This is a genomic window from Pseudomonas sp. AC083 (assembly GCF_979253165.1).
Genome location: NZ_CEEDDH010000024.1, coordinates 1 through 56,878, shown reverse-complemented (window position 1 = coordinate 56,878; position 56,878 = coordinate 1). Strand labels below are relative to the sequence as shown.

Annotated in this window: 56 protein-coding genes (1 of these 56 cut by a window edge); 9 read left to right on the top strand and 47 right to left on the bottom strand. The window is 60.7% G+C overall.

The window, feature by feature from the left end; translation table 11 throughout:
• The 27 genes from AC0IXA_RS25425 to AC0IXA_RS25295 form a co-directional block, all read right to left on the bottom strand.
• Positions 1 to 861, bottom strand: the 5' portion of a protein-coding gene (locus AC0IXA_RS25425; RefSeq protein WP_471814717.1) for a PfkB family carbohydrate kinase. The gene continues 69 nt to the left of window position 1, outside the view; 861 of the gene's 930 nt are visible here — the first part of the coding sequence; its start codon is at positions 859 to 861; its stop codon lies off the left edge, out of view.
• Positions 854 to 2,320 (bottom strand): purine-cytosine permease family protein, encoded by a 1,467-nt coding sequence (locus AC0IXA_RS25420; protein ID WP_341639316.1) that lies wholly within the window; start codon positions 2,318 to 2,320, stop codon positions 854 to 856. The genes AC0IXA_RS25425 and AC0IXA_RS25420 overlap by 8 nt, the downstream gene beginning before the upstream one ends.
• 203 nt (positions 2,321 to 2,523) lie before the next feature.
• Positions 2,524 to 3,522, bottom strand: a complete 999-nt coding sequence (locus tag AC0IXA_RS25415; protein ID WP_341639315.1) for an ADP-ribosylglycohydrolase family protein — start codon at positions 3,520 to 3,522, stop codon at positions 2,524 to 2,526.
• Entirely contained in the window at positions 3,519 to 4,232 is a 714-nt protein-coding gene (locus tag AC0IXA_RS25410; protein WP_016770970.1) for a GntR family transcriptional regulator, read from the bottom strand. The genes AC0IXA_RS25415 and AC0IXA_RS25410 overlap by 4 nt, the downstream gene beginning before the upstream one ends.
• 186 nt (positions 4,233 to 4,418) lie before the next feature.
• Complete coding sequence (gene araH / locus AC0IXA_RS25405; protein WP_471814716.1) at positions 4,419 to 5,387, bottom strand: L-arabinose ABC transporter permease AraH; 969 nt, start codon at positions 5,385 to 5,387, stop codon at positions 4,419 to 4,421.
• A 12-nt stretch (positions 5,388 to 5,399) separates the two neighbouring features.
• Complete coding sequence (gene araG, locus AC0IXA_RS25400; RefSeq protein ID WP_041479431.1) at positions 5,400 to 6,947, bottom strand: L-arabinose ABC transporter ATP-binding protein AraG; 1,548 nt, start codon at positions 6,945 to 6,947, stop codon at positions 5,400 to 5,402.
• A 53-nt stretch (positions 6,948 to 7,000) separates the two neighbouring features.
• Positions 7,001 to 8,005 carry a substrate-binding domain-containing protein gene (locus AC0IXA_RS25395; RefSeq protein ID WP_016770973.1) on the bottom strand — a complete coding sequence of 335 codons (1,005 nt, stop codon included), beginning with the start codon at positions 8,003 to 8,005 and terminating at the stop codon, positions 7,001 to 7,003.
• A gap of 138 nt (positions 8,006 to 8,143) precedes the next feature.
• Positions 8,144 to 8,962 (bottom strand): SDR family oxidoreductase, encoded by an 819-nt coding sequence (locus AC0IXA_RS25390; RefSeq protein WP_341639314.1) that lies wholly within the window; start codon positions 8,960 to 8,962, stop codon positions 8,144 to 8,146.
• Between the two features lie 270 nt (positions 8,963 to 9,232).
• Positions 9,233 to 10,108 (bottom strand): SMP-30/gluconolactonase/LRE family protein, encoded by an 876-nt coding sequence (locus tag AC0IXA_RS25385; RefSeq protein WP_341639313.1) that lies wholly within the window; start codon positions 10,106 to 10,108, stop codon positions 9,233 to 9,235.
• 133 nt (positions 10,109 to 10,241) lie between these two features.
• Entirely contained in the window at positions 10,242 to 10,958 is a 717-nt protein-coding gene (locus tag AC0IXA_RS25380; protein WP_341639312.1) for a FadR/GntR family transcriptional regulator, read from the bottom strand.
• A gap of 134 nt (positions 10,959 to 11,092) precedes the next feature.
• The gene (locus AC0IXA_RS25375; RefSeq protein ID WP_016770978.1) at positions 11,093 to 11,653 is read right to left on the bottom strand and encodes a DUF1285 domain-containing protein; all 561 of its coding nucleotides are present in this window, start codon (positions 11,651 to 11,653) and stop codon (positions 11,093 to 11,095) included.
• Between the two features lie 14 nt (positions 11,654 to 11,667).
• Positions 11,668 to 12,273 (bottom strand): DUF4823 domain-containing protein, encoded by a 606-nt coding sequence (locus AC0IXA_RS25370; RefSeq protein WP_024013915.1) that lies wholly within the window; start codon positions 12,271 to 12,273, stop codon positions 11,668 to 11,670.
• A gap of 128 nt (positions 12,274 to 12,401) precedes the next feature.
• On the bottom strand, positions 12,402 to 13,370 hold the full coding sequence (locus AC0IXA_RS25365; protein ID WP_076563802.1) for a GTP 3',8-cyclase MoaA: 969 nt from the start codon (positions 13,368 to 13,370) through the stop codon (positions 12,402 to 12,404).
• Positions 13,371 to 13,508: 138 nt separating this feature from the next.
• Entirely contained in the window at positions 13,509 to 14,147 is a 639-nt protein-coding gene (locus tag AC0IXA_RS25360) for a TetR/AcrR family transcriptional regulator (protein WP_016770981.1), read from the bottom strand.
• 350 nt (positions 14,148 to 14,497) lie between these two features.
• Positions 14,498 to 15,289 (bottom strand): TatD family hydrolase, encoded by a 792-nt coding sequence (locus AC0IXA_RS25355; RefSeq protein WP_116658525.1) that lies wholly within the window; start codon positions 15,287 to 15,289, stop codon positions 14,498 to 14,500.
• 15 nt (positions 15,290 to 15,304) lie between these two features.
• Complete coding sequence (locus tag AC0IXA_RS25350; RefSeq protein WP_016770983.1) at positions 15,305 to 15,661, bottom strand: PilZ domain-containing protein; 357 nt, start codon at positions 15,659 to 15,661, stop codon at positions 15,305 to 15,307.
• Between the two features lie 42 nt (positions 15,662 to 15,703).
• Entirely contained in the window at positions 15,704 to 16,687 is a 984-nt protein-coding gene (locus AC0IXA_RS25345; RefSeq protein ID WP_256809747.1) for a DNA polymerase III subunit delta', read from the bottom strand.
• Positions 16,680 to 17,312, bottom strand: coding sequence for a dTMP kinase (gene tmk / locus AC0IXA_RS25340; protein ID WP_471814715.1), 633 nt, complete (start codon positions 17,310 to 17,312; stop codon positions 16,680 to 16,682). The genes AC0IXA_RS25345 and tmk overlap by 8 nt, the downstream gene beginning before the upstream one ends.
• Before the next feature lie 19 nt (positions 17,313 to 17,331).
• On the bottom strand, positions 17,332 to 18,513 hold the full coding sequence (gene mltG, locus AC0IXA_RS25335; protein ID WP_471814714.1) for an endolytic transglycosylase MltG: 1,182 nt from the start codon (positions 18,511 to 18,513) through the stop codon (positions 17,332 to 17,334).
• A gap of 3 nt (positions 18,514 to 18,516) precedes the next feature.
• On the bottom strand, positions 18,517 to 19,332 hold the full coding sequence (gene pabC, locus AC0IXA_RS25330) for an aminodeoxychorismate lyase (protein ID WP_471814713.1): 816 nt from the start codon (positions 19,330 to 19,332) through the stop codon (positions 18,517 to 18,519).
• Positions 19,332 to 20,576, bottom strand: coding sequence for a beta-ketoacyl-ACP synthase II (fabF, locus tag AC0IXA_RS25325; protein WP_038860467.1), 1,245 nt, complete (start codon positions 20,574 to 20,576; stop codon positions 19,332 to 19,334). Before fabF ends, pabC begins: the two co-directional genes overlap by 1 nt.
• 108 nt (positions 20,577 to 20,684) lie before the next feature.
• A complete protein-coding gene (acpP, locus tag AC0IXA_RS25320; protein WP_003175607.1) occupies positions 20,685 to 20,921 on the bottom strand; it encodes an acyl carrier protein in 237 nt (78 codons plus the stop codon).
• Positions 20,922 to 21,117: 196 nt separating this feature from the next.
• Entirely contained in the window at positions 21,118 to 21,861 is a 744-nt protein-coding gene (gene fabG / locus AC0IXA_RS25315) for a 3-oxoacyl-ACP reductase FabG (protein WP_016770989.1), read from the bottom strand.
• Between the two features lie 16 nt (positions 21,862 to 21,877).
• On the bottom strand, positions 21,878 to 22,816 hold the full coding sequence (gene fabD / locus AC0IXA_RS25310; RefSeq protein ID WP_341639309.1) for an ACP S-malonyltransferase: 939 nt from the start codon (positions 22,814 to 22,816) through the stop codon (positions 21,878 to 21,880).
• A 123-nt stretch (positions 22,817 to 22,939) separates the two neighbouring features.
• On the bottom strand, positions 22,940 to 23,950 hold the full coding sequence (gene plsX, locus AC0IXA_RS25305) for a phosphate acyltransferase PlsX (protein ID WP_083387041.1): 1,011 nt from the start codon (positions 23,948 to 23,950) through the stop codon (positions 22,940 to 22,942).
• A gap of 4 nt (positions 23,951 to 23,954) precedes the next feature.
• A complete protein-coding gene (rpmF, locus tag AC0IXA_RS25300; RefSeq protein WP_003179396.1) occupies positions 23,955 to 24,137 on the bottom strand; it encodes a 50S ribosomal protein L32 in 183 nt (60 codons plus the stop codon).
• A gap of 13 nt (positions 24,138 to 24,150) precedes the next feature.
• A complete protein-coding gene (locus AC0IXA_RS25295; protein WP_003204262.1) occupies positions 24,151 to 24,678 on the bottom strand; it encodes a YceD family protein in 528 nt (175 codons plus the stop codon).
• Between the two features lie 105 nt (positions 24,679 to 24,783).
• On the opposite strand from AC0IXA_RS25295, the gene AC0IXA_RS25290 reads away from it, so the two are divergent.
• Positions 24,784 to 25,362: a Maf family protein gene (locus tag AC0IXA_RS25290; RefSeq protein ID WP_016770991.1), complete on the top strand. Its 579-nt coding sequence runs from the start codon at positions 24,784 to 24,786 to the stop codon at positions 25,360 to 25,362.
• Positions 25,363 to 25,448: 86 nt separating this feature from the next.
• Here the strand turns inward: AC0IXA_RS25290 and sppA are convergent, their stop codons facing one another.
• From sppA to rluC, 3 genes are read right to left on the bottom strand one after another with little or no spacing between them, the layout of a single operon-like run.
• Positions 25,449 to 26,438 (bottom strand): signal peptide peptidase SppA, encoded by a 990-nt coding sequence (gene sppA / locus AC0IXA_RS25285; protein WP_471814712.1) that lies wholly within the window; start codon positions 26,436 to 26,438, stop codon positions 25,449 to 25,451.
• 24 nt (positions 26,439 to 26,462) lie between these two features.
• Positions 26,463 to 27,125 (bottom strand): HAD-IA family hydrolase, encoded by a 663-nt coding sequence (locus AC0IXA_RS25280; RefSeq protein ID WP_041479448.1) that lies wholly within the window; start codon positions 27,123 to 27,125, stop codon positions 26,463 to 26,465.
• Positions 27,112 to 28,071, bottom strand: a complete 960-nt coding sequence (gene rluC, locus AC0IXA_RS25275; protein WP_071173217.1) for a 23S rRNA pseudouridine(955/2504/2580) synthase RluC — start codon at positions 28,069 to 28,071, stop codon at positions 27,112 to 27,114. The genes AC0IXA_RS25280 and rluC overlap by 14 nt, the downstream gene beginning before the upstream one ends.
• 699 nt (positions 28,072 to 28,770) lie before the next feature.
• Between rluC and rne the strand changes: the two genes are divergently transcribed.
• Positions 28,771 to 32,037 carry a ribonuclease E gene (gene rne, locus AC0IXA_RS25270; protein WP_341639308.1) on the top strand — a complete coding sequence of 1,089 codons (3,267 nt, stop codon included), beginning with the start codon at positions 28,771 to 28,773 and terminating at the stop codon, positions 32,035 to 32,037.
• Between the two features lie 191 nt (positions 32,038 to 32,228).
• Here rne and AC0IXA_RS25265 read toward each other — a convergent pair whose 3' ends face one another.
• The 12 genes from AC0IXA_RS25265 to AC0IXA_RS25210 all read right to left on the bottom strand — a co-directional run bounded on the left by AC0IXA_RS25265 (position 32,229) and on the right by AC0IXA_RS25210 (position 43,760).
• On the bottom strand, positions 32,229 to 32,825 hold the full coding sequence (locus tag AC0IXA_RS25265) for a nucleotidyltransferase family protein (RefSeq protein ID WP_471814711.1): 597 nt from the start codon (positions 32,823 to 32,825) through the stop codon (positions 32,229 to 32,231).
• Positions 32,822 to 33,802 (bottom strand): XdhC family protein, encoded by a 981-nt coding sequence (locus AC0IXA_RS25260; protein WP_122611447.1) that lies wholly within the window; start codon positions 33,800 to 33,802, stop codon positions 32,822 to 32,824. The genes AC0IXA_RS25265 and AC0IXA_RS25260 overlap by 4 nt, the downstream gene beginning before the upstream one ends.
• Positions 33,802 to 36,123: a xanthine dehydrogenase family protein molybdopterin-binding subunit gene (locus AC0IXA_RS25255; RefSeq protein ID WP_341639306.1), complete on the bottom strand. Its 2,322-nt coding sequence runs from the start codon at positions 36,121 to 36,123 to the stop codon at positions 33,802 to 33,804. Before AC0IXA_RS25255 ends, AC0IXA_RS25260 begins: the two co-directional genes overlap by 1 nt.
• On the bottom strand, positions 36,120 to 36,590 hold the full coding sequence (locus AC0IXA_RS25250) for a (2Fe-2S)-binding protein (RefSeq protein ID WP_016771000.1): 471 nt from the start codon (positions 36,588 to 36,590) through the stop codon (positions 36,120 to 36,122). The genes AC0IXA_RS25255 and AC0IXA_RS25250 overlap by 4 nt, the downstream gene beginning before the upstream one ends.
• 313 nt (positions 36,591 to 36,903) lie before the next feature.
• A complete protein-coding gene (gene murB / locus AC0IXA_RS25245) occupies positions 36,904 to 37,923 on the bottom strand; it encodes a UDP-N-acetylmuramate dehydrogenase (protein WP_341639305.1) in 1,020 nt (339 codons plus the stop codon).
• Complete coding sequence (locus AC0IXA_RS25240; RefSeq protein ID WP_282386548.1) at positions 37,920 to 38,384, bottom strand: low molecular weight protein-tyrosine-phosphatase; 465 nt, start codon at positions 38,382 to 38,384, stop codon at positions 37,920 to 37,922. The genes murB and AC0IXA_RS25240 overlap by 4 nt, the downstream gene beginning before the upstream one ends.
• A complete protein-coding gene (kdsB, locus tag AC0IXA_RS25235) occupies positions 38,384 to 39,148 on the bottom strand; it encodes a 3-deoxy-manno-octulosonate cytidylyltransferase (protein ID WP_341639304.1) in 765 nt (254 codons plus the stop codon). The genes AC0IXA_RS25240 and kdsB overlap by 1 nt, the downstream gene beginning before the upstream one ends.
• Entirely contained in the window at positions 39,145 to 39,330 is a 186-nt protein-coding gene (locus AC0IXA_RS25230; protein ID WP_003179363.1) for a Trm112 family protein, read from the bottom strand. The genes kdsB and AC0IXA_RS25230 overlap by 4 nt, the downstream gene beginning before the upstream one ends.
• Positions 39,331 to 39,353: 23 nt before the next feature.
• Positions 39,354 to 40,364 (bottom strand): tetraacyldisaccharide 4'-kinase, encoded by a 1,011-nt coding sequence (lpxK, locus tag AC0IXA_RS25225; protein ID WP_341639303.1) that lies wholly within the window; start codon positions 40,362 to 40,364, stop codon positions 39,354 to 39,356.
• Positions 40,364 to 40,792, bottom strand: a complete 429-nt coding sequence (locus tag AC0IXA_RS25220; protein ID WP_016771006.1) for an ExbD/TolR family protein — start codon at positions 40,790 to 40,792, stop codon at positions 40,364 to 40,366. The genes lpxK and AC0IXA_RS25220 overlap by 1 nt, the downstream gene beginning before the upstream one ends.
• A complete protein-coding gene (locus AC0IXA_RS25215; protein ID WP_016771007.1) occupies positions 40,789 to 41,424 on the bottom strand; it encodes a MotA/TolQ/ExbB proton channel family protein in 636 nt (211 codons plus the stop codon). Before AC0IXA_RS25215 ends, AC0IXA_RS25220 begins: the two co-directional genes overlap by 4 nt.
• A 101-nt stretch (positions 41,425 to 41,525) precedes the next feature.
• Entirely contained in the window at positions 41,526 to 43,760 is a 2,235-nt protein-coding gene (locus tag AC0IXA_RS25210) for a DNA internalization-related competence protein ComEC/Rec2 (protein WP_341639302.1), read from the bottom strand.
• Positions 43,761 to 43,896: 136 nt separating this feature from the next.
• On the opposite strand from AC0IXA_RS25210, the gene AC0IXA_RS25205 reads away from it, so the two are divergent.
• On the top strand, positions 43,897 to 44,415 hold the full coding sequence (locus AC0IXA_RS25205; RefSeq protein WP_016770668.1) for a DUF2062 domain-containing protein: 519 nt from the start codon (positions 43,897 to 43,899) through the stop codon (positions 44,413 to 44,415).
• Positions 44,416 to 44,554: 139 nt separating this feature from the next.
• On the opposite strand, the gene AC0IXA_RS25200 is transcribed toward AC0IXA_RS25205, so the two are convergent.
• From AC0IXA_RS25200 to AC0IXA_RS25185, 4 genes are all read right to left on the bottom strand, one after another.
• Positions 44,555 to 45,334 carry an ABC transporter permease gene (locus AC0IXA_RS25200; RefSeq protein WP_039760202.1) on the bottom strand — a complete coding sequence of 260 codons (780 nt, stop codon included), beginning with the start codon at positions 45,332 to 45,334 and terminating at the stop codon, positions 44,555 to 44,557.
• On the bottom strand, positions 45,331 to 46,263 hold the full coding sequence (locus tag AC0IXA_RS25195) for an ABC transporter ATP-binding protein (RefSeq protein ID WP_095181611.1): 933 nt from the start codon (positions 46,261 to 46,263) through the stop codon (positions 45,331 to 45,333). The genes AC0IXA_RS25200 and AC0IXA_RS25195 overlap by 4 nt, the downstream gene beginning before the upstream one ends.
• A 133-nt stretch (positions 46,264 to 46,396) precedes the next feature.
• Entirely contained in the window at positions 46,397 to 47,020 is a 624-nt protein-coding gene (locus AC0IXA_RS25190; RefSeq protein ID WP_016771011.1) for a glutathione S-transferase family protein, read from the bottom strand.
• A gap of 43 nt (positions 47,021 to 47,063) precedes the next feature.
• Positions 47,064 to 47,723: a transglutaminase-like domain-containing protein gene (locus tag AC0IXA_RS25185; protein ID WP_071173232.1), complete on the bottom strand. Its 660-nt coding sequence runs from the start codon at positions 47,721 to 47,723 to the stop codon at positions 47,064 to 47,066.
• 247 nt (positions 47,724 to 47,970) lie between these two features.
• Here AC0IXA_RS25185 and AC0IXA_RS25180 point away from each other — a divergent pair, with 247 nt between their 5' ends.
• The gene (locus tag AC0IXA_RS25180) at positions 47,971 to 50,418 is read left to right on the top strand and encodes an acyl-CoA dehydrogenase (RefSeq protein ID WP_471814710.1); all 2,448 of its coding nucleotides are present in this window, start codon (positions 47,971 to 47,973) and stop codon (positions 50,416 to 50,418) included.
• Between the two features lie 73 nt (positions 50,419 to 50,491).
• Positions 50,492 to 50,899, top strand: a complete 408-nt coding sequence (locus AC0IXA_RS25175; RefSeq protein WP_039760212.1) for a PA2817 family protein — start codon at positions 50,492 to 50,494, stop codon at positions 50,897 to 50,899.
• Between the two features lie 627 nt (positions 50,900 to 51,526).
• Here AC0IXA_RS25175 and AC0IXA_RS25170 read toward each other — a convergent pair.
• Complete coding sequence (locus AC0IXA_RS25170) at positions 51,527 to 52,525, bottom strand: LysR family transcriptional regulator (protein WP_024013940.1); 999 nt, start codon at positions 52,523 to 52,525, stop codon at positions 51,527 to 51,529.
• Between the two features lie 89 nt (positions 52,526 to 52,614).
• Between AC0IXA_RS25170 and AC0IXA_RS25165 the strand changes: the two genes are divergently transcribed.
• The 4 genes from AC0IXA_RS25165 to AC0IXA_RS25150 all read left to right on the top strand — a co-directional run bounded on the left by AC0IXA_RS25165 (position 52,615) and on the right by AC0IXA_RS25150 (position 56,669).
• Positions 52,615 to 53,241 carry an alanyl-tRNA editing protein gene (locus AC0IXA_RS25165; RefSeq protein WP_073472234.1) on the top strand — a complete coding sequence of 209 codons (627 nt, stop codon included), beginning with the start codon at positions 52,615 to 52,617 and terminating at the stop codon, positions 53,239 to 53,241.
• A gap of 90 nt (positions 53,242 to 53,331) precedes the next feature.
• Positions 53,332 to 54,102, top strand: coding sequence for a 2OG-Fe(II) oxygenase (locus tag AC0IXA_RS25160; protein WP_122700212.1), 771 nt, complete (start codon positions 53,332 to 53,334; stop codon positions 54,100 to 54,102).
• Position 54,103: 1 nt separating this feature from the next.
• Positions 54,104 to 54,742: a LysE family translocator gene (locus AC0IXA_RS25155; RefSeq protein WP_016773667.1), complete on the top strand. Its 639-nt coding sequence runs from the start codon at positions 54,104 to 54,106 to the stop codon at positions 54,740 to 54,742.
• Positions 54,743 to 54,929: 187 nt separating this feature from the next.
• Positions 54,930 to 56,669 (top strand): dipeptidase, encoded by a 1,740-nt coding sequence (locus AC0IXA_RS25150; RefSeq protein WP_471814709.1) that lies wholly within the window; start codon positions 54,930 to 54,932, stop codon positions 56,667 to 56,669.
• Positions 56,670 to 56,878 lie beyond the last annotated feature (209 nt).

Here is a 56,878-nt window from a genome sequence, read left to right as displayed (position 1 = left end):
CCGAGTTACCGCCAACGCGGCTGCCGCATTCGCCCGCCGCGCCGCCTCCAGTGCATCCAGCCCCTGCGCCAACCCGGCCACAAACACCCCGGCATGCGCATCACCAGCGCCATTGCTGTCCACCGCTTTCACTGCAAACCCCGGCACCTGCCGGCGCTCACCACGCTGCTGAATCCAGCAACCCTGCGGCCCGTCGCGCACGACCATCAGCACACTTTCCGGCAGCAGTTCCGCGAGGCGATCCATCGCGATACCAATCTCATCAGCTCCGGTAAACCGCAGCGCCTCGACACTGTTGCTGGTCCACACATCAATGCGCGGCAGCAACGTCTGCATCATCGGCGCGTCAGGTGACTCCACCAACGGCCCTGGATCGAACACCACGTTGACCGACGCCGGCAGTGCCAGCGTCCAGTCGAGCAACGCCTGCGCCTTGCCCTCGTGCAGCAGACTGTAACCGCTGAGATAAACGTAATCGCCGGGCTCGGCAGCCACACTGTTCAGGTCCTCCTCGGTCACCTCGCCTTCAGCGCCGATGTAGGAAATGAAACTGCGTTCAGCCGAAGCGTCGGTCAGCGCCACGCACAGACCGGTATCGCGCTCGGCCGGTTCGCGGATGCCGATGCAGATACCTTCCGCCTGCATCGCTTGGCGCGCCAGGTCACCAAAACGCCCCGTGCCATGGCGACCGAGGTAAACCACCGGCAGACCGTTACGCACCGCAGCGGCCATCACGTTGAAACCGCCGCCAGCTTCGAACCCCGCCGACTGCGCCAGCACGTCGCCGCCTATCTGCGGCAGTTTATCCACGGCCATGACCAGGTCGATGATGACCTGGCCGGTGTGCAACATCTTAGGCATGAGCATTCTCGGGTTGCGCGGCGCGGCGATCTTTCGCACCGCCAAGTACCAGGTAAATGCCACCGGCGACGACGAAGGTCACGATCCAGCCGAGGCCGTTGTGGCCTAGCCAGGAGTCGGACAGAAAGCCCTTGAACCAGACGTTTTCCGCCGTGGTGCCGATGGTGGTGAAGCTGAAACCAAGCACGATGGCGATCGCCCACGCGCCAAATGCGCGCCACTCGATGCCGCCGCGATACCAGTAGGCGCTGCTCGGGCTGACGTCGAGCAGGTCTTTGGGGCTGTAGTAGTGGCGATGAATCAGGTCGACGACGAAGATCCCGACCCAGGCAGTGATCGGCACTGCGAGCAGGGAAATGAAGGTGATGAACGGGCCGTAGAAACTGTCGGCGATCAGCATGAAGTAGATCGAACCGGCGAAGATCGCGACAATGTCGACCACGACCGCGTAGACGCGTTTGACCTTCAGGCCCAGAGTCAGCGTGGTCAGGCCGGCGGAGTACACCGACAGGTTGTTCGACAGCAGCAGGCCGCCGAACGCGGTGATCAGGTACGGCACGGCCATCCACGTCGGCAGCATGTCGCGGATCGCCACGATCGGATCAGTCGCCGACGCCAGATCATTGTTGCCGACCGACAACAAGCCGCCGAGAGTGATCAGCAGCACCAGCGGAATGCCCGCGCCGAACGCCGCCGACGCCACCAGGCGTACAGCCTTGACGCTGCGATGCTGATAGCGCGACATGTCGGCACCGGCGTTGGCCCAGCCGATGCCGGTGCCGGCGGCCATGGTGCCGATGCCGATGATCATCGCGCTCAGTGGTGCTGGCGTGGCGTTGAATACCGCGCTCCAGTCGATGGTCGCGCAGAGGAAACCACCGACGAGAATGTTCAGCGCACCGAACACGTACGTCGCCCACTTCTGGATCACCAGCAAAGTCGCGTGGCCGAGGCCGGACACCGCCAACGTCAGCAGGACGAAGATGGCGATGAAGATCAGCGTCAGTACCGGCGCACTTTTCGCCTCGACCGGCGAGCCGAACAGGATCGAGCACAGCGACAGCAGGACAAACGCCGCAGTGGTGGTGTTGACGGTTTCCCAACCCAGACGCGACATCAGCGAAACCAGCGTCGGGCCGATGTTGCCGCGTACGCCGAAAATTGCCCGGGACAGCGTCAGACTCGGCGCGCGGCCACGCCGCCCGGCAATCGAGATGATCCCGACCACGGCAAATGAGCCGGCGGCACCGAGGATGGCGACGATGATCGCCTGCCAGATCGCCAATCCGCGAAACGCCACCAGCGTGGCGCCCAGCGGCAGGCCGAGGATGGAAATATTGGCCGCAAACCAGACCCAGAACAGTTGCAGCGGATGACCGTTGCACTCGGCTTCCGGTACCGGCTCGATGCCCCGGGTTTCCAATTGCCCGACGCTTTGCCCGGCGGTTGATGAACTCATGAAAAATGCTCCTGTTTGCCTTTTTTGTGGTTGTGGCAATGATGCAAAACAACAAGACAACCGGCCTTCCGAGGCCTGTCTGTGCGATCCATTGCTGTGTGAATTCTTTAGAAATGCGCCGCCCCTTTCGCGAGCAGGCTCGCTCCCACAAGGAAATGCATTCCAATTGTGGGAGCGAGCCTGCTCGCGAAGAGGCCAGCCAGTCAGCGCAAGGCCAACAGCCCCTGCACCAAAGGCTCAAGCTCCAGCTGATTAACAGCTTTCACCGTTTCGATCATCTGCTCCGGCCAGCACTCAAGGCCCAGGCAAGCCCCGAGCATGGCGCCGAGAATCGCCGCGATGGTATCCGTGTCGCCGCCCAGGCTGGCAGCCATGCACAGCGCTTCGAATGCCGTCATTTCACCGATGGCCACTTGCTGGGCCAGGGCGAATGAAACCACCACCGACTCCTGCGAAGCCACCGATGTGCCGATTACGTCGTAGAGCAGATCCGCCAGCAGCGCCTTGTCGCTGTCGACACTGATGCTGCGCGCCCAACTGATACGCGAGGCTATGCGCCCGCCAGCCACCCAATGCCCGTGGGCTTCGGCCTGCTGGGCGATCTGCTGGCCGAGGTTCAGCGCCTCGCCGAGATCGACGTCATTGATGCCAGCAGAGACCACCGCCGCCACCGCCGCCGCACTGGAAATTCCCAGCGTGGTGTTATGCGTCACTTGGCAAGCCTGCACGACCGCCGCAATGAAGCGCTGCGGATCGGCCACGTTCGCGGCAATGCCCACCGGGGTGATGCGCATCGCCGCGCCGTTGGTAGTGCCGTAGCGCCCGGCTTCTTCCGGCGAATGCCCGGCGAGGATCATTTCAATGGCGCGTTTGGTCGAGGGGCCGAGCAAGTCCTGCGAGCCTTTGGCCTGCATCTCGGCTTCCCATTCGATCAAGCGCTGGGCGAGGACCGCCGGCTCGATGCGGCCGTGGCCTTCGACCAGTAATTCGCCGACCAGAATCGCCTGCTCGGTGTCATCGGTGATCGAGCCTTTGGGCATGTTCGCGGCGATTGGTTGCAGTGGGCCGGCGTCTTGCAGATCAGTGATCTGGCCGAAGCGCGCCTTGATCGTTTCGCGATCGAGCGATTGCGTCGGCATGCCCAGCGCGTCACCCAGGGCCAGACCATAGAAAGCGCCAAGCGCACGATTGAGCGCGGTCATTTCGATTCTCCGAATTGCAGGTGCAGACGAAAGTGCACCGGGTCGAGCAGGCTTTCAACCTGCTCCATGAAACGGTTCTGCCGGTCGTAGGTGGTGCGCAGGGCTTTGAGAAACACCGTGCCGACCGGGCGACCGAGCAGCTCGGCGTCTTCGGCATTCAGCGGCTCGGCGCCGATCCACTGATCGCCGCGCTCGCCGATATAGCCGTAGGCGGCCAGGGTGATGGTCAGGGAATTGTCGATCAAACCGACGCGAGGCAGGCTTTCCAGGCCGCCGTTGGCCGGCATCAAGGATCGTTCCAGAGACACCAGCGTACCGTCGGTGGCGCGCCGGCGACGGTCGAGGGTGATGAATTGATCGGTGCCGAAACGCACCAGCAGATCCGGGCGAGTCACCGCTTCGAGGCGCAACACTTCGGTATTGATCAGCGCCCCGCTGTCGGCCAATGCCTGCGCCCAGCCGCTGCGCTGATCCAGCGCGACACCGTCGAAAGTGACGATGGAGCCGACACCGCTCTGCGTGGCGATGTAATTACGCCGCTTCAGTTCGGCCAGCGCCTCACGCAAGGTGCCACGGCTGACCTGGAATTCTTGAGCCAACTGATGTTCGCCGGGCAACAGAAAACCGTCCTCCATGAGGCCGCTCTCGATGCGTCGGACGAGCTCGTCGACCACCCTTTGCTTCTTGTCGAATCGTACCTGTCTAATCATGTACAAATTGATAACCGAAACGGTCGCTGACGAGCAAGAATTATTTAAGGGAGATGACAGAAGGCAGGAATGGCGCGATCAACTGTGGGAGCGAGCCTGCTCGCGAAGGCGGTATCCCTGACACATCAACGCTGGATGTGCCAATGCCTTCGCGAGCAGGCTCGCTCCCACAGGGAAGTGCTTGTGTCAGCGCTGTTTCAAGCGGTCGATGACCACGGCCAGCAACAGAATCGAACCCCGAATCACATACTGATAAAACGTATCGATATTCTTCAGGTTCATCGCGTTTTCGATGATCGCCAGAATCAACACCCCGGCAATCACATGGCGAATCATGCCGATGCCGCCACTCAACGAAACCCCGCCCAGCACGCAAGCCGAGATCACCGTCAGTTCAAAACCCTGACCGATCATTGGCTGCCCGGAAGTCATCCGCGACGCCAGAATCACACCCGCCAGCGCACCGATCACACCGTGCACGGCGAAGATGATGATCTTGGTCCGGTCGACGTTGACGCCCGCCAGCAGCGCCGCTTCCTGGTTGCCACCGATGGCCATGGTGTTGCGCCCGTAGGTGGTGTAGTTCAGCAGCCAGCCGAAGAACAGGAAGCAGACGATGGTGATCAGGATCGGCACCGGCACGCCGAACAGCTGGCCATTGCCGAAGACGAAGAACGATTCCTGCGAAACGCCGACCGCTTTGCCGTTGGCAAAGATATAGGCCAGACCGCGAACGATCTGCATGGTCGCCAGCGTCGTGATCAGGGCATTGACGCGCAACTTGGCAATCACGATGCCGTTGATCAGCCCGACGATCAGGCCCATCACCAGCGCCGCACTGACCCCGAGGAACACGCTGTTGGTGTCACGCATCACCACCGCCGCGACCACGCCGGCACAGGCGATAACCGAGCCGACCGAGAGGTCGAAGTGCCCGGACGCCAGGCAATAAAGCATGGTGCACGCGGCGATACCGGTGGTGGAAATCGCCAGGCCCAGGCCACGCATGTTCAGCGGCGAGAGGAAGTTGTCGATCAGCAATGTGCAGGCGACAAAGATGCCGATCGCCGCCATCAGCATGACCCAGTCATCGAGGAAGCGCCGCATGTCCAGCGGTTTGCGCTCGGTCGGCAGGGTTTCGTTTTGCGTAGTCATCATAGTCACCTCTCAGTTCGCCACGCCGTCAGCGCGGTGGCGTGGCAAAGCCAGTTGCAGCAGGTTGGATTCATTGGCCTGGTCGCGGCTGACTTCGCCGCGCAGGGCGCCTTCGCACAGCACCAGGATGCGGTCGGAAATGCCCATCACTTCCATCAGATCGCTGGACACCACGATCACCGAAATACCGTCGGCGGCGAGGTTATGAATGATCTGGTAGATCTCGGCCTTGGCGCCGATATCGATGCCACGGGTCGGTTCGTCGAGCAGCAGGACTTTCATCGGCATCGACAGCCAGCGGCCGAGAATCGCCTTCTGCTGATTGCCGCCGGAAAGGAACTTGATCTGCTGGCCGGCGTGCGGGGTTTTTACTTTCAGGGCCTTGATCTGCTTGTCGGCGTTGCCCTTTTCCCACAGGCCGCGAATCAGGCAGCCGAGCCCGGAATGCGCACCACGGGCACTGATATTGATGTTCTCGGCGACGCTGGCCAGGGGGATGATGCCTTCTTTCTTGCGATCTTCCGGGCAGAGCAGAATGCCGGCGGCAATCGCGTCACGCGGCGAGCGCAGTTTCAGCTCATGACCGCGCAATTCGAGACGGCCGGCGGTGTTGCGCTCCAGGCCGCTGAGCAGGCGAAACAGCTCGGTGCGCCCTGCCCCGACCAGTCCGAACAGGCCAAGGATTTCGCCCTTGTGCGCTTCGAAACTGATCGGCTCGCGCAGGCCCGGACCGAGCAGACCGTCGACTTTCAACGCCACGGCGCCACGCGGACGATGGCGGTAATCGTAGATGTCCTGAATGTCGCGACCGACCATGCAGGTCACCAGTTGATCGTGGGTCAACTGGCTCATGTCGTCGAAGGTACGCACGTAGCGGCCGTCCTTGAACACGGTGACGGCGTCGCAAATGCGGAAGACCTCTTCCATGCGATGGGACACGTAGAGCACCACTTTGCCTTCGTCGCGCAGACGACCGATGATCGCCATCAAGCGATCGATCTCGCGTGCCGAAAGGCTACTGGTCGGTTCGTCGAAAGCGATAACGTGGGCGCCGCGCGACAGCGCTTTGGCAATTTCCACCAACTGCCGCTGCCCCAGCGACAAGCGTCCGACTTTGGTTTGCGGATCGATTTCGTCTGCCAGGCCTTTCAGGCAATTCAAGGCTTTCTGACGCAGCTCACTGCGATTGATCAGGCCGAAACTGGCCGGCAGATGACCGAGAAACAGGTTTTCGGCCACGGTCATTTCCGGGACCAGATGCAGTTCCTGGTGAATCACCGCGACGCCGCTGCCGATGCTGTCAGCGGTGGACTTGAACGCCATCGCCTGCTCGCCAATCTGCAGCTCGCCGCTGCTCGGAATGTAAGCACCACCGAGAATCTTCAGCAGGGTCGATTTGCCCGCGCCGTTCTCGCCCATCAAGGCATGAACCTGACCGGGGTGGGCGACGAAGCTGATGCCGTCGAGCGCTTTCACGCCGGGAAAGGTCTTGCCGATCCCGTTGAAGCGCAGGCTGCCGCTGGCGCCGTGTTGTTCTTGTGTCTGTACTTGCGCGTGCATAAAGCCACCTCTTCACACCGAAAAACGGCCCGGCTGCCCGGGCCGTCGCTGCCTCAGTTCCACAAGCCGATTTTTTCCAGCTCTTGCTTGAAGTTTTCGCGCGTGATCAGGGTGACGTCATCCATGGCGGTGTACTTCGGCGGCTCTTTGCCGGCGGTGATCCACTCGTACATCATCTCGGCGGTCTTGTAGCCTTCGATGTGCGGGCTTGGCAGCATCGAACCGAAGAAGCCGCTGTTAGGCTTTTTCAATTCGCCGATGGCGTCGGTGCCGTTGATGCCGATGCCGATCACGTTGCTCGCGGCAAAACCGGCCGCTTCGGTGGCGCGCACGCCGCCGAGCACGGTGTTGTCGTTCATGCCGCCGATGATCAGGTTTTTCGCCGCGCTCGGCAGTTTCACCAGCGCCGAGTTGGTGGCGTCCATGCTGCCCGGTACGTCGAGGGTTTTCAGTGCGGCGAAGAGGATGTGATCCTCGGGCATGCCGGCCTTCTTCAGGGCATCGACCGAACCGTCGGTGCGCTTCTTGCCGGTGTCGAGTTCGTTATAGGTGTTGACCACCGCGTAGGTGTCTTTCCAGTCCCAGTTACGCTTTTTCGCTTCGGCGGCCATGGCGGCGCCCTGCTTCTGGCCGACTTCAAACGCGGCCATGCCCAGGTACGGCACGTCTTCCATGAACTTGCCGTTGGCATCGACAAAACGGTCGTCGACGGCAATCACTTTCAAGTCGTTGATCTTGGCTTTGGCCATGATGGCCGGGCCGAGAGACACGTCCGGCGGGCAGATCACGAAGCCCTTGGCGCCGTTGGCGGCCAGGCTGTCGATCGCCGAAAGGGTCTTTTCGCCATCCGGCACGGCGATCTTGATCAGTTCAAAGCCTTTGTCCTTGGCGGCTTTTTCGGCAAAAGCCCATTCGGTCTGGAACCACGGTTCTTCGGCCTGCTTGACCAGAAAACCGATCTTCACCGCGTCGGCGGCGAGCAGCGCACTGCTCAGGCTGAACGCAGTGACCGCCAGGGCAGTGCTGCACAGGGTACGAATCCCGAAACGACGTTTCATCAGATGACTCCTTGTTATTTTTTTTGAGCAAGGTTTGAAAAGCGTTGAAGCCGTGTTCTCAGTGAAGCTGGTTGAAAATAGTCATATCGTATGATGATTGGATTTCAAGCGTAGTTCAGCGCTGGAGATCCGTTTTATTCAGTCGTGGTACATCACCGAGCGGCCACCATCGATAGTGATGCACGAAGCGTTGATAAACGGTGCCTCATCGCTGGCCAGAAACACCGCCGTCATTGCCACTTCGATCGGCTGGCCGATGCGCTTGGGCGGATGCAGGTCGAAGGCGCGCTGCCTCTCGGCGTGCGGATCGGCAAAGCCATTCCAGTAATCAACATTCAGCTGCGTTTCGATGTAGCCCGGCGCGATGGCGTTGACGCGAATGCCCTTGGCCGCGTATTCGATGCCGAGCGCGCGGGTCAGGCCGAGCAAGCCGTGCTTGGCCACCGGGTACGGGAAGCAGCCGGGAATGATGTGGCTGGAATGGGTCGAGGCGATGTTGATGATGCTGCCCACGCCCTGCTCGAGCATCTGCGGCAGCACGGCTTTGCAGCCATACCAGGCGCCGTCCAGATCGATGGCGAAGCAGCGGCGCCAGTCCTCTTCGGTCATCTGCAAAGGATCGCGGAACACATTGACCCCGGCACAGTTGACCAGCACGTCGATGCGGCCATGCAATTCCACGGCGCGTCGGGCCAGGGCGTGCAGATCCTGCTGATTCGACACGTCGACCTTGAGCGCCTGCACGTCATGGCCCTGATCGCGCCAGAGAGCGGCGACCTGCTCGACCTTGTCGGCCTGGATGTCGCTGATGAGTAATCTGGCTTGCTGCGAGGCGAAGGCGGCGACGATGGCTTCGCCGATGCCCTGAGCGGCCCCGGTCAGCAGCACGACCTTGTTTTTCAGGCGCTCGCCTTTCGGCGGCAGCGGCACTGCCGGCAATGTCAGCGCTTCAGCCATGGCTCAGGCCTCCTGCACGCAGGCGCAAAAAAACCGGCCATCGGTCGATGACCGGTTCTGACGGCTCGGGAAAACAAACAGGCAAGCATCTCCGCCGGCATTGTGCCGTGGCGAAAGGCGGATCCCGCTTGCGCGGGCGAGAAGAATTCGCTGCATCACTTCACCTGTTTTGTTCTTTTTAAGTGTGAGTGCGTGTTACTGCTGGAGCCGACTATAAACCCGACCGCCAAATAATCTCAATATATAATTTTGCATCCCATATTTTGGGATCTAGCCAGCAAAACGCGTACAGAGTTTTCCTGCAACATCAACGCGCATGCTCAGTACCGCACCGTCCAGAGGATGATTCAGCGGGCTGTTGGCACTGGTGATGAACAGGGTTTTCAAGTCTTCGCCACCAAACACGCAACTGGTCGGGCGACTGACCGGCAGATCGATTTTGCGATCGACCTGCCCGTCCGGCGTCAGGCGCAGCAGGCAACTGCCGTCCCAACGCGCATTCCACACGTAGCCTTCAGCATCCATGGCCGAGCCGTCGGGGCCGCCGTTCTGATCGGATGAGTAAAAGACCTGCGGAGCATCGAGACTGCCGTCGGTGCGGATGAAATATCGATTGAGCGTGCTGTCGAGACTTTCACCAAACAGCAGCGTGGTGCCGTCGTCGCTCCACAACAAGGTATTGGGAATGCCCAGGCCGAGCAGCAGCGGTGTGACGCGCTGATCGGGATCGATACGGAACAGGCCACCGGAACGGCGCACCAGCGGCAGATCCTCGCCGTGCTCGCCGATGTTGTTCTGCATGGTGCCAAGCCACAAGCGGCCCAAGGCATCGCAACGGGCTTCGTTGGGGCGATTGCCCGGTTGCGGGTCGGCGACACAGAACAGTGTCAAGCGGGGCTCGAGGCCGGGTGAATCGAGATCCAGCCGATAGACACCGCTGCTGAGCGTGACCAACGCATCGCCGCTGGCGCAGGGAATGAAGGCGGAGATGTGCTCCGGCATCTGCCAGATCTGCACGTTTTGACCGATGAGGCGCAACGCTTGTTTGCCAGCGATATCGACCCAGTACAGCGCTTGGGTCGGCGCATCCCAGAACGGGCCTTCGCCGAGTTGCGCGCGATGTTGGGTCAGTGCGGTGAACGGCATATCAAGTCCTTCTGAGTTGTTGTTTTACTGTGGGAGCGAGCTGGCTCGCGAAGGCGGAGTGTCAGTCAATGATGATTTATCTGACCTGACGCATTCGCGAGCAAGCTCGCTCCCACAGGATGTCTCGACATTTTCAGCTAGCTTTTCTACTGGCCATGACTTTCGGATAAAAGCGTTTTATCGCCAGATCGGCGTTGTCGATCAAGGTCATGCACGCCCACACGCCACGGGTCGAATCGCGCGCGGCGATGGCGTCAGCCATGTCTTTATGGATCGGCAAGGTGCGGCGCAGTTCATCGGGGTCGGCGGCGGAGACTTCGAACGACACCGCCAGCAACGCGCCGAGGGCCGGGACCATTTGTTCGATGAACTGATTATGGCTGGCGGCCAGGATGCATTCGTGGAAGGCCTGGTCGGCGCGGTTGTAATCGATGCCGCCGTCGACCGCACGTTCCAGTGCATTGAAGGCCAGTTGCACCGCTTCGATCTGCTCCGGCGTCGCCCGCTCACAGGCCCAGCGCACCGCCATCGGCTCGATGGTGCGGCGCAAATCCAGCAGGTCATCGACGAAGTTTTCCGGCAAACCGTTGCGCGATAGCCAACCGACCACTTGCGGATCGAACAGATTCCAGCGCCGGACCGGCAACACTCGCGTGCCGACTTTCGGTCCGACTTCGAGCATGCCTTTGGCGACGAGGGTTTTGATGGCTTCGCGAATCACCGTGCGGCTGACACCAAGCTGTTCGCCCAGATCCGCCTCGACCTTGATGGTCTGCCCCGGCTTGACCTGACCGGCAGCAATCCAACTGCCCAGCCAGTCAACGGTCGACGCATGAAAGCTGCTGGACATGTACACCTCAAGGCGAATCGCGATGGATGCCTACGCTAATCATCATATGATTAGGTGTCAACGAAAAAAGATCGCAGCCTCCGGCAGCTCTTACAGGTGTACGCCATGTAGGAGCTGCCGAAGGCTGCGATCTTTTAAGGTTCCAGACCGATGCGAAAGAACTCGCCGCCACTCCACACGCCCAACCAGCGCTGACCGTCGATCTCGCGGCTCACCGCCAGTTCCACCAACTGGTAAAACACATTGCGGTGAATCAACGCTTCAAGGTTGCTGCGCACATGCACATAAGGCGCAGGCTCTTGGGTCTCAGGATCGATCTCGACGCGGATCGGATGTTCAGCCCCCGCCTCGATGGTTTCCTCGACGTTGCTGGTAAAACGCAGAACCTGCGCCTCACCCTCGCCCTGCACTTCCACGGCAACCGCTACGAACGGCGCGTCATCGACCTTGATGCCGACCTTCTCGACCGGAGTGATCAGGAAATAATCATCGCCGTCGCGGCGGATGATGGTGGAGAACAGTTTGACCATCGGCTTGCGCCCGATCGGCGTGCCCAGGTAGTACCAGGTGCCGTCGCGGGCGATGCGCATGTCGATATCGCCGCAGAAATCCGGGTTCCACAAATGCACCGGTGGCAGGCCTTTGGTCTTGGGGATCTGCCCCAGCAGGTCATTGGCTGTTTGCGGGTCACTCATGGCGTACTCCTTGATTACTGGTCGCCGATCCCCAGCAGGCTGCGTGCGTATTGCGCCAGCGGCGGACCGATGAGGTCTTCGGGTTTGGAGTCATGGAACGTCAGTAAACCGCCACGACTCTTGATCCGTGCAGTATCAATCAAATACTGGGTGCTGGTCTCGATCAACATGATCTGAATCACGCCGCCGTCGATACCGAGGCGATCCACGGCTTCCTGGTCCAGCCACTCGTCAGAGTTGCCGATGCGGTCGTCAGCCTTGGCGAAACGTGTGTACAGCAGATAATGCGCGCCGGCATCACGGGCTTCGCCCATGGCTTGATCGAGGCCTTCCGGCGCACGGGCGCGGCGGACCATCGGGAAATATTCGACAAAGCCCTTGAAGGCTTCTTCGGCGACCACGTTCGGCCGTGGATAGGAACCACCCGGCGGTGCGAACGCGCCCTGGGCGATGAAGATGAACGAGTCCGGCTGAATGCGGATATTGTTCACCCGGCGGCTGTCGCTATGGTCCAGAAGCCCCGCATCGCTCATGTGATACCGAGTGCCTTCGGCCATATCGCTGACATTCATGCAGCCACCAAGCGCCAAAACGGCCAGCAGCAAAACCAGGCTACGCATCCTATTCCTCCAGAAGCCGGTGTCGGAAAACCGGCGAATGGCCGTTGGATGCAGCTTTTGCGCCAGCTCGGCAAATTCAGTAAAAGGCTTTCCCCTGTGGGAGCGAGCCTGCTCGCGAAAGCGGCCGATCAGCCGCCAATAATCTTCATGACAGTAGCGCCGCCAGAGAACGCCACCTCCTGCTTGTCACCCAACGCCTTGACCAGCAAACGTTGCAGCGCCGGCAAAGCCTGGTGGCGCGGCTTGTCGAGCAGATCGCCGACATAGTGGCGGTTGCTCGACGACAAACAGCCATGCAGCCAACCGGTCGATGACAGGCGCAAGCGCGAACAAGTGCGGCAGAACGGCACGCTTTCGTTGGCGATCACCCCGAAATTGCCGCGACCGGGAATCGCATAGCGCACAGCCGTGGCGTCCACCGGTGCGTCGGTCTGGGCGTATTCATAGCGCTCGCCAATCAGGCCGAGCAACTGCTCAAGGCTGACGAACTGCTGCAGGAAGGCATTGGAATCCTTGGCCAGGTGGCCCATGCGCATCAGCTCGATGAAGCGCAGTTCGAAGCCGCGCTCCAGACAGTAATCAAGCAACGGCATGACCTGATCGAGGTTCTGCCCGCGCAACGGCACCATGTTGACCTTGATCTTCATCCCGGCGGCGGCAGCCTGATCCATGCCATCGAGCACGCTGGCCAGATCGCCGCCACGGGCGATGCTACGAAAAGCAGCGGCATCAAGAGTATCGAGGGAAACGTTGATTCGACGCAGACCGGCGTCGACCAGCAGCGGCAGTTTTTTCGCGAGGAGTTGACCATTGGTGGTCAGGCTGATGTCGTCGAGGCCCATCTGGCCGACGGCAGTCATGAACGATTCGAGTTTGGGGCTGACCAGTGGCTCGCCGCCAGTGATGCGCAGGCGCTCGATGCCGGCCGCTTCGATCAGGTATTCGACGCCGCGTGCCATGGCTTCGGCCGACAGTTCATCCTGCGCAGCGACCAACCGCTTGCCGTTGGGCACGCAGTAGGTACAGGCGTAATTGCAGGCAGAGGTCAGGCTGATGCGCAGATTGCGAAAACGCCTGCCTTGACGGTCAACGATCATGAAACACTCCGGCGAAAGAAAATCGAGCGAGCAAAACTTGACTGAGAAATCAGGTTTTAGCAAGCCCTATGCCTGAGTATATTCCTGCGCTATTGCGCCATGTTGTGAAAACACGGCGCAATCAGCCCGCTGAATGACTTAGGTGCTCGGCGTTTCCGGGTCGCGCTTGCGCTTGTTGCCCATGCGCACGCCGATGTCCATCAGGAACTGGAAGAAGCCTTCCTGATCTTCCAGCACATTGCTCCAGAATGGCGAGTGATACAGCGCCACCGCGCCGTGCACCAGCGCCCAGGATGCGCAGTAGTGGAAGTACGGCGGCACGTCTTCGAGCTTGCCTTCGCTGATGCGACCCTTGATCAGCAGGGTCAGGCGTTCGAAGTTCGAGGCACGGATCTTGTGCAGCTCCTCGACCATCTCCGGCACCTGATTGCCCTTGACCACTTTCTCTTCGAGACGGTCGAACAGGCGATAGCGCTGCGGGTCGCGCATGCGGAATTCGAAGTAGGCGCGCGACAGCGCTTCCTTGTCCTTGTCGACATCCGCCGAATGCAGCAGCTCGTTCAGATCGCGCTCGTAGTCGAGCATCAGGCGCAAGTAGATCTCCGCCTTGGATTTGAAGTGCTTGTAGATCGTGCCTTTGCCGATACCCACGGCATCAGCAATCATCTCGACGGTGACACTGTCTTCACCCTGGTCGAGGAACAGCTTGAGCGCGGTATCGAGAATTTCCTGCTCGCGGCGACGAAATTCACGGACCTTACGAGGTTCTTTATGCATAAGAAAAAGGTCTGAAGGGTCAAAATCGAAGCCGCGTATTATGCCTAACTTGCGCAAAAAAGCACGGTTCATCGACCAAATCTGTGTTTCTTGTTCATTTCGAGAACGATTCGGGTGCAATGAGAACTCAACTGAAGCAAACGTATTCCAAATTTGTTTAAAAACCCCGACCGGCTCACTGGACTGCACGCCAGACTGATCAATACTTGAACTGTCGGGCGACATCTCCCCCAAGTGTCGTGCCGGTAAAGGTACCAACGGACCGCGTGCCTTTGTTTTACTCCTAATGGTCTTAACCCGGATTCACCCCCCAGAACCCGGGTTTTTTTTGCCTGCGATTTGGCCAGCCGTCACAGGGCAGATTTAACACTCGCCAGCGGGAACAGACGCTTGAAGTTCTCTGTGGTCTGCTCGGCAAAGCGCTCGTAGTTCTCACCACGCAGCATCGCCAGAAACTCCGCCACTTCGCGCACGTACTGCGGCAGGTTCGGCTTGCCGCGATACGGGATCGGCGCCAGGTACGGCGAGTCGGTTTCCACCAGCAAGCGATCGGCCGGCACCTTGCTCGCCACGTCACGCAAGGCGTCGGCATTGCGGAACGTGACGATGCCCGACAGGGAAATGTAGTAGCCCATGTCCAGCGCCGCTTTGGCCATGTCCCAGTCTTCGGTGAAGCAATGCAACACACCCGCCTGGGGCAGCGCCGCTTCGCGCAGCAGTTCGAGGGTGTCGGCACGGGCGCCACGGGTGTGGATGATCACCGGTTTGCCGGTCTGCTGCGCCGCTTGCAGGTGCAGGCGAAACGACTCCTGCTGCAACTCGGCGGCTTCCGGCTCGTAGTGATAGTCGAGACCGGTTTCGCCGATCGCCACCACTTTCGGATGATTGAGTTCGTGCAGAAGCCAGTCCAGCGCAGGTGCCGCGCCCGGCTGAACATCCAGCGGATGCACGCCGACCGAACAATCAACATCGGCATACCGCTCGGCGAGGGCTTTGACGTCGGCGGCGTTGTCGGCACTGACGCCGATGCACAGAAAGTGTCCGACCCCACGCTCGCGGGCCGCAGCGAGTGCGGCATCCAGCGAGCCGTCATGGGCGGCGAGGTCGAGACGGTCAAGGTGACAATGGGAATCTACGAGCATAAAAAGGACTGCAACTTACATCGTATGAGTGGGACGGTCGGATTTCAGCGCTCCGGCCAGATGAGTTTCGATGCGACTGCGCGCGGTGTCGTCGCCGTCATTGAACTGCACGCCGACACCGGCGGCGCGATTGCCTTGTGCGCCTTTGGGGGTGATCCAGGCGACTTTGCCGGCGACGGGGATTTTTTCCGCTTCATCCATCAGGTGCAACAGCATGAACACCTCGTCGCCCAACCGGTAGCTTTTGTTGGTCGGGATGAACAGACCACCATTCTTGATGAACGGCATGTAGGCGGCGTAAAGCACCGACTTGTCCTTGATGGTCAGGGACAAGATGCCGTTACGCGGCCCCGGGCTGACAGGTTCAATCATGTTCACCTCCACTGCTGATCTTCAGAGTCTAGGTACACATTCTTATCTTTGACCAGGCAATCCCACCCATTGCACCAACAATGCTTCCAGCAACAGGGCCGGGTTGAGGTTGGCCTTGCTCAACACTTTCTGCCGTTGGGCGAGAATCCAGTCCTGAATATCCAGCACTTTGCCCTGCGCGCTCTTTTGGGCCAGGTACTGCACGACCTTGCGCATATCGGCCAGGCCGAGGCCGGCTTCGTCCTGAGTCAGTTGATAGCGCAGGATCAGGCTCGACCAGTCGCAGAACCAGTCGAACAGACGCAACATCGGAATGCTTTTCCACTCTTCCGCCAGTTGCGTCGGCGATTGCTGGCCCTTGAGCAACTTCTTTACGCCTTCGACCACTTGTGCACGTTGTTCACGCACACCTTGCGACTGCAGGCTGACCGCCATCAGCGGCGACCCGGCGGCCAGCGTCAGCAGTTCGACGCGCTCTTCTTCCGCGCAATCCGGCAGCGCCTGAGCCAGCCATTGCAGGCTCATCGCCTCGCCCGGCAACGGGCAGGCCTGCTGCACGCAACGGCTCTTGATGGTTGGCAACAAACGGCTGGGCTGGTGGCTGACCAACAGCAGAACAGTATCGCCGGACGGCTCTTCAAGGCTTTTGAGCAAGGCGTTGGCAGCGTTGATGTTCATCGACTCGACCGGCTCGATCAACACCACTTTGCGCCCGCCGAGCTGCGCGGTCTGCACGACGAAACTGACCAGATCACGAACCTGATCGACCTTGATCGCCTTGTCCGCCTCTTCCGGCTCCAGGATGTAATTGTCCGGATGACTGCCGGCCTTGAGCAGCAGACAGGATTTGCACTCGCCGCATGCCTCAGGCGTAGGGCGCTGACACAGCAGGCTGGCCATCAAGCGTTCGGCCAGAGCACGCTTGCCGATACCGGCGGGACCGTGCAGCAGGTACGCGTGGGCATGCTGACTGCGTCCGGCCAGTTGCTGCCAGAGGCTGTCCTGCCATGGATAGGCCTCAGCCACGAGCCAGCTCCAGCAGATTCGGCAGCAAGGTGTCCAGCGATTGCTGGACCTTGGCCAATGGCTGACCAGCATCGATGCGCACATAGCGCGAAGGATCGGCTTCGGCGCGCTTCAGGAACGCATTGCGAACGTTCTCGAAAAACGCCCGGCCTTCGAGTTCGAAACGATCCAGTCGGCCACGGGCACTGGCGCGGGCTAGACCGATCTCTACGGGCAGATCGAAAATAAGTGTCAGATCGGGCCGCAAGTCGCCCTGCACGAAAGTTTCCAGGGTGGCGATGCGTTCCAGCGACAACCCACGACCGCCGCCCTGATAGGCATATGTCGAGTCGGTGAAACGATCACACAGCACCACAGCGCCACGGGCCATCGCCGGGCGAATCACCTCGGCCAGATGCTGGGCGCGGGCGGCGAACACCAGCAACAGCTCGGCGTCCGGGTGCATCACTTCGTCGGCCGGGGTCAGCAGGACATCACGAATCCGCTCGGCCAGCGGCGTACCGCCAGGCTCACGGGTGAGCAGCACTTCGATACCGGCGGCGCGCAGGCGCTCGGCAAGGTATTCGCGGTTGGTGCTCTTGCCCGCGCCTTCCGGGCCTTCCAGGGTAATAAACAAGCCAGTCACAGGCAGTCCTTCATCAAAGTCATTGCGCGTTCTGTGGTGCAGCGGCGTCCGGTTCTTGGGCTGGCGCCGGATCTTGCGGCGGCGCTTTCGATGGCACTTCGGGCAGCACCTCGGGCGCGGTGTTCGGCGAGGCCGCCGGAATGGCCTCATCGGTGGCCGGCGCGGTTACTGGTGCCGGGCTGGAACGGTAATCGGCACGGCGCTTGAGCTGGTATTCGCGCACCGCGTTGTTGTGCGCATCCAGATCATCGGAGAACACATGGCTGCCATCGCCACGGGCGACGAAATACAGGCTGCTGCCTTCCACCGGGTTGAGCGCAGCATGAATCGCTTCGCGTCCGACCATCGCAATCGGCGTCGGCGGCAAACCGGGAATCACGTAAGTGTTATAGGGCGTCGGTTCTTTCAGGTGCGCGCGGGTCAGCTTGCCGGTGTAGCGATCGCCGAGGCCATAGATCACCGTCGGATCCGTCTGCAACTGCATGCCCAACGCCATGCGCCGCACAAACACCCCGGCAATCTGCCCACGCTCCTGCGGAACGCCGGTTTCTTTCTCGACCAGAGAGGCCATGATCAGCGCTTGATAAGGTTCGCTGTAAGGCACATCGGCAGAACGCTGCGCCCACTCTTTGGCGAGCACCTCATCGAGACGATCAAAGGCTTTCTTCAACAGCTCGGCATCGGACATGCCGCGCACGAAGCGATAGGTATCCGGGAAAAACCGCCCTTCCGGGAACAAGCCTTTGTGGCCGATCTTCGCCATGACGTCGCTGTCGCTCAGGCCGGTGAGGGTCTGCTCGAGCTTGTCGTCCTTGGCCAGGGCGGCGCGCACTTGATGGAAAGTCCAGCCTTCGACCAGGGTCAGGCTGTACTGAACCACGTCGCCGCGCTTCCACGCTTCGATCAGACCGTTGACGGTCATGCCCGGCTGCATGCGGTATTCGCCGCTGTGAATCGGCGTGCCGGCAAGATTGAAGCGCCAGTAGACGCGCAGCCAGAACGCGTCCTTGATGACGCCATCGGTTTCGAGTTCAAGGAAGGTACGGGTCGGTGTAGAGCCTTTCGGCACATCCAGCAGTTGTTCCTGCGGGATGTTCAGGGGCTGTTCCAGCGCCGAATGAATTTTCCAGGCGCTGGCGCCCAACAGCAGCCCTGCCAGAACCAGTCCGGTTTCCAGCAGCAGCAAAAGTTTACGTCTCACGAATCAAGCATCCAGTAGCGCGCGGGCAATGGTTTGCAGTTTACGGGTGAGCGGGCCAACCGGCCAGCTCAGTGCAGCACAGGCGCGTACCGGCCAGACGCCATAAACGCTGTTGCAGACAAACACTTCATCAGCCCATTGCAGCTGTTCGAGGCTGATATCGGCAATTTGCGTGGGGATGGCCAGTGACTCGGCCTGAAACAAAATTTCCGCGCGCATCACACCTGCGACGCCGCAGCGCTTCAAGTCGGGCGTGATCAGACCACCGTCGCGCACCAGGAAAATATTGCTGAACACGCCCTCGACGACGCGCCCGGCCTGATCAAGCATCAAGCCTTCGGCATGCTCGCTGTCCTGCCATTCGGCGCGGGCGAGCACCTGTTCCAGTCGATTCAGATGTTTGAGCCCGGCCAACAACGGCTGCGTAGATAAACGCGTGTTGCAGGGAAACAGGCGGATGCCGTGCTCGGCATGGGCAGCGGGATAAGCCGCCGGCGGATTGCCTTGCAGAATGCGTCGGCCCTGCGCCGCAGGATCGGGCGCATAACCGCGCAAGCCGTCGCCACGCGTGAGGATGAGCTTGAGCACGCCCTCGCCCATCGCAGCGGCATAGCTGAGCAGCTCATGGCGAACCAGCTCGAGGTCGGTCGCAATGGCCAGACGCGCGCAGCCATCGGCCAGGCGCGTCAGGTGTCGATCCAGCAGGACGGGCTGACCACCGCGCACGGCAATGGTCTCGAACAGACCATCGCCGTAAGCCAGGCCGCGATCTTTCAGCGACAGCGCGTCAGCCGGTTGACCGTCGACCCAGCTGTCCATCAGCCCGCGAACCGACGGAACGCCAGCGTGCCGTTGGTGCCGCCAAAACCGAAGGAGTTGGACAGCACGACATCGATGTCCATGTTACGCGCGGTGTGCGCAACGAAATCGAGATCGCAGCCTTCGTCCGGTTCATCAAGGTTGATGGTCGGCGGTGCCACCTGGCTGTTGATCGCCAGCACGCTGAAAATCGCTTCGACCGCGCCCGCCGCACCCAACAGGTGGCCGGTCATCGACTTGGTCGAGCTGACCGCCAGCTTGTAGGCGTGATCGCCGAACACCGACTTGATCGCATTGGCTTCGGCAAGGTCGCCGGCCGGGGTGGAGGTGCCGTGGGCGTTGATGTACTGCACTTGGTCGACGTTGATTTTCGCATCGCGCAGGGCATTGGTGATGCAGCGCGCGGCACCGGCGCCATCGGCGGGTGGCGAGGTCATGTGGAACGCATCGCCACTGGTGCCGAAACCGATCAGCTCGGCGTAGATCGTCGCGCCACGGGCCTTGGCGTGTTCCAGTTCTTCAAGAACCAGAGCGCCAGCACCGTCGGACAGGACGAAGCCGTCACGGCCCTTGTCCCATGGACGACTGGCGCGGGTCGGCTCGTCGTTGCGCGTCGACAGCGCACGGGACGCGCCGAAGCCGCCCATGCCCAGACCGCAGGCAGCCATTTCCGCACCGCCGGCAATCATCACATCGGCTTCGTCGTACATGATGTTGCGCGCCGCCATGCCGATGCAGTGCGTACCGGTGGTGCACGCGGTGGCGATGGCGTAGTTGGGTCCCTGTGCGCCCAGATGGATCGACAGGAAGCCGGAAATCATATTGATGATCGAGCCAGGCACAAAGAACGGCGAGATCCGTCGCGGACCGGTCTCGTGCAGGGTGCGGCTGGTCTCTTCGATGTTGGTCAGACCGCCAATCCCCGAACCCATGGCCACGCCAATGCGTTCACGGTTGGCATCGGTGACTTCCAGACCGGCATTGCGCACGGCTTGAAAGCCTGCGGCGAGGCCGTACTGAATGAACAGGTCGAGCTTGCGCGCTTCCTTGACCGACAGGTATTCCTCGACATTGAAGCCTTTGACCGAACCGCCGAAGCGGGTCGAATAGGCAGAAAGGTCGGTGTGTTCGATCAGACCAATGCCACTGCGGCCAGCCAGAATGCCCTGCCAACTGCTCGGCACATCCGTGCCCAGTGGCGACAACATACCCATACCGGTGACTACGACGCGTCTACGCGACACAGCACTCTCCTTTTTCAAATGACGACTTTGCATCAGGCCTAAAGAAAAAACCGCACGCCATGATGGCAGTGCGGTTTTTCCATGACAGCAAGCAACGATTACAAACTGTTACGCCTGGTGGCTGGTAACGTAGTCGATTGCAGCTTGTACAGTAGTGATCTTTTCAGCTTCTTCGTCAGGGATTTCGGTCTCGAATTCCTCTTCCAGAGCCATCACCAGCTCAACGGTGTCAAGGGAGTCGGCACCCAGGTCTTCTACGAAGGAAGCGGTGTTGACCACTTCTTCTTCTTTAACACCCAGTTGCTCGGCAACGATTTTCTTGACGCGCTCTTCGATGGTGCTCATACCTTGTTTTCACTCCTAATGGACAAATTCAGGCAGCTGGCCAGTGGGTAAGTGTATAGAAAGCCTTTTCAGTTTTTCAACTGAAAGCTTCACTCCTCAAACCCTGCGGCCCTCTGCCTATAAATAGATTGCAGCTTTATAACGGATTTTAGACAGCTCGTATGACATTTTTTTGAAGCAATCCGTCACATTTTACTTACATGTACATCCCACCGTTCACCGGGATTGTAGCCCCGGTAACGTATGCCGCACCGTCGGATGCAAGAAAAGCGACCACGGACGCGATCTCTTGAGCTTGCCCCAGACGACCCAGCGGAATCTGCGTCTGCAAGGCTTCACGCTGTGCTTCAGGCAGCTCGCGGGTCATATCGGTGTCGATGAACCCTGGGGTTACCGAGTTGACCGTAATCGAACGCGAACCGACTTCACGCGCCATCGCCCGGCTGAAACCTTCCAGACCGGCCTTGGCGGCTGCATAGTTTACTTGGCCAGCGTTGCCCATGGCACCCACCACCGAGCCAATACTGATAATTCGACCCCAGCGCGCCTTGGTCATGCCACGCAAAACGCCCTTGGACAGGCGATACAGACTGTTCAGGTTGGTATCGATCACGTCGTACCACTCGTCGTCTTTCATGCGCATCATCAGGTTATCGCGGGTGATGCCGGCATTATTGACCAGAATCGCCACCGGGGCACCGAACTGCTCCTGAATGCCTGCCAGCACGGCGCTGACCGATTCGTCGCTGGTGACATTGAGTTCGAAACCGGCGCCCTGGATACCGTTTTCCTTCAGGGTCGCGGCAATCCGCTCGGCGCCCGACGCGGAGGTCGCGGTGCCGACAACGATGGCGCCCTGACGACCCAGTTCCAGCGCGATGGCCTGGCCGATACCGCGGCTTGCACCGGTGACCAGTGCAACTTTACCTTGCAGACTCATGCAAGTTTCTCCTGATTCAGGCCTGCGCTGCGCGAGCGGCAGCGAAGGCGTCTGGGGTATTGAGATTGGAAGTCGAAACGCCTTCGGCGCAACGTTTGTTCAGGCCAGCGAGGACTTTGCCCGGGCCGCATTCGACCAGATTGGTCGCGCCCTTGGCGGCCAAAGTCTGCACCGACTCAACCCAGCGCACTGGCTTGTAGAGCTGTTCGAGCAGATCACGCTTGAGGGTTTCCAGATCGGCCGGCACTTGCGCGCTGACGTTCTGCACCACCGGGATCTGCGGCGCCTGCCAGTCGATGGCGGCAATGGATTCGGCGAAACGCTCGGCAGCCGGACGCATCAGCTCGCAGTGCGACGGCACGCTCACCGGCAACGGCATGGCGCGTTTGGCACCACGGGCCTTGCAACCTTCGATGGCGCGCTCGACAGCCGCCTTGGCACCGGCGATCACCACTTGGCCCGGCGAGTTGAAGTTCACCGCGCTGACGACTTCGCCTTGCGCCGCTTCGGCGCAGGCAGCCAGCACGTCGGCATCTTGCAGGCCGAGGATCGCGGCCATGCCGCCCTGCCCGGCCGGCACCGCTTCCTGCATCAACTGGCCACGGCGCTCGACGAGCTTGACCGCATCAGCCAGGGTCAGGCTGCCAGCGGCGACCAGCGCACTGTATTCACCCAGGCTATGACCGGCGACGAATGCCGGACGCGCGCCGCCTTCGGCCAGCCACAGACGCCATAGGGCGATCGAAGCGGTCAGAATGGCCGGTTGGGTTTTATCGGTTTGATTGAGCAGCTCTTCCGGGCCCTGCTGGGTCAGTGCCCACAGGTCGTAGCCCAGCGCAGCAGAGGCTTCTTGAAAGGTTTCGAGGATCAGCGGATGTTGCGCGCCCAGCTCGGCCAGCATGCCGAGGGACTGCGAACCCTGTCCTGGAAAGACGAATGCGAGGGAAGCAGACATGTAACAAGCCCCTAATGATCTTGTCGTCGGAAAATAACGCCCTGTTCGGGACGCCAGAAACTGACAGTTTGGATGGCCCTTTGAACCGGGCGGTCACATTTAAGCATTGTCCGACGAAAACGCCTAAGACAACAGTTCCTCCAGACGACCGTGGAGACGCTCGGGCAGGTTCTCCTGAATCTCGATCAGCGCCCGTTGAATGGCACTCTGAAAGCCCTGTACCCCGGCCGATCCGTGGCTTTTCACAACGATGCCCTGCAAGCCGAGAAAGCTTGCGCCATTATGTCGCGCCGGGGCCAGATCAGCCTGCAGACGTTTCATCAACGGCAGTGCCAAGGCACCCACTGCGCGAGACGCCAGGTTTTTCTTGAACAGGGCCTCGATGCGCGCGGCAATCATCGTCGCCAGACCTTCGCTGGACTTGAGCAGGATGTTGCCGACGAAGCCGTCACACACCACCACGTCGGCCTCACCGCGGTACAAGCCGTCGCCTTCGATAAAGCCGATGTAGTTGATCCCGCGCGCCGCCTGCAACAGCGTGGCGGCCAGTTTGACCTGCTGATTACCCTTGATGTCTTCAGTGCCGATGTTCAGCAGTGCCACACGCGGACGGGCGATACCCAAGGTCTGCGCGGCCACCGAACCCATCACCGCGAACTGCAACAGGTGCTCGGCACTGCAATCGACGTTGGCGCCCAGATCGAGCAGCTGGCAATAACCGGTCTGCGTCGGAATCGCCGCGACCATGGCCGGCCGATCAATGCCGGGCAATGTCTTCAACACGAAACGCGACAAGGCCATCAACGCACCGGTATTGCCGGCACTGACACAGGCCTGCACCTTGCCATCGCGCAGCAGTTCGAGGGCCACACGCATCGACGAATCCGGCTTGCCACGCAGGGCCTGAGCGGGTTTTTCATCCATGGTGATGACTTCGCTCGCCGCAACAATCGTCAGGCGCGCGCGATCGGCAGCCGACTGGCCGTGGATCAGTTCTTCAAGAAGGGAGGGTTGACCGACGAGGGTCAGGTGCAGCGAGGGTGTAGCAGACAGGCAAGCGAGACTGGCCTGAACAATGCTGCGGGGACCGAAGTCCCCGCCCATTGCGTCAATCGCGATGACTTGAGCAGACAAGTGATTACTCGTCAGCGCCCTTGTCGATCACTTTACGGCCACGGTATACGCCTTCTGGCGATACGTGGTGACGCAGGTGAACTTCACCAGTGGTTTTTTCTACAGACAGGGTGCTAGCCTCGAGAGCGTCGTGCGAACGGCGCATGTCACGGGCAGAGCGGGATTTTTTGTTCTGCTGAACAGCCATAATTGATTAACTCCTAAACGTTTGGGTCACGCTTTAACTGCGCCAATACACTGAACGGGTTGGACCGCGTTACCTCGTCCTCGCTCGGTTCGGGCTCATCTGCTCCCGCCGGCTGCTGGCATTCTTCCGGATGATGAGCAGGCACAATGGGCAAGGCGAGCAGAAGCTCCTCCTCGATCAGTGACTGCAGATCCAATGGATCTTCGCCCAGTTCCAGCACGTCATAACCTTTCGGCAACGACTGGGTATTCGCACCCTCCTTCACCACCGCGTAACTGCATTCGCTGTGGATCGGCAGGGTGACCAGCTCAAGACAACGCTGGCAAACCATTTTGACTTCGGTGTCGATAAAGCTGTGGATGACCACAGACTTACGTTCATCTCGTTCAAAAACGAATTTGGCCTGCACCGTACCGACATCGTCGGAAAGCGGGTCGCAGAGTCTCTTCAAATCGGCCAGCAGCAGTTCACCTTGAAGGGTGGTGCCACGGTCAGCCAATTTGCGCGGGTCAACGTGAGGTGGAATCGGGTCATTCAACATAGGCGCAGCATTATAGGGATGCACCCACCCATGTCAAAGGAAATTGTGCCCTATCCGTCACTTGCGCGCCTCCGCTAGAATCCGCACCTGCCTCAGGAGACGTCCATGCTGCCTTTATTACTTGCTTCAAGCTCGACTTATCGCCGCGAATTGCTCGCCCGCCTGCACTTGCCGTTCGTCTGCAGCTCGCCGGACATCGACGAAAGCCATCGCCCGGGCGAGTCCGCAATCGACCTGGTCAAACGCCTCGCCGAAGAAAAGGCCCGCGCCCTGGCGGACAGCCACCCTGCTCATCTGATCATTGGCTCGGATCAGGTCGCCGTCCTCGGCGAACAGATCATCGGCAAGCCGCACACCTTCGAGAAGGCTCGCGAGCAATTGATGGCGGCGAGCGGCGCGAGCGTGACATTCCTGACCGGCCTGGCACTGCTCAACAGCCACACCGGGCAATGCCAGGTCGACTGCGTGCCGTTTACCGTGCACATGCGTCAGCTGGATCAGGCGCGCATCGAACGCTACCTGCGCATCGAGCAACCGTACGACTGCGCCGGCAGCTTCAAGGCCGAAGGACTGGGCGTGAGCCTGTTTCAATCGACCGAAGGCCCGGACGCCACCAGCCTGATCGGCCTGCCGCTGATTCGGCTGATCGATATGTTGTTGGTCGAAGGCGTGCAAATCCCTTGAAAGCAAAAGATCGCAGCCTTCGGCAGCTCTTACACCGATCCGTGCAAAAGCTGTCGCCGACTGCGATCTTTCGACCTTGAAGCGTTTTACCGCAACGACGGCCCGTGGAAACCCATCCACATCGCCAACCGCTCGGCCACGCTGGCGCCGAGCTTTTTCGAGAAGCGATCGAACGGCGATTCCTGCACGGTGAAGTCCACCAGCTCCTTCTCGCCAATCACATCACGCGCCACCGAACTGGCACTGCCCAAGCCATCGATCAGACCCAGCGGCAGCGCCTGCTCACCCGACCAGACCAGCCCGGAAAACAGCTCCGGATGCTCTTTGTCCTTCAGGCGATCACCACGACCCTGCTTGACGCTGTTGATGAACTGCTTGTGCGTGGTGTCGAGCACGCTTTGCCAGAATGCGGTTTCTTCAGGCTTTTGCGGCTGGAACGGATCCAGGAATGCCTTGTGCTCGCCCGAGGTGTAGGTGCGACGCTCAACGCCGAGTTTCTCCATGGTGCCGACGAAACCGTAACCCGCCGCCGTCACGCCGATCGAGCCGACCAGACTGGCCTTGTCAGCGTAGATCTGATCCGCCGCACTGGCGATGTAATAGGCGCCCGAAGCACCAAGATCGGAAATCACTGCGTAGAGCTTGATCTCTGGGTGCAGGCCACGCAGACGCTTGATCTCGTCATAGACATAACCGGACTGCACCGGACTGCCGCCCGGACTGTTGATGCGCAGGACTACGCCCTTGACCTTTTTGTCTTCGAACGCCGCGCGCAGGCTGCCAACGATATTGTCAGCGCTGGCCGGCTCCTTGTCGGCGATCACTCCATCGATCTCGATCAACGCCGTGTAGTTCGGACCGCGGGTGGCGCTTTTTTCCATGTCCATCAGCGGCGTGAACAACAGCAGAGCAACAAACAGATAAACAAACGTCAGCAGCTTGAAGAAAATCCCCCAACGCCGCGACCGACGCTGCTCCTGGACACCGGCCAGCAAAGTCTTTTCCAATAGCTTCCAGCTTTTCGCGTCACCGTCGTCGGCACTTGCCTTGGCCGGTGCTTTCCATTCGTCGGTCATGCCATCTACCCCAGCAAAAACGTATTAAGCCCGCTGACCCAGCCAGGCGTGCAATTGAGAAAAACGGTCGATCGACAGGCGCGGCTCGAACTGTTGCAGGGACTCGATCGATTGCGCGCCATAACTGACCGCCACCGAATCCATCCCCGCGTTGCGTGCCATCAGCAGATCGAACGACGAATCACCGACCATCAACGCCTGCTCCGGGCGTACGCCGCAGTGGCTGACAATCTGCTCAAGCATCAGAGGGTGTGGCTTGCTGGCAGTTTCATCGGCAGCGCGGGTGATATCGAAATAATCTTCCCAGCCATTGGCCTTGAGCACCCGATCCAGACCGCGACGATTTTTGCCCGTCGCTACCGCCAGGTGATAACCCTGCTCGCGAAACGATGCCATCGACTCGACCACGCCCTCGAACAGCGGCGACGGCACGGCTTCGGCAGCGATGTAGTGATCGGCGTAGTACTCGCGAAACGCGAGCATCTCTGCGTCGCTAATTTCGGGATACAGGGTGCGAATCGCTTCCGGCAAGCCAAGACCGATGATGCCTTTGACGGCGAAGTCATCGCGCAGCTCGAAACCGGAACGCCCGGACGCCGAGTGCATTGCCTCGACGATCCGATGAATGGAATCGGCAAGGGTGCCGTCCCAGTCGAAAATCAACAGCTTGTAATCAGATGGGCGCACTCAATCGCTCCACGGTCTTGGCCCACATTTCGTCGACGGGCGCTTGCAGATTCAGCTTGCCGCCGTCGGGCAGCGGCACGGTCAGCATGTAAGCGTGCAGGAACAGGCGCTTACCGCCCAGATCGCGGATTTCCCTGGTGAAATCCTCGTCGCCATACTTACTGTCACCGGCAATGCAATGGCCAGCATGCAAGGTGTGCACGCGAATCTGGTGGGTACGACCGGTAACCGGTTTCGCCTCGACCATGGTGGCAAAATCGCCGAAGCGGCGCAGCACCTTGAACAGCGTCAGGGCTTCCTTGCCCTCGTCATTGACCTCAACCATGCGCTCGCCGGAGCGCAGATTGCTCTTGAGCAACGGTGCGCGCACCTGCTTGATCGAGGTTGCCCAGTTGCCACGCACCAGCGCCATGTAGCGCTTGTCGACGCCATCGCCACGCAGTTGCTCGTGCAGATGGCGCAACATGCTGCGTTTTTTGGCGATCATCAGCAGGCCGGAGGTGTCACGGTCGAGACGGTGAACCAGCTCCAGCTCCTTGGCATCGGGACGCAGCTGACGAAAGGCTTCGATCACGCCGAAATTCAGCCCGCTGCCGCCATGAACCGCAATGCCGGCGGGCTTGTTGATCACGATCAGGGCCTTGTCTTCGAAGACGATCGAGGCTTCCAGGCGCTGCAACAGCCCTTGGGCCAGCGGCACCGGTTCGTCGCGCTCAGGCACGCGAACCGGCGGCACGCGCACGATGTCGCCGGCCTGCAGCTTGTATTCGGGCTTGATCCGACCTTTGTTCACGCGCACTTCGCCTTTGCGCAAAATGCGGTAAATCAAGGTCTTGGGCACGCCTTTGAGCCGGGCGAGGAGAAAGTTGTCGATTCGTTGGCCGGCATACTCCGGCGAGACTTCAAGCAGTTGAACGCCTGGAGTCGAAGGGGCAGTAGTTGTCATGCCGCGGATGATAACAATTTTTATGGAATTGAAGCACTTAATCATTGCTGCTATAGTCGCGAACGCCGCCAAAAGCGGCCTGGACAGCGGAACCACGGTCAAAGACCGGCCCTGACCAACGCAATTCACCAGGGCGCGAGGCCGTCCTACGGGGCTTTCGCTACGTAACGGTGGAGTTTGCGGTTGTAACGAGCGCAGGTGACATGAGGCCTGAATTACACCGCCGAGCAGAGTTCTCACTCGCCCGGCAGGCAACATTCAAGGCCAGTTCACAAAGTGCAGTCGACTGCGAATGACCCCGAGCGATTGCTTCGGAAACATCGCCTGAATTAGCCATGATGCGTGACCTCCCCTTTCGGAGCTCACGGTAAATGCCAACCCGCTGCGGATTCTGCGCGCGGCAGCACCCGAATTATCAGGGATACGTGTAGGGTGGAGATGCACAACCGCCGGACTGTGTAGCAACAAGCTTTGATCAAGACGCTTCATCTCGTCCACAGCCGCTGGTTGATTCCTCCTCCTGACTGAGTGCTTAAGTAGCCACAGCAAGCAGGACGCGTACGTCGCGGTATCGGCCCAATTGGCCGCACATCGCTGGACACGGGAATGGCCAACCACTCCCGACGCACCTGACACCGACCGTGAGAAGTCGTGTGTGCCGAACGCCGTTTCCGGCAGCCCGGAAACCGACGGTACTACATGAAAAGAATGCTGATTAACGCAACTCAACCCGAAGAGTTGCGTGTTGCACTGGTAGATGGCCAGCGCCTCTACGACCTGGACATCGAATCCGGTGCACGCGAGCAGAAGAAGGCCAACATCTATAAAGGCCGTATCACTCGCATCGAACCAAGCCTTGAGGCTGCCTTTGTCGATTTCGGCTCCGAGCGCCACGGCTTCCTGCCCCTCAAAGAAATCTCCCGCGAATACTTCAAGAAAGCCCCCGAAGGCCGCGTCAACATCAAGGACGTCCTGAGCGAAGGCCAGGAAGTCATCGTTCAGGTCGAGAAAGAAGAACGTGGCAACAAGGGCGCCGCCCTGACCACCTTCATCAGCCTCGCCGGTCGTTACCTCGTACTGATGCCGAACAACCCGCGTGCCGGCGGCATCTCCCGTCGCATCGAAGGCGAAGAGCGCAACGAACTGCGTGAAGCGCTGAACGGTCTGGTTGCTCCGGCCGACATGGGTCTGATCGTGCGCACTGCCGGCCTGGGCCGCAGCAGCGAAGAAATGCAGTGGGACCTCGACTACCTGCTGCAACTGTGGACCGCCATCAAAGAAGCCTCGCTGGATCGCTCCGCGCCATTCCTGATCTACCAGGAAAGCAACGTGATCATCCGCGCCATCCGCGATTACCTGCGCCAGGACATCGGCGAAGTGCTGATCGACAGCGTTGAAGCCCAGGACGAAGCCCTGACCTTCATCCGCCAGGTAATGCCGCAGTACGCCAGCAAGATCAAGCTGTACGAAGACAGCGTGCCGCTGTTCAACCGTTTCCAGATCGAAAGCCAGATCGAGACCGCATTCCAGCGCGTCGTCGAACTTCCTTCCGGCGGCTCCATCGTCATCGATCCGACCGAAGCCCTGGTGTCGATCGACATCAACTCGGCGCGTGCCACCAAAGGCAGCGACATCGAAGAAACCGCCCTGCAGACCAACCTTGAAGCCGCCGAAGAAATCGCCCGTCAGTTGCGCCTGCGCGACATCGGCGGCCTGATCGTCATCGACTTCATCGACATGACCCCGGCCAAGAACCAGCGCGCCGTGGAAGAGAAAGTCCGCGAATGCCTGGAAGCTGACCGCGCCCGCGTGCAGATCGGTCGCATCTCGCGTTTCGGCCTGCTGGAAATGTCCCGTCAGCGCCTGCGTCCGTCGCTGGGCGAAAGCAGCGGCATCGTCTGCCCGCGTTGCAACGGCACCGGCATCATCCGTGACGTTGAATCGCTGTCGCTGGCCATTCTGCGCCTGATCGAAGAAGAAGCCCTGAAAGACCGCACCGCCGAAGTTCGCGCGCAAGTGCCGATCCCGGTCGCTGCGTTCCTGCTCAATGAAAAACGCAACTCGATCACCAAGATCGAACTGCGCACCCGTGCCCGTATCGTCATTCTGCCGAACGATCACCTCGAGACGCCGCACTTTGAAGTTCAGCGCCTGCGTGACGACAGCCCGGAAGCCGCGACCAACCAGTCCAGCTACGAAATCGCTGCCGCCGCTGCCGAAGTCGAAGAAGTCCAGCCAGCCGCTGCGACTCGCACTCTGGTTCGCCAGGAAGCTGCAGTGAAGACTGCGCCGGCCCGTGCCAACGCACCGGTGCCGACTGAAGTTGCCCCTGCCGCACCTGCTCCTGCACCGGTTGCCGCGCCTGAGCCAAGCCTGTTCAAGGGTCTGGTGAAGTCGCTGGTCAGCCTGTTCGCCACCAAGGAAGAGCCAGCCGCACCGGTCGCGGTTGCGAAACCGGCTGCCACCGAGCGTCCTGCCCGCAACGAAGAGCGTCGCAACGGTCGCCAGCAGAGCCGCAACCGTAACGGTCGTCGCGATGAAGAACGCAAGCCGCGCGAAGAACGTGCTCCACGTGAAGAGCGCGCACCACGCGAGCCGCGCGAAGAGCGCCAGCCACGTGAAGCCCGCGAGCCGCGTGAAACCCGCAGCGAAGCGCCGGTAGCCCGCGAAGAGCGCGCACCACGTGCCCCGCGTGAAGAACGTGCACCGCGTGCCCCACGTGAAGATCGCAAGCCGCGTGGCGAGCGTGAAGAACGCGTGCGTGAACTGCGCGAGCCACTGGACGCCGCGCCAGCCGCAGCCGTTGCTGCCGTGACCGCTGAAGAGCGTCCGGCCCGTCAGCCACGCGAAGAACGCGCTCCGCGTCCGCCGCGTGAAGAGCGTCAACCGCGTGCCGAGCAGGCCGCTGCTGCCGTCGCTGAAGAAGAAGTGAACAGCAACAACGAAGAGCAACTGCCGGAAGACGGTCAGGACAACGCCGAAGGCGATCGTCCACGTCGTCGCTCCCGTGGCCAGCGTCGTCGCAGCAACCGTCGCGAGCGTCAACGTGATGCCAACGGCAACGTGATCGAAGGTTCGGAAGAGTCCGAGTCCGCTGAAAACGCTGGCGAGCCAAGCACTGCCGATCTGGCCGCTGGCCTGGCCGTCACCGCCGCCGTTGCCAGCAGCACCATCAGCGCTCCGGCAGAAGCCCAAGCCCACGAGCAGGCTGAACGCGCCACCGCCGCCACACTGGAAACCGCTCCAGTCGAAGCGCCGGTTGTCGAAGCCACGACACCAGTGGAAGTGACTGCTGCACCGGAAATCGAAGTCGCTCCGGTCCGCGAAGCTCAACCTCAGGTTGAAGCGGCTGCCGAACCGGAAGCTGTCGTCGAAGCACCAACGGCCATCACTGAGCCAGCGGTAGAAACCGTCAGCGAAAACGTGACCAAAACCGTGCGTGAAGTTCGCGAAGAGCAGACTGCGTTCAACTGGGTTGCCGAGCCAGCCGTCACCGAAGCCCCAGCGCCAGTCGCTGAAGCCGAAGTGCCGCAAGCCATGGTTTCCGAGCCAGTAGTTGCAGCAGCAGAGCCGGCGCCGACACCAGTAGTTGAAGCTCCGGTTGCCGAAGCTCAGGTTGAAGAAGCACCAGCCGCAGTCGAAGCGCCAGCGCCAGTGGTTGAAGCGCCGGCTCCGGTCAGCGCCCTGACGCCGAACGGCCGCGCGCCAAACGACCCGCGTGAAGTGCGTCGTCGCAAGCGTGAAGCCGAGCGTCTGCAGAAGGAAGCCGAACTGGCTGCCGCTGCGGCCCCTGTGGCTGCCGAACCGGCCCCTGCAGCTGAAGTGACCGAGGCAGCTCCTGCCCCGGTCGCTGAAGAAGCATCGGTTGAAGCGGTCATCGCTGAAGCACCACGCTCCGTTCAGGACGCGGTTGAACAGCGCGAAGAAGCTCAGGAAAAAGAGCACGAGCCTAAACCACTCGTGTAATTCCTGAAGCCATTAAAAAGCCCCGCCTGGTGAAAGCCTGGCGGGGCTTTTTTATGCCTGAAATTCCAGCATCATCCGGAATCTTTGTGGGAGCGAGACTGCTCGCGAAAGCGCTGGGTCAGACAATATTCATGTAACTGAACCATCACATTCGCGAGCAGGCTCGCTCCCACAAGGGATTTCAACACGGCTCAGGACTGAGGAGATACCAAAGATTCAGGCACATCGATATCCCACAACACCCCCGGATCACCCACCGCCACTTCCACCACCCGTCCCTGCGCAAACAACGGCCGTGCACCACGGTCACCGGTCAGCGCCTGCAATTGCGCGCCAAACGAACGACCAAACCCCACCGGATGGCCAAATTCGCCACCCAGCACCGGCACGCTCACCGCGTCATCAGCCATCGCCGCGAGCACTCGCTCGATACTCGAGGGCAAAATAAACGGCATATCGCCGAGCACAATCAACCAGCCATCAGCGTCCGGGCAAGCGGCAACACCTGCGGCAATGCTGTCGCCCATGCCGGTCGATTCGATCGACACCACGTCGCAGCCGTAAGCCTGAGCCATGCGCATCGCCTGCGGTCGAGCCTCGGTGGTGACCAGTACACGTTTGTCGAGACTGGCCGGCAGGTTCACCAGCACCTGCTCGATGACCGAGCGCACGGCGCCGTCACGCCCGGTACAGTCAGCGAGCAATTTGTCTTTGTCGGGGCCGGCGATCTGGCGAAAGCGTTTGCCCTCGCCCGCCGCCAGCACAATCACTGCGATGGATTGGCTCATGCACCCTCCAGCGGTTTTTTCTGTTTCAGCTCCACACCGTTCTTGATCGCGACAATTTCCGCCAGCAACGACAAGGCGATCTCTGCCGGCGAATGACTGCCGATGTGCAGGCCGATCGGCCCGTGCAAGCGATCAATCGATGCTTGCGACAAGCCTAGCTGAGCCAGATTTTCCCGGCGCTTCTGGCTGTTGACCCGCGAGCCGAGCGCGCCGACATAGAACGCCGGCGAATCGAGCGCGGTGAGCAAAGCCATGTCGTCCAGGCGCGGATCGTGAGTCAAGGCGACAATCGCCGTGCGCTCGTCGGTCTGAATGTTCAGCACAGCCTCATCCGGCATGCCGGCGACGAAACGGCCATGCTGCTCTTCCCAGCCGTAAACGAACTCGCTGCGCGGATCGCAGATCAGCACTTCGAAATCCAGCAGCCGCGCCATGTCGGCGACGTAGCGCGACAACTGCCCGGCACCGATCAGCAACAAGCGCCAGCGCGGGCCGTAAATCGCCCGCAGAATCTTGCCGTCGAACACCAGCGAATCGGACTTGCTCGCCGGAACCAGCAGCACCTCGCCGGTTTCGATGTTCAGTTCCCGAGCAACGATTTCGTGGTTTTCGCACCGCTGCAGCAGCTCGGCCACCCACGCGGGGTCACCGACGCGCTCTTCGGTCAGGCGCAGGGTGCCACCGCAAGGCAGACCGAAACGCGCGGCCTCCTCGCGGGTCACGCCATAAGTGATCATCTGCACCGGCGGGCCGTCGGTGGCGATGCGGCCGTCGTGCAGCCGCGCGATCAAGTCATCCTCGACACAGCCGCCCGACACCGAGCCGATCACCACGCCGTCCTCGCGCAAGGCGAGCATGGCACCGGGCGAGCGCGGCGCGGTGCCCCACGTCTGCACCACGCTGAACAGCACCACCCGCTGTCCGGCGCGGCGCCACTCGAGGACGCTGCGCAGGACGTTGAGATCGACGCTGTCCATTACGCTTGCGCCTTCTGCCAGCCCTGCAACTGATACCGCACCGGCAGATTGCGGATGCGCTTGCCGGTGGCGGCGAAGATCGCATTGCACAGCGCCGGGGCAATCGGCGGCACACCCGGCTCACCAACGCCACCCAACGGCACGTCACCCGGCGGCGTCACCAGATGCACCGCGACTTCCTTGGGCGCCAGCGACATGCGCGCGACCTCGTACATATGGAAGTTGTCCTGCTGGACCTTACCGTCCTTGAAGCTGATCTCACCGAGCACGGCGTTGCCCAGGCCCATGACGCACGCACCTTCGAACTGCGAACGGATGCGCTCAGGGTTGATCTGCGGCCCGCAGTCCACGGCGATGTCGGCCTTGTGCACGATCAGCGAACCATCGTCCTTGACCTCGACTTCGATCACCGCCGCGACATAGGTGACGAAGCTGTAATGCACTGCCAGACCGAGGCCACGGCCCTTGGGCAGTTTGCGTCCCCATCCGGCTGCCTTGGCGGCGGTTTCCAGCACGGTGCGCATGCGCCCGGTGTCGATCGGATAACGCTCGGGCGATTCGCCGTAGTTCCACTCTTCGCTCAAGGTGCGAGGATCAATCTGCCGGTCCGGGCCGAGCAATTTGATCTGGTACTTGAGCGGATCTTCCCCGGCCTTGTGCGCCAGTTCGTCGACGAAACTCTGAATCGCGAAGCCGTGGGGAATGTTCGACACCGAGCGATACCAGCCGACGCGGGTGTGTACCTTGGCTTCGGGGTTTTCCAGGCGGACGTTGGGAATCGCATAGGCCATGTTGGTAAAGCCCATGCCCAGCTCGAACGCCGCTTCGTGGTTCATGTCCGGCGCAAACAAGGCGGTGATGCTCGGCGCTACGGTGCGATGCAGCCACCCGGACGGCATGCCGTTCTTGTCGATGCCGGCCTTGAGATATTCCGCCGACACGGTGTGGAAATACGAATTGTGGATGTCGTCTTCGCGGGTCCACTGCACCCGTACAGCCTTGCCCGGAAACTCCTTGGCGAGGATCGCGGCTTCAACGACGAAGTCCGGTTTCGACTTGCGCCCGAAACCACCGCCCAGCAATGTCACATTGAAGGTGACCTTTTCGAACGGCACGCCCAGGCGTTCGGCGATGCGCTCACGGGTGACCTGCGGTGCCTGACTCGGCGCCCAGGCTTCGCAGACGCCGTCCTTGTAACGGGCGATGGCAACCATCGGTTCCATCGGTGCCTGCGCCAGATGCGGCAGGTAATACGACGCTTCGAGAGTGCTGGCAGCGCCGCTCAAGGCCTTGTCGATATCACCGGTATTGCGCACCACTTTGCCGGCCTTCAGCGACGCGGCTTCGAGTTCCTTGCGATAGGCAATCGAGTCATAACTGGCATTCGGGCCGTCGTCCCACTCGATCTTCAGCGCCTCGCGACCCTTGATCGCCGCCCAGGTGTTGCTGGCCACAACCGCGACGCCGCCCAGTGGCTGGAACTCCGACGGCAATGGCCGGCCTTCGATCTGCATGACTTTTAGCACGCCGGGGACTTTCAGCGCGGCGCTGTCATCGAGGCTTTTGACCTTGCCGCCGTACACTGCCGGGCGAGCGATAGTGGCGTAGAGCATGCCGTAGAAATGCACGTCGGCGCCGTACACTGCGCGGCCATTGACGATGTCGGCACCGTCGATGGCCTTGGTGCCTTCCTTGCCGATGTAGCGAAATTCCGACGGCTGCTTGAGTCGCAGGCTGTCACGCGCCGGCACTGCCAGCGCACTGGCGGCAGCGGCGAGTTCGCCGTAACCCAATTCACGGCCGGACGGTTTGTGAATGACCTTGTGCAGTTGCGCATGGCATTCGCCAACCGGCACTTTCCACCGCGCAGCGGCGGCCTGTTCGAGCATGGTCCGCGCGGCGGCGCCACAACGCCGCATCGGCTCGTACCAGTGACGCATGCTGCGCGAACCATCGGTGTCCTGGTTGCCGAAGCGCACTTCGTCGCCCGGCGCCTGCTGCACTTTGACCTGCGCCCAATCGGCCTCGAGTTCATCGGCCACTACCATGCTCAGGCTTGTGCGCACGCCCTGGCCCATTTCCGAACGGTTGCACACCACGGTGACGCTGCCATCGGCAGCAATGCTCACGTAGACCTTGGGATCGTCGATCCAGCCATTGGGCATGCCGTCGGCGCCAAATTTCTTCGCAGCGTCATCGGCCAACGCATCCTGCCAGCCCCAGCTCGCGGCGAGGACCAGCGCGCTGGTGGCGCCGACGCCTTTGAGAAAACCACGGCGGCTGAGGTTGCTCAGGGCGAAATCATTCGGGACGCGGCTCATGCCTTCACCTCCTTCAGGTGGGTGGAGGCCTGGCGGATCGCGGTTTTGATCCGGTTGTAGGTGCCGCAGCGGCAGATGTTGCCGACCATGGCTTCTTCGATCTGCTCGTCGCTCGGGTTGGGGTTGGTTTTCAGCAGAGCGGTGGCCGACATGATCTGCCCGCCTTGGCAATAACCGCATTGAGCCACGGCGCTGTCGAGCCAGGCTTGCTGCACGACCTTGCCTACCGGGTCGGCGTGGAGATTGTCGATGGTGGTGACGTTCTGGCCGATTACCGAGCCGATCGGCGTGATGCAACTGCGTGCCGGCAAACCGTCGATATGGATGGTGCAGGCGCCGCACAGGCCCATGCCGCAACCGAATTTGGTGCCGTTGTATCCGGCGACGTCACGAATCGCCCACAACAGCGGCATGTCTTCGGTGACATCGAGGGAGTGGTCTTGACCGTTGAGTTTCAGGGTAATCATGGGCACGCCCGCATATTTTTTAGTGGTTATGGGTTACATCTTAGCGACAAGCTGCAAGCTGCAAGCTGCAAGCTGCAAGCTCAAAGTGAAGGCGCGTCTGATTCGCTCGCAGATTGCAGCTCGCAACCGCGCCTTGGGTGAAGCAAATGATTGGTATCGTTAGGCGGCTAAGTTAACCCAGCATTAACAAAAAAGCCCTGCTTATACAGGGCTTTTTAGCTGCAAGTTTCTAGCTACAAGCTGCAAGCAAGAGCGGCTGATAGCTCATGACGCAGTGCAGCTTGCCGCTCGAAGCTTGAAACTTGCAGCTGCTTCAATACCGATTGGGCTCCATTTCCAGTTCGACATGGAAGCGCTCGGCGATGTCTTTCTGGATACGTTGCGCCAGGTCGAGCAGTTGCAGGCCGGTGGCCGTGCCGTAGTTGACCAGCACCAGCGCCTGCAACTTGTGCACGCCGGCATCGCCGTCGCGGAAGCCTTTCCAGCCGGCGCGTTCGATCAGCCAGCCAGCGGCCAGTTTCATCTGCCCATCCGCTTGCGGGTAAGCCACCAGATCCGGGTGCTGCGCCTTGATCTGCGTGACCACAGCGGCAGGCACCAGCGGATTCTTGAAAAAGCTGCCGGCATTGCCGAGCACCGCCGGGTCCGGCAGTTTTTCACTGCGGATGCTGCAGATGGCGCGGCTGACGTCGCTGGGCGTCGGCTGCTCGATGCCCTGCTCGCTCAGGCGCTGGCGCACCGGGCCGTATTCCAGATGCAGGTGCGCGGCGCGATCAAGCGTGAAGCGCACCCGCAGGATCAGCCAACGTCCCGGCTGCTGCTTGAACAGGCTGTCGCGGTAGCCGAAATTGCACTGCTCCAGGCTGAAATCCCGCAGCTCGCCGCTCTCGCGGTCCAGCGCAGTCAGGCCGGCAAACACGTCCTTGATCTCGACACCATAGGCGCCGATGTTCTGCATCGGCGCGGCGCCGACGGTGCCGGGAATCAGGCTGAGGTTTTCCAGACCGGCAAATCCCTGGGCCAGCGTGTGCTGCACGAACGGATGCCAAGCTTCGCCGGCTTCCGCCTCGACCACCACGCGACTGCCATCGTCGCTGAGCACGCGGATGCCGCGCGTGGCCATGCGCAATACCAACGCTGGAATATCCGCCGTCAGCAGCAAGTTGCTGCCGCCGCCGATCACCAGCAACGGCACGTCATGGGAAGCGGCATAGGCCAGCGCTTCGCGGACATCGTCATCACTGTGGGCTTCGGCAAACAGCTGCGCGCGCACATCGACGCCAAACGTATTGAAGGCCTGCAAAGATACTTGCGGTTGGACCTGCAAACTCATAAACGGCCCTTCACTTCGATCAGCAACTGGTCGCAGGCCGCTTCGATCAGATCGAGCACCTGCTCGAAACCCTGATCACCGTCGTAATACGGGTCCGGCACTTCATCGAGCAGCCCGGAATAACGACGCAAAAACAGATCCAGCTCGGCTCTGCCGGTGGACGGCTGCAGGGCCTTGAGGTTGCGCAGGTTGCTGTTGTCCATGGCGAGAATCAGGTCGTAGCTGGCGAAATCGGCCCGACTGACCTGCTGCGCGCGTTGCGTCGACAAGTCATAACCGCGCAGTTTCGCCGCCGCCTGGCTGCGCTTGTCCGGCGGGTTGCCGACGTGCCAGTCACCGGTGCCCGCGGAGGCCACTTCGACCACATCCGCCAGCCCGGCTTCACGCAACTTGTGGCGCAACACGCCTTCAGCGGTGGGCGAACGGCAGATGTTGCCCAGACACACAAACAGAACGCGCATCAAGCCCCCAGCAGGCGACGAACCCGCTCCAGGTCTTCAACGGTGTCGACACCGGTCGGCGGCGCGATCAGCGCGTCGGCAACATGGATGCGCACGCCATGCCACAAGGCACGCAGTTGTTCGAGGGATTCGGTGTTTTCCAGCCAGCATGGGCCCCAGTTGACGAAATCCTGAAGGAACCCGGCGCGGTAGGCGTAGATGCCGATGTGGCGGCGATAGGGCACGCCCTCCGGCAGTTGTTCGCGACTCTTGGCAAATGCATCGCGAGCCCAGGGCAAGGTTGCTCGACTGAAGGTCAGCGCGAGGCCGTTGATATCGCTGGCGACCTTGACCACGTTGGGATTGAACAGGGTTTCCACGTCTTCGATCGGCTCGGCCAGCGTGGCCATGCGCGCTTCGGTATGGGCAGCAAGGTTAGCGGCGACCTGATCGATCACGCTTGGCGGAATCAGCGGCTCATCGCCCTGGACGTTGACCACGATCGCATCAGGCGCAAGGCCAAGTTTCGCTGCGACCTCGGCCAGACGATCGGTGCCGGAGTTGTGATCTTCACGGGTCAGCACCACTTCGGCGCCAAAGCTTTTGCATGCCTCGACGATGCGTGCATCGTCAGTTGCAACAACGACGCGGGTCGCGCTGCTTTTGCTCGCCTGTTCCCAGACATGCTGGATCATCGGTTTGCCGGCAATATCCAGCAACGGCTTGCCCGGCAGACGGGTCGAGGCGAACCGCGACGGGATGACAACGGTGAAGGCTGTGGTCATTTATCCAGACGCTCGTCGGTGGTCAGGGTGCGCGCTTCGCTTTCCAGCATCACCGGGATGCCGTCGCGGATCGGATAGGCCAGGCCGGCGCCCTTGCTGATCAGTTCGGTCTTGTCGGCACTGAGCTTGAGCGGGCCTTTGCACACGGGGCAAGCGAGGATGTCGAGCAGTTTGGTGTCCATGAACATTCCCAGAAATAAAAGAGTTAAGGCAGCAGACGATCCGGCAACAGGCGCATCAGCTGGGTGTCGAACCAAGCCACGAAGGCCGGCGACGGCACGGCGTCGACCGCCAGATACCACCAGTCGGCAGCAGCAAAGGCACGGCACTTCACCGCGTCCTTTTCGGTCATTACCAAGGGCAATGACGGGGTGAAATTCAGGGCCTGCACGCTGTACTCGGCGTGGTCGGCAAACGCATGCGGAACCGGGCGCCAGTCTAGCGCTTCGAGGGTATTGAAGAAACGTTGCGGATTGCCGATCCCGGCCACCGCGTGCAGCGCTTGCCCGGGCGGGAAATGCTCGAGCGACTGACGCTCGCCGCTGCGCAGATTGACCAGTGCGGTGGGTTGCAGGCGGAAGGCGAAACCATCGTCGCGATCATCAAGGGCACCGTTGAACAGCACGCCATCCACACTTTGCAGGCGCTCGACCGGCTCACGCAACGGCCCGGCCGGCAGACAGCGCTGGTTGCCCAAGCCCCGTGCGGCATCGATCAGCACCAGTTCCAGATCCCGCGCCAGACGATAATGCTGCATGCCGTCGTCAGACAGAATCAGGTCCAGTGGCTCACTGGCAATCAAGGCTTTGACGGCGGCGCTGCGATCGGGATCAATCATCAGCGGCACGCCGGTGCGCTGGACGATCAGCAGCGGCTCGTCACCGGCAATCTCGGCGCTGTGCTCGGCCTCAACCCGCCACGGCAGTTGCGGCGGTTTGGCGCCATAACCGCGACTGACCACACCAACGCGCAGTCCACGGCGTCGGCAATGATCGATCAGCCAGAGAATCATCGGCGTCTTGCCGGTACCGCCAACGGTGATATTGCCGACCACGATCAACGGAACCGGCGATTGGTAGATTTCACCTTCGCCGTCGAGAAAGCGCTGACGCTTGTTGATCACCACGCGGCGATACAGCATTTCCAGTGGCCGCAGCAGCGTCAGGGCCGGATGCCCCTGATACCACGCGGCGAGCAGGCGATCGGACAGGCTCATCAGGATTTCGGCGCCGCCTCGACCGTGGTCATGCGCAGATGGCTGAAACCGAGCTTGCCGGCCGCGTCCATGGCGGTGATCACCGATTGATGCTGGGCCTTGCCATCGGCACTGATCGACAGCGGCATATTGGTGTCGCCGTTGGATTCTTTCTGCATGGCTTCCATCAGCGTCGCCAGATCATTCTTCGGCAGAATCTTGTTGTTCACCGAGAACACGCCTTCGGCACTGATGGCGACGTCCAGCTGTTTGACCTGCTGATCTTCGGCAGGCGAACCGCTGACCGCTTCGGGCAAGTCGACGCGCAGCTGGGTTTCGCGGGTGAAAGTGGTAGTGACCACGAAAAACAGCAGCAGAATGAACACCACGTCAATCAGCGACGCGAGGTTGATGTCTACGGTTTCCCGGGGCTTGCGACGGAATTTCACGCTTTGCCCTCGGCCAGATCGACATCGCGGTCGCCCTGCACCACTTCCACCAGTTTGATTGCTTCCTGCTCCATACCGACCACCAGCTCGTCGATGCGGCGCTGCAGGAAGCGGTGGAAGAACACCGCTGGAATCCCGACCATCAGGCCCGCTGCGGTAGTGATCAGTGCTTTGGAAATACCGCCGGCCAGTACCGAAGCATTGGTGGTCATGCCGGAGCCGGTAAAGGCACTGAAAATGTCGATCATGCCCAGCACGGTACCGAGCAGGCCGAGCAGCGGCGCCATGGCGGCGATGGTGCCGAGCGCGTTGATGTAGCGTTCGAGTTCATGAATGACCCGCGCGGCGGCCTCTTCGATGCACTCTTTCATGATCTCGCGACCATGCTTGGAATTGGCCAGGCCTGCGGCGAGGATTTCCCCCAGCGGCGAGTTGGCGCGCAACTCCTTGAGTTTTTCCTTGTTGAGCTGCTTGTCCTTGATCCAGACCCAGACTTGACCCAGCAGATGCTCGGGGGTGACGCGACTGGCGCGCAGTGTCCACAGGCGCTCGGCGACGATCGCCATGGCCGCGATGGAACTCAGAATGATCGGCAACATCATCCAGCCGCCGGATTTGACCAATTCCCACACAGTGACAGTCCCCTCGAAAAAGTGCGCCACTTTACCATACCGATCCGCGATTAAGACCCGCCGCCCCGACGACCGTGAGGTGGCACCCATGCTGGCACCGATCAACGGCCCGGGACGGGCGGATCGCGCCAGAAACGCCGCTGTTGACGCATCGTCCACGGCGGTTTGAAGCTGCCCAGTTGCAGATGAATGGCACCGTGCCCGGCGCTGTCGTAGATGCGCAGGCCTTGCTTGCGGTAGCGCGCAAGCACGGTTGGATGCGGATGACCGAACGAGTTGCCGTGACCGCGGGAGATCAGCACTGATTCCGGCTGCAAGGCTTTCAACAGCGCCATCGATGATGAACTGCGACTGCCGTGATGTGGCGATTGCAGCCACTGCGTCGGCACGGCCAGTGGGCTGTCGAGCAGAACGCGCTCGGCGTGAGTGTCGATGTCGCCGGTGAGCAGCAGGCGTTCGCCGTTGGCCTCGATCTGCAAGACACAGGAGCGCTGGTTGCTGTCATCGGCCGCCGACCACTGCCAGAGCTGGAACTGCACGCCGTCCCACTGCCATTGTTCGCCACTTGCGCAGGCTTCGGCGTTCAGCTCCGGCGGCAGGTTTGGCACATCGCCGCTGACCACGCGGTGCACCTTCAATCCCTGCATTACCGCCCGAGCGCCGCCAGCGTGATCGGCGTCAGCGTGGCTGAGCAGCATCAGATCGAGCGCTTGCACATTGAGTTTACGTAACGCTGGCAGCACCACCCGCTCGCCGAGATCGAACTCGCCGAAACGCGGGCCGGCGTCATAGAGAAGCGCGTGATGGCGGGTGCGGATGAGAATGGCCAGGCCCTGGCCAACATCGAGTTGCCAGACATCGGCCCGCCCTTCTTCTGTTTGCTCTCGAGGCGGCAATGCCAGAAGCAACAGCAGCGGCCAGCCCAACGGACGCAGCGGCACGCCACGGGGCAGCAGCAATAACAACGCGCCGAGGCTGCCCAAGACCAGCGCCCACAATGGAATGGCGGCAGGTATCCACGCCGGCCATTGCCCGGCAATCAGCGCCAGCCCGATAAACAGCCAGTCGATCAAACCACCGGCCAGCCACAACAGCCCTTCGCCGACATAAGGCACGGGCAGCAATAGCGTGCCAAGCAATGCCGGCGGCAGCACCACGAGGCTGACCCACGGAACGGCCAGCAGATTGGCTACCGGCCCGCTGACGCTGATCGGCAGGCTCAGCGCCAGCAGCACCGGGCACAAACCGATCGCGATCAGCCACTGCGCGCGAGTCCAGGTCTGCCACCAACGCCAAGCGCCCAGCCTCCCGCCGAAGGTGAAGATCAACACCGCCACTGCGGCGAAGGACAGCCAGAAGCCGGGACGCAAACTGGCCAGTGGATCAAGCAGCAGCACGCCATTGAATGCCAGCAGCAACGGCCACCATGCGCCGAGATGGCGAAAACGCAGGCGCCACAGCAGCACCAGCGCCACCATCACGCAGGCGCGCTGCACCGGCACATCGAAGCCGGCGAGCAAGCCGTAACCCAGCGCCGCCGCGAAGGCCAGGCCACACGCCCACGGCAACCATGGCCAGCGCAATGGCCAGATTCCGAAACGCGCCAGCCCGGCGACCAGCAGATACATCACAGCCGCCAGCAAACCGATGTGCTGGCCGGAGATCACCAGCAAATGCACGGTCCCGGTGTCTTGCAGTACCTGCCAATCCTCGCGACTGAGGCCTGAACCGTCACCAAGCACCAGCGCCGCCAGTGCGCCTTCTCGTCCTTGCGCATCGGCCGCCAGCAGGCGCTGGCGAACGCCGTCGCGCCATGCATACCGGGCCTCAGCCAGGCGCTGGCCATCCTTGATCGTGCCGGTCGCCCCGATCCGTTGCGCCAGCAGCCAGGCCTCGTAATCGAAGGCGTCCGGGTTGAGCAAGCCACTCGGGCGCTTCAATTTCACCGCCAGACGCCAACGCTCACCACTATTCACCGCCGGCCCGGCGTACCACGCCAGGCGCAGCAGCGATGGCAGCTTTTCGTGGCGTGAACGCGCATCAGCCAGCTCGAAACGCACCACGCCATCGTTGTGTTGCGGCAAGCCGACCACACGCCCTTCAAGCCAACGGGTTTCGCCGTCCAGGCCCGGTGGCAAGCGATCAGTCAGCGCCCACTGCGCACTGAAACAAGCCCACGTGAAACCAAACAGCAAAGAAGCCAATGGATAGCTGCGAAACGGCAGCAGCATCAGCGCCACCACTGGCAGCACTACCAGCAAGCCGACCGGCGGCAAGGCCGGCAAAAAAACCGGGGCCAGCAGACCGACTGCCAGCGCCATCATCCCTGTGCGCATATGCCCGTCCTTGAGAGTTCGCTCCTTAGGCATAGCGGGTGTGCGGCACCACCGTCGTCAACAATTGTCACAAAGTCTGAATGGGCGGTTCGTAGAATCCAGACATACTTGCCGCCTTAACCGACCGAGAAGCCTTATGCCCCGGCGCTTATTCAAACGTTACATGCCCGACCCGACGAGCATCAGGGAACACAAATCCTTACGCTTTCTCGGCACGTTGCTGCATGACCCGAACCTCTGGCATCTCAACCGCCACTCGGTCGCCCGGGCGATGGCGGTCGGCCTGTTTGCGGCATTCCTGCCGATACCCGCGCAGATGCTGGTCGCGGCGGCATTGGCGGTGATGGTGCGCGGCAATATGCCGATCGCGGTGAGTCTGGTCTGGCTGACCAATCCGATCACCATGCCGGCGGTGTTTTTCTGCACCTACCAGGCCGGGGCGTTCCTGATGGATGTGCCGGCGCGGCATCTGCCGGACGAGTTGACCTGGGAATGGATCAGCGGTGAGCTGTCGACGCTGTGGCAGCCGTTTCTGCTCGGCTCGGTGGTCGTCGGCCTGGTGCTGGGCGTCCTCGCCTACTTTCTGGTGATGCTGTACTGGCGCTGGTGGGTGGCGCGGCAATGGCGGCGGCGCAAGAAAAGCCGGCAGAAATGAATGCAAAACGGCCTCCGCGATGGGAGGCCGTTTTTTGTTGTGTCTGGGCTGGCCCCTTCGCGAGCAGGCTCGCTCCCACAGAGAACATCATTCCAGTGTGGGAGCGAGCCTGCTCGCGAAGGTAGCGCTGCGGTCGGGATCAGGTACGCATCCCGCGCCCGCTCACCAGCAACCGCGCACAGCCGAGATACAGCACCACCGTTGCCACCAGCATGAAGGTAATGGCGATACCGATGCGGATATCCGAGACACCAAGGATGCCGTAGCGGAAGGCGTTGACCATGTGCAGCACCGGGTTGGCCAGCGACACGGTCTGCCAGAACGGCGGCAGCAAGGTGATCGAGTAGAACACGCCGCCAAGGTAAGTCAGCGGGGTCAGCACAAATGTCGGGATGATCGAAATATCGTCGAAGTTGCGCGCAAACACCGCGTTGATGAAGCCCAGCAGCGAGAAGATTGTCGCGGTCAGCACCACCACCAGGATGGTCACGCCGAGATGATGCACCTGCAAATCTGTGAAGAACAGCGACAGAATCGTCACGATCAGCCCCACCGCCAGACCGCGCAATACGCCACCAATGGTGAAGCCGATCAGGATCGTGTGCGGTGACACCGGCGAAACCATCAGCTCTTCGATCGAGCGCTGGAACTTGCTGCCGAAGAAGCTCGAGACCACGTTGCCGTAGGAGTTGGTGATCACCGACATCATGATCAGACCCGGCACGATGTACTCCATGTAGGTGAAGCCACCCATGTCGCCGATCTGCCGGCCGATCAGGTTGCCGAAGATCACGAAGTACAGAACCATGGTGATCGCCGGCGGCAGCAGGGTCTGCGGCCAGATCCGCATGAAGCGTTTGACCTCGCGGTAGACGATGGTTTGCAGGGCGACGAGGTTGGGACCGAACTCGGAACTCATACCGCCACCTTCGACAGATTTTTCTCCACCAGGGACACGAACAACTCCTCGAGGCGATTGGTTTTGTTACGCAGGCTCAGCACTTCGATGTTCTGCTGCGCCAACTGGGTGAACAACGCCGTGATGCCCATGGATTTGTCGACCTGCACTTCCAGGGTGTGGCCGTCGAGCAATCGGGCCGGGTAGCCGAGCAATTGCGGCGCAACGTGCAAGTCGTGTTTCAGGTCGAGCAAAAAGGTTTCCACGTGCAACTGGCCCAGCAACTGTTTCATGCTGGTGTTTTCGACGATGGTGCCGTGGTCGATGATGCCGATGTTGCGGCACAGCTGCTCGGCCTCTTCCAGGTAATGCGTGGTCAGGATGATGGTGATGCCTTTCTGGTTCAGCTCGGTGAGGAAGGTCCACATCGAACGGCGCAGTTCGATATCGACGCCCGCAGTCGGCTCATCGAGGATCAGCAGGCGCGGTTCATGCACCAGTGCACGGGCAATCATCAGACGCCGTTTCATGCCGCCGGACAGCGAACGCGACGGCACATCACGCTTGTCCCACAGGCCGAGCTGGGTCAGGTACTGCTCGGCGCGTTCCTTGGCGACTTTCGCCGGAATGCCGTAGTAACCGGCCTGGGTCACGACGATGTCGAAGGTCTTTTCGAACTGGTTGAAGTTGAATTCCTGCGGCACCACGCCGATCGAGCGCTTGAGCGCCGCCGGGTTCTTGTCCAGGTCATTGCCGAAAATATTCACGGTGCCGCTGGTCTTGTTGACCAGGGTCGAGAGGATGCCGATGGTGGTGGATTTGCCGGCGCCGTTGGGGCCGAGCAAGGCGAAAAAGTCACCTTCGGCGACGTCCAGATCGATACCACTCAAGGCCTGGAACCCGTTGCCGTAGGTTTTGGTTAGCTGCCGGATGGACAGAGCGGAACTCATATCGGATTTACGCACCAAGAAGGAAGGAAAGAAGTAAATAAGGGCGGGCGGCGAGGGAAACAACCGCGGCGCAAGTTCGCAATGGTGCTTGCCGCCGCCGCACAAGTACAGTCAAGTCTGTCGATAGTAATTATCAAGTCAACGCGGTCATGACCGCCTTCTGATAGGCCGCACGCTGCTTCAAACGTTCATACCAGGCTTGCAGATGCGGTTGCGGAGCGCGCTCGATGGGCATTTCGAACCAGGCGTAAATGAAGCTGCCCAGCGGAATGTCGCCCATGCCGATGTCATTGCCGGAGAGATAAGGCTGGCTGATCAAGGCATGGTCGGCCATGTTCAGCAATTCATCGCATTCCTTGATCGCGGCGTTGATCGCCTTCCAGTCCTGCTTCTCCGCAGGCGTACGCAGCACACCCCAGAACACCGTGCGAAACGGCCCGGCGAAACTCGACGTGGTCCAGTCCATCCATTTGTCCGCCGTGGCGCGGGCTTGCGCATCCGCCGGATACCAGGCGCTGTCCGGGGCGTGTTTGGCCAGCAGATAGCGAACGATGGCGTTGGATTCCCACAGCACGAAACCGTCATCCTCGATCACCGGCACCCGGCCATTCGGGTTCATCGCGCGGTACTCGGGCGTGTCGACCACACCGAACGCGCCGCCGGCATCGATGGCCTCGTACGCCAGGCCCAGCTCTTCGGCAGCCCACAAGGGCTTTCTGACGTTCGATGAATTTTTCCGTCCCCAGATCTTCAGCATGACCGCCTCTTTGCAAGTGAGTGGACGGCCAGCATACGCCGGATCAGGTGCGACTCAAATCGGCCTGCATATCGCCCAGCAGCACCGGCAGTTGCTCACTGAACAGATGCGGATAGCACTTTTGCAGGTGCTCGAAGAAGAAGGTTTCCGGCACATCGGTGAATTGGCCGTGATCGAGCAGATACTCCATCAACTGCGCGCCGTCACGGTTGAACGGATGGAAAACGCTGTCATTGATGCCGTCGAATTCCAGCGCTGCGACGTTGAACAACTCGCACAGTTGCTGGTTGAACGCTGGCGTCGCCTTGACCCAGCGACCATCGAGAAACAGCTCGGTGTAGCCATGCATGGCGAACACATCGCTTTTCAGCAACTCGAGCAGACGTGGCGTCGACAGATGATTGCGCACATCGGCCAGACCGATGCGCGCCGGGATCCCGCAATGCCGTGCACAACCGGCGAGCAGCGTGGCTTTCGGCACGCAGTAACTCTCCCCTGCTGCGAGTGCGTAACTGCCGCGCAGGGTTTGCGGATCACGGCTGAAGGTGTACGGGTTGTAGCGCACCGCCTCGCGCACGGCGTAATACAGACTGATCGCCTGCTCACGCGGATCATTACTGGCACCGCGATGCTGCTCGGCGAACTCCACCACCGCCGGGTGGTCACTATCGATGAAGCGGCCGGGGCTCAGATACTCGTGCATGACGGCAATCTCCTGGATGAGTCACGAGTCTAGCGACAGCCTGAGCACAGAGATAACGACGTTTCGGCCAAACCTGAAAGCAAAGCTGCGCAGCAACGAACGATTTCCCACACGTGTTGCCCACCGAACCTACGAAAACCATCCGGGGTTTCCCACGATTTCAATCACCATGCTCTGACCACCCTTATTTGCAGATGCCGTCTAAGCTCTGGAGGGTCGATTTGCCTTGGTTCACGGAGGACTGAATATGCTGTTGTTGTGGATACTGGTTTTGATCGTCGGCGTGGCGTATCTCGCCCATCGACGCATCGCCCCGCTGCCCGCATTGGGCATCGTTGCGGCCTATCTGGTCGCCATGGGGATTTTCAGTCACGCGCCGGGCTGGCTGCTGTTTGTCTTCTGGGTCCTGTTGGCAGTGGTCGCCGCGCCATTGTTGTTGCCCGACCTGCGCCGTAAACACTTCACCGCGCCGCTGTTCAACTGGTTCCAGAAAACCCTGCCGCCGATGTCGCAGACCGAACGCGACGCGATCGATGCCGGCACCGTATGGTGGGACGGCGAGCTGTTCAGCGGCCGTCCGGACTGGGAAAAACTGCTGTCCTATCCAAAAGTGCAACTGAGCGAAGAAGAACAGGCGTTCATCGATGGCCCGACCGAAGAGCTCTGCGCGATGGTCAGCGACTGGCAGATCGGCCAGTCCATGGACCTGCCGCCCGAGGCCTGGACGCATATCAAGGAACACGGCTTTTTCGCCCTGATCATTCCCAAGGAATACGGCGGCAAAGGCTTCTCCGCCTACGCTCACTCCCAAGTGGCAATGAAACTGGCGACGCGCAGCGGTGACCTCGCCTCAACCGTGATGGTCCCGAACTCCCTCGGCCCGGCCGAATTGCTGCTGCATTACGGCACCGACGAACAACGTAATCACTACCTGCCGCGCCTGGCCCGTGGCGACGATATCCCGTGCTTCGCCCTCACCGGCCCGCTGGCCGGTTCCGACGCCGGCGCGATGCCCGACACCGGGATCATCTGCAAAGGCCAGTGGGAAGGACAGGAAGTCATCGGCCTGCGCCTGAACTGGGAAAAGCGCTACATCACCCTCGGCCCGGTCGCTACCCTGCTTGGCCTGGCATTCAAGGCTTATGACCCGGATCACCTCCTCGGTGAAGAGGAAGACCTCGGCATCAGCCTGGCGCTGATCCCGACCGATACCGCAGGCGTGGAGATCGGTCGTCGTCACCTGCCGCTGGGCGCCGCGTTCATGAACGGCCCGAACTCCGGCAAGGACGTATTCATTCCGCTGGACTACCTCATCGGTGGTCAGGAAATGCTCGGCAAAGGCTGGATGATGCTGATGAACTGCCTGTCCGTCGGGCGTTCGATCTCGCTGCCAGCCGTGGGCACCGGCGCGGCCAAGTTCACCAGTCTGGTCACTGGTCAGTACGCGCAGATTCGCGAGCAATTCAACGTACCGCTGTCCGCGTTCGAAGGCATCCAGGAAGCCATGGCGCGCATCGGCGGTAACGCGTGGATGATGGACGCCGCCCGCATGCTCACCGCCAACGCGGTGGACCTGGGGGAAAAACCCTCGGTGCTGTCGGCGATCCTCAAATACCACCTCACCGAACGCGGCCGCGAATGCATCAGCCACGCCATGGATGTGCATGGTGGTAAAGCGATCATCATGGGGCCGAACAACTACCTCGGCCGCAGCTGGAACGGCGCGCCGATCTTCATCACCGTCGAAGGCGCGAACATCCTGTCGCGCAACCTGATGATCTTCGGTCAGGGCGCGATCCGTTGCCATCCGTTCGTACTCAAGGAAATGGCCCTGGCCGGTCGCCAGGATAAAGACCAGGCACTCAAGGAATTCGATGGCCTGCTGCTCAAGCACATCGGTTTTGCCGTCAGCAATGCCGCCAGCACACTGGTGCTGAACCTCGGCCTTGGCCATTTCGAACATGCGCCCGGTGACAGGATCAGCCAAGGCTATTTCCGCGCGCTGAACCGTCAGGCCGCCGCATTCGCCATGCTCGCCGACTTCAGCATGATGCTTCTGGGCGGCGAACTGAAACGCCGCGAACGTCTGTCGGCTCGCCTTGGCGATGTACTGAGCAACCTGTATCTGGCCTCCGCCGCGCTCAAGCGTTATCACGACCTGGATTCGCCGGCGTACATGGAGCCGCTGTTCCGCTGGGCCATGGAAGAGAGCCTCGGCCAGTCGGAGCGTGCGCTGGATGAACTGCTGAGCAACTTCCCGAACAAAGTCTTCGGCTGCCTGCTGCGGGTCATCGTCTTCCCGTTCGGTCGCCGTCACAAAGGCCCATCGGACAAACTCGGCGCCGAAGTCGCTGCGGTCATCGGTCGCGCCAAAGGCGATCCGGCGCTGGAAGAACTGCTCGCCGGCTGCTACCGCCCGCAATCGGCGGACGATGCGGTGGGCGCCCTGCAACACGCCAGTGACCTGCTTAACGCCGCGCAACCGCTGCACAAGAAACTGCACACCGCACTGAAGAGCGGCCAGGTCAAACCGGCAGCCGGCGAACACGCCATCGATGCCGCACTGGAAGCCGGCGTACTGCAAGCCGTCGAAGCGCAAAGCCTGCGCGACGCCGAAGCGGCCCGCCGCAAGGTGATCGACGTCGATGATTTCGCCAAAGAAGAACTGACCCAGGCAGAGGGCAAAGTCCGCTGATCCCGGTTTATGTGAAAAAACGGCGCGAGGGCTTTATACTCCCGCGCCCGTTTTGCTCTTGAGGACTTATCTCGTGTCCAACGTCGTTGCCGATCATCTCGTGTTGCTCGACCACCTGCGCAGTATCCTGGTCGCCGTAGGTGAGGCCGAACAAGTGCCCGAAGAAAGCCATGCCCTGTTCCTCGAGCGCTTCGACGAACTGCTGGCCTCCCTGCCGATCGACCCTATCGAAAGCCAATACCTGGGCCAGGACATCCTCACCCAAGTCATCAGCCGCTACCCGCAAATCGCCCACCTGATCCCGCGCGACCTGCTGTGGTTCTTCGCCGGCGACTGCCTGCACTACCTCTCCGACGAAGAAATCGACCTCTACCAGGCCCTCGAAGAACGCCGCTACGAAGCCGAACAGAACGACGAACCGTTTGACTGGAACCAGGAAAAACAACTGCTGGCCATGTCGGCGCAGGACAGCAAGCACTGATATCGACAGGTAATCGAAAGGCCCGCACTGGTGATTCCATGCGGGCCTTTTTTTCTAGATCAAAAACACCCTCACCCTAGCCCTCTCCCGGAGGGAGAGGGGACTGACCGAGGTGTTTGGGCGAGTTACGTCGATGTGAAAGTCCGAGTTGAACTCAGAATTTGAAAAGCACACAAATCAGCTCCCTCTCCTCGGGGAGAGGGCTGGGGTGAGAGGCGAATCCAACAAAGATCCAAAGCAGACCACACGCTTTTCACCACTCAAAACAATGAGCGCAAGCTCGAGTACCGCTCTTGATCTTGATCCATAAGCGACGTCGGAAGGCTGAGCGTAGGGATTGATCCGGGCGTGGGAGCGCAGCGACCGTACGACGCAGTCGTACACAGCGGAAGGAGGTGCAGCGAAGCAAACCGTAGCCGCTGCGCCCGGATCGATCCCGCAGCGAAGGAACCCGAGCCTGCGAGGGCCGAACGCAGGAGCTAGCGTTTTGGTTACTTTTTGGCGTCTGAAAAAGTGACTCGCCGTAAGGGCGAAACCGCCAGCCGCAACACCCGCAGAAACGGATATTCACCCAAAACCCCAAGAACCTGGTCGGCCCCAAGGCCGCCAAGTCCCACCAAAAAAACCTCAAAGCAACCCCTCACTCTCCGGCAGCTCATACGCCACAGCCGCATTGCTCCCACCGGCAGATTTCCCGGGCCTACCCAACGTCGGCTCCTTCTGCAAACACTCCACCAGATAATCAATAAACACCCGCAACTTCGGCGGCAAATAACGCGTCGGCGAATGCAGCAACCACAACCCGCCATGATAGGAAGCAAGAAACGTCCAGTCCGGCAACACCTGCACAATCAACTTCTGTTCCAGCGCATAACGCGCCGTGAAATACGGCAGACTGCCAATCCCGATGTGCTGCAACACCGCCCCCAAGCGCACACCCGTGTGATTGGCGGCATAACGCCCACGCACCCCGACCGTGACAGCTTTACTGCCCTTCTTGAACTTCCAGCGCGCATCGCTCGGCGTTTCGCCCAGATAAATACAACTGTGGTTGAGCAAATCGTGAGGATGCGTCGGCGTGCCATGTTCGGCCAGGTATTGCGGCGTGGCGCAAAGCAAATGATCGATGGTCAGCAACTGCCGCCCGACCAGACCCGCCGGCGGACGATCAGTGATGCGAATCGCCAGATCGACATGATCATCGATCAGATCGACCTGACGATCTTCCAGCAGCAACTCCACATCAACCTTGGGATAGCGGCGCAGAAACTCCGGCATGTGCGGATGAATCACAAAGCGCCCCACCGCTTTCGGCACGCTGACCCGCACCAGACCTTCGGCTTCGTGGGTGAACTGGCCGCTGATTTCCATCACCGATCTGGCCGCGCTGACCATTTCCTGGCAACGCTTGAACACCTCTTCGCCGCCATCGCTCAAGCGCAGTTTGCGCGTGGTGCGTTGCAGCAGGCGCGTGGCCAACGCCTTTTCCAAGCGGGAAATACTGCGACTGACCGCCGAGGGTGAGGAACCCATCTGCCGCGCCGCTTCAGAGAAGCTGCCGGTCTCGACAACCTTGACGAAAATCGCCATTTCACCCAGCAGCGGCAGCGGAAGATTGATGCTCACGACGCACAAGTCCTTTGATGTTCGAATGGATTATCACGTTATTGCACGATTCATATAATAAAAACAGAACTTCGATCAGGGCATGGAATATGACGCTTCGCCTGTTTTTTCACAGTGACGACCTCAAGGCGAATGTCGAAGTCCTCGACTGCACACCCCACGAGAACGAATTCGCCGTAGTGCTGCGCGCTACTCTGTTTCACCCCCAGGGCGGCGGTCAGCCTTGCGACACCGGCTGGATCGGTGAAAGCCGGGTGTCGCGCGTGGTGCAGGAAGCGGAGTGCATTGTGCATTTCGTCGACCGCCCGCTGCCGCTGGGCATGACCGTCATCCGCATTGATGAAGAACGCCGCCGCTTCAACACGCGCATGCATTCGGCCGGGCACCTGATCGGTCATTTCATTCAGGCCATGGGCTGGATGCCGATCAAAGCGCACCACTGGCCGGACGAAGGCCGGGTGCAATTCAAACCGGGCGATGGCGCGGAAGAAGTCGATGCGCCAACCGTGCAAACCGGTATCGAGCAGTGGATCGAACACGATCTGCCGCGTCTGACTTCACTGCGCGAGGGCGCGCGGGAAATCAGTTTCGGTGAGCTGCCAGCCTATGGCTGCGGTGGCACCCACGTACGCAGCCTGAAGGATCTGGGCACAGTCACGATCGCGTCCCTTTCACAGAAGAAAGGCACGCTGTCCGTCCACTACAGCGTGGATTGAGCATTTCGGACGTTGCCGTCGCGCAGCGTCCGACGCCGGGGAACCACACTCGCCGGTTCCGTTGACTATCGATAGATGGACCTAAAACAAATGATGCTAGACGTCGAGCGTCTCGATGAGACGTGCATAAAAAAACTGGCCAACGAAGAAGTCCTCGCCATCCGCGTCAAACGCTTTCTGCCCGAGCCGCTGGCGATCGAGATCGGTGACAAGATCCTCGCCCCGGGCTTTGAAGGCTACATCAACGCGCCGAGTATCGGCCGCATCGGCATGGCCTTCTACGAGGCGGAAAACCAGCCGCTGCTGATCGAGGATTACTTCGAACGCGCCACCCGCAACATCGACGAACTGCGCCAGCGCTGCGCGCCCTACTCTTCGCCGATCGACACGTTGCGCTGCATGCTCGACGAGTCCTGGCCCGCTGGCGCGCATCTGGAAAACCTCTACGGGCGCAAGATGTATGTCGGCTTGTCGCGCGTGGTCAAACCCGGCGTGTGCTTTCTTGCTCATCACGACATCTTCGCCAAAGACGCCCCGGACAGTTTTCAGGCGCGCAGCCTCGAGGCGCAATTCGCCTGCAACGTCTACCTGAACATGCCCACCGAGGGTGGCGCCTTGCAGATGTGGAACGACCACATCACCCCGGATCAATTCGACGAAATGCGCGGCGACAGTTATGGCATCGAGCCGTCGCTGCTGGGGCCGCCCGCCCTCGAAGTTCGACCGCAGCCCGGCGATTTCATCATGTTCAATTCGCGGCGCATGCACTCGGTGACTCCGGGCGTGGCTGATCCGCGTTTGAGCTTGTCGTTCTTTGTCGGCTATCGCGGCAATGCCTCCCCTCTGACTTTCTGGAGCTGACATGCTTTCCAATTACCTGGGCGAGTTTCTCGCATTGGCCACCATCCACTTTCTCGCCGTGGTGGCGCCCGGTCCGGACTTCGCCGTGACCATCCGCCAGAGCGTGCGCTTCGGCCGGCTCGTCGGCATCTGCACTGCGCTGGGCATCGGCGCGGGAATCTCCGTGCACGTGCTGTATACCCTGCTCGGCGTCGGCGCCCTGATGCACACCACGCCGTGGCTGCTGACTGTGGCCAAAGTGGTCGGTGGGGCTTACATCCTCTATCTGGGCGTCAGCCTGATCCGCAGCAAACCGAAGAGCAGCGTCGAAGGCGAAAAAACCGCCGATGAGCCGCTGGTTGAACAGTCACTGTTCAAGGCATTCAGCACCGGTTTTCTGACCAACGCGACCAACCCCAAGGCCACGCTGTTTTTCCTGGCCATCTTCACCACGATCATCAGCGCCAGCACACCGCTGCAGATCCAGGCGTTCTATGGCTTGTGGATGTGCTTCGTCAACGCGCTGTGGTTCGTGATCGTCGCGCTGTTTTTCTCCAGCAACAAAGTGCGCCTGCTGTTCATGCGCCTTGGACACTGGTTCGAGCGCAGCATGGGCGTCATCCTCATTCTGTTTGCCGGACGCCTGATGCTGTCGATGTAACTCGCACAAAAAAAGTCCCTGCATCAGCTGCCGGGACTTTTTCATTTGTGCGCCTCTTTTGCATTTCTGTGCGACAGATCAAGTTTGTGACTCCCTCTTCACCTGCTCATGGTGGTAGGTTGCAAAATGTTTCTGCCGCAAGCGTCAGACATTTTTTCCCAATCTCTAGCAAAGGAATGCCTGTTACATGGTCTTTTCCCTGAAAAAACTGGCCGCTGCCACGCTCGTCATGGCCAGCCTCACAGCGTTTACCAGCGCCGCACAAGCCAACATCACTGCCGAGCAAAGCGCAGCGATCCTGAAATCCTTCGACGGCAAGAACCTGACGGACTTCCGCAGCTTCCTCGGCAGCCTGGCGAAAAGCGACCTGGCCAAGTCGGATAACCTCAACCCGTCCATCAGCGCCTTCCTCGACAACAAGACCCTGAACGCCGAACAGCAGAATGAAATTCACCGTCTGCTGGGCATTTATACCCGCGTGAAATATGGCAAGGCTGCACTGGAAACCCTGCGCCAACTCGTCGAGATCCCGACCTTCCGCAAGGACGGCGTGGAGCAACACGACAACCCGGAATTCATCAAGATTGCCGGCGAGATCCAGAAACTCGCCGAATCCTTCGGTTTGAAGTTCCGCAATGTCGATAACCGTGTCTACGAAATTTCTCTGGACGGCAAAGGCGACGAAGTCGTTGGCATTCATGCCCACGCCGATGTGGTGCCGGTGACGCCGGAAAACTGGGTGCTGAAGGACGGCACCAAACTCGACCCGTTCAAAGTCACGCTGATTGGCGATCGCATGTACGGTCGCGGCACCGAGGATGACAAGAACGCTATCGTCGTCGCGCTGTACGCCATGAAAGTGATCAAGGACGAGAAGCTGCCCCTGGCGCGTAACTTCAAGCTGCTGGTCGACACCACCGAAGAAACCAGTGGCGACGCCATTCCTTATTACTTCGAACGCAATCCCACGCCAACCTACAACATGGCGCTGGACGGCGGTTATCCGGTGGTGATTGCCGAGAAAGGCTACGGCACCGTCATGGCCAACTTCGCCAAGCGCAAAGCCGAGGGCAACGGTGCGGAAATCGTTTCGATGACTGGCGGCAAAGCGACCAACCAGATTCCGTCCGCTTCGGTGGTCACACTTGTAACCGACAAGCCAGCCGAGCTCGCCGCCAGTCTGCAAAAGGCCGGCGACGCTTATGCCAAGGCCAACGGCGGCGATTTCGAAGTCGCGGCAAAGGTTGATGGTAAAGACGTCAAACTGACCGTGACGGGGGTTTCTGCGCACTCCTCCGAACCAGAGTCCGGCGTCAACCCGGTCGCGCGGATGCTGAGTTTCATCAACAGCCTGGACGGCAAAGTCGCGCTCAAGCACAACCAGTTCACCGATGCCGCGCGTTATGCCGATGACAACTGGGGCCTGGATTATCTGGGCAAAAAACTTGGCGTCGGTTTCTCTGACTCGTTCATGGGGCCACTGACCACCTCGCCGACCTACGTCGGTGAGGATGACAAAACCTTCAAGCTGGCGGTGAATCTGCGCGTACCGAAGGGCAAGTCTCCGGAAAAGCTCAAGGCTGAGATCGCTGAGAAACTGGACGCCTGGAGCAAGAAGACTCATGTCGCTGTAGCGTTCGACTATTCCGTGGCCGAGCCGATGTATCGCAACCCCGAGGGTGAGTGGGTCAAGGCGCTGCTTGCCGTAGCCAGCGAAAACCTCGGTATGAAATCGGAATTCGGTACTTCCGCTGGTGCGACGTCGGTTCACGAATTGCCGAACGGCGTGCAATTCGGCCTGGCGCGACCTGAGGCCAAGTACACCGGCCACACCGATGGCGAATTCAAGACCGTCGAGCAGTTCCTGCTGGATCTGCAGATCGTCACGGAAATGATGGGGCGTGTCGGGCAGTTGCCGAAGCTGTAAAGCCCTGCCTGAGCCCGATCATTGATGACCGGGCTCAAATTAAAAAAGGACCTGTGAAAAGGTCCTTTTTTATTGCCGCCACAAAACGCGCACAAACAAAAACGCCGATCATTACTGATCGGCGTTTTTGTGAAATTGGAGCGGGAAACGAGACTCGAACTCGCGACCCCGACCTTGGCAAGGTCGTGCTCTACCAACTGAGCTATTCC

Bases quoted from the DNA above. Each gene is read 5' to 3' on its own strand.
- AC0IXA_RS25420 (WP_341639316.1), bottom strand. From the start codon at position 2,320: ATGAGTTCATCAACCGCCGGGCAAAGCGTCGGGCAATTGGAAACCCGG.
- AC0IXA_RS25415 (WP_341639315.1), bottom strand. From the start codon at position 3,522: ATGACCGCGCTCAATCGTGCGCTTGGCGCTTTCTATGGTCTGGCCCTG.
- AC0IXA_RS25410 (WP_016770970.1), bottom strand. From the start codon at position 4,232: ATGATTAGACAGGTACGATTCGACAAGAAGCAAAGGGTGGTCGACGAG.
- araH (WP_471814716.1), bottom strand. From the start codon at position 5,387: ATGACTACGCAAAACGAAACCCTGCCGACCGAGCGCAAACCGCTGGAC.
- araG (WP_041479431.1), bottom strand. From the start codon at position 6,947: ATGCACGCGCAAGTACAGACACAAGAACAACACGGCGCCAGCGGCAGC.
- AC0IXA_RS25395 (WP_016770973.1), bottom strand. From the start codon at position 8,005: ATGAAACGTCGTTTCGGGATTCGTACCCTGTGCAGCACTGCCCTGGCG.
- AC0IXA_RS25390 (WP_341639314.1), bottom strand. From the start codon at position 8,962: ATGGCTGAAGCGCTGACATTGCCGGCAGTGCCGCTGCCGCCGAAAGGC.
- AC0IXA_RS25385 (WP_341639313.1), bottom strand. From the start codon at position 10,108: ATGCCGTTCACCGCACTGACCCAACATCGCGCGCAACTCGGCGAAGGC.
- AC0IXA_RS25380 (WP_341639312.1), bottom strand. From the start codon at position 10,958: ATGTCCAGCAGCTTTCATGCGTCGACCGTTGACTGGCTGGGCAGTTGG.
- AC0IXA_RS25375 (WP_016770978.1), bottom strand. From the start codon at position 11,653: ATGAGTGACCCGCAAACAGCCAATGACCTGCTGGGGCAGATCCCCAAG.
- AC0IXA_RS25370 (WP_024013915.1), bottom strand. From the start codon at position 12,273: ATGCGTAGCCTGGTTTTGCTGCTGGCCGTTTTGGCGCTTGGTGGCTGC.
- AC0IXA_RS25365 (WP_076563802.1), bottom strand. From the start codon at position 13,370: ATGATCGTTGACCGTCAAGGCAGGCGTTTTCGCAATCTGCGCATCAGC.
- AC0IXA_RS25360 (WP_016770981.1), bottom strand. From the start codon at position 14,147: ATGCATAAAGAACCTCGTAAGGTCCGTGAATTTCGTCGCCGCGAGCAG.
- AC0IXA_RS25355 (WP_116658525.1), bottom strand. From the start codon at position 15,289: ATGCTCGTAGATTCCCATTGTCACCTTGACCGTCTCGACCTCGCCGCC.
- AC0IXA_RS25350 (WP_016770983.1), bottom strand. From the start codon at position 15,661: ATGATTGAACCTGTCAGCCCGGGGCCGCGTAACGGCATCTTGTCCCTG.
- pabC (WP_471814713.1), bottom strand. From the start codon at position 19,332: ATGGACAGCTGGGTCGACGGTCAACCGGCTGACGCGCTGTCGCTGAAA.
- acpP (WP_003175607.1), bottom strand. From the start codon at position 20,921: ATGAGCACCATCGAAGAGCGCGTCAAGAAAATCGTTGCCGAGCAACTG.
- fabG (WP_016770989.1), bottom strand. From the start codon at position 21,861: ATGAGTCTGCAAGGTAAAGTTGCACTGGTCACCGGTGCAAGCCGCGGT.
- fabD (WP_341639309.1), bottom strand. From the start codon at position 22,816: ATGTCTGCTTCCCTCGCATTCGTCTTTCCAGGACAGGGTTCGCAGTCC.
- rpmF (WP_003179396.1), bottom strand. From the start codon at position 24,137: ATGGCTGTTCAGCAGAACAAAAAATCCCGCTCTGCCCGTGACATGCGC.
- AC0IXA_RS25295 (WP_003204262.1), bottom strand. From the start codon at position 24,678: ATGTTGAATGACCCGATTCCACCTCACGTTGACCCGCGCAAATTGGCT.
- AC0IXA_RS25290 (WP_016770991.1), top strand. From the start codon at position 24,784: ATGCTGCCTTTATTACTTGCTTCAAGCTCGACTTATCGCCGCGAATTG.
- sppA (WP_471814712.1), bottom strand. From the start codon at position 26,438: ATGACCGACGAATGGAAAGCACCGGCCAAGGCAAGTGCCGACGACGGT.
- rluC (WP_071173217.1), bottom strand. From the start codon at position 28,071: ATGACAACTACTGCCCCTTCGACTCCAGGCGTTCAACTGCTTGAAGTC.
- rne (WP_341639308.1), top strand. From the start codon at position 28,771: ATGAAAAGAATGCTGATTAACGCAACTCAACCCGAAGAGTTGCGTGTT.
- AC0IXA_RS25265 (WP_471814711.1), bottom strand. From the start codon at position 32,825: ATGAGCCAATCCATCGCAGTGATTGTGCTGGCGGCGGGCGAGGGCAAA.
- AC0IXA_RS25260 (WP_122611447.1), bottom strand. From the start codon at position 33,802: ATGGACAGCGTCGATCTCAACGTCCTGCGCAGCGTCCTCGAGTGGCGC.
- AC0IXA_RS25255 (WP_341639306.1), bottom strand. From the start codon at position 36,123: ATGAGCCGCGTCCCGAATGATTTCGCCCTGAGCAACCTCAGCCGCCGT.
- AC0IXA_RS25250 (WP_016771000.1), bottom strand. From the start codon at position 36,590: ATGATTACCCTGAAACTCAACGGTCAAGACCACTCCCTCGATGTCACC.
- murB (WP_341639305.1), bottom strand. From the start codon at position 37,923: ATGAGTTTGCAGGTCCAACCGCAAGTATCTTTGCAGGCCTTCAATACG.
- AC0IXA_RS25240 (WP_282386548.1), bottom strand. From the start codon at position 38,384: ATGCGCGTTCTGTTTGTGTGTCTGGGCAACATCTGCCGTTCGCCCACC.
- kdsB (WP_341639304.1), bottom strand. From the start codon at position 39,148: ATGACCACAGCCTTCACCGTTGTCATCCCGTCGCGGTTCGCCTCGACC.
- AC0IXA_RS25230 (WP_003179363.1), bottom strand. From the start codon at position 39,330: ATGGACACCAAACTGCTCGACATCCTCGCTTGCCCCGTGTGCAAAGGC.
- lpxK (WP_341639303.1), bottom strand. From the start codon at position 40,364: ATGAGCCTGTCCGATCGCCTGCTCGCCGCGTGGTATCAGGGGCATCCG.
- AC0IXA_RS25210 (WP_341639302.1), bottom strand. From the start codon at position 43,760: ATGCGCACAGGGATGATGGCGCTGGCAGTCGGTCTGCTGGCCCCGGTT.
- AC0IXA_RS25205 (WP_016770668.1), top strand. From the start codon at position 43,897: ATGCCCCGGCGCTTATTCAAACGTTACATGCCCGACCCGACGAGCATC.
- AC0IXA_RS25200 (WP_039760202.1), bottom strand. From the start codon at position 45,334: ATGAGTTCCGAGTTCGGTCCCAACCTCGTCGCCCTGCAAACCATCGTC.
- AC0IXA_RS25195 (WP_095181611.1), bottom strand. From the start codon at position 46,263: ATGAGTTCCGCTCTGTCCATCCGGCAGCTAACCAAAACCTACGGCAAC.
- AC0IXA_RS25190 (WP_016771011.1), bottom strand. From the start codon at position 47,020: ATGCTGAAGATCTGGGGACGGAAAAATTCATCGAACGTCAGAAAGCCC.
- AC0IXA_RS25185 (WP_071173232.1), bottom strand. From the start codon at position 47,723: ATGCACGAGTATCTGAGCCCCGGCCGCTTCATCGATAGTGACCACCCG.
- AC0IXA_RS25180 (WP_471814710.1), top strand. From the start codon at position 47,971: ATGCTGTTGTTGTGGATACTGGTTTTGATCGTCGGCGTGGCGTATCTC.
- AC0IXA_RS25165 (WP_073472234.1), top strand. From the start codon at position 52,615: ATGACGCTTCGCCTGTTTTTTCACAGTGACGACCTCAAGGCGAATGTC.
- AC0IXA_RS25160 (WP_122700212.1), top strand. From the start codon at position 53,332: ATGATGCTAGACGTCGAGCGTCTCGATGAGACGTGCATAAAAAAACTG.
- AC0IXA_RS25155 (WP_016773667.1), top strand. From the start codon at position 54,104: ATGCTTTCCAATTACCTGGGCGAGTTTCTCGCATTGGCCACCATCCAC.
- AC0IXA_RS25150 (WP_471814709.1), top strand. From the start codon at position 54,930: ATGGTCTTTTCCCTGAAAAAACTGGCCGCTGCCACGCTCGTCATGGCC.